The sequence below is a fragment of the Chloroflexota bacterium genome (assembly GCA_020850535.1).
Lineage (GTDB): Bacteria > Chloroflexota > UBA6077 > UBA6077 > JACCZL01 > JADZEM01.
In genome coordinates this window covers 1-50,920 of record JADZEM010000168.1, presented here as the reverse complement: position 1 = coordinate 50,920, position 50,920 = coordinate 1, and the positions used below count along the sequence as shown (strand labels likewise).

The 50,920-nt window shown below is 68.9% G+C and carries 42 protein-coding genes, 1 tRNA gene and 1 pseudogene; 22 read left to right on the top strand and 22 right to left on the bottom strand.

Annotated elements, in window-relative coordinates:
* Nucleotides 1–266 precede the first annotated feature (266 nt).
* Nucleotides 267–1,205, top strand: a complete 939-nt coding sequence (locus tag IT306_24440) for a 2-dehydropantoate 2-reductase (GenBank protein MCC7371590.1) — start codon at nucleotides 267–269, stop codon at nucleotides 1,203–1,205.
* 90 nt (nucleotides 1,206–1,295) lie between these two features.
* Here the strand turns inward: IT306_24440 and IT306_24435 are convergent, their stop codons facing one another.
* From IT306_24435 to IT306_24425, 3 genes are all read right to left on the bottom strand, one after another.
* Nucleotides 1,296–2,375 (bottom strand): isocitrate/isopropylmalate dehydrogenase family protein, encoded by a 1,080-nt coding sequence (locus tag IT306_24435; protein MCC7371589.1) that lies wholly within the window; start codon nucleotides 2,373–2,375, stop codon nucleotides 1,296–1,298.
* Nucleotides 2,376–2,406: 31 nt separating this feature from the next.
* The gene (locus IT306_24430; protein ID MCC7371588.1) at nucleotides 2,407–4,089 is read right to left on the bottom strand and encodes a hypothetical protein; all 1,683 of its coding nucleotides are present in this window, start codon (nucleotides 4,087–4,089) and stop codon (nucleotides 2,407–2,409) included.
* 126 nt (nucleotides 4,090–4,215) lie between these two features.
* The gene (locus IT306_24425; protein MCC7371587.1) at nucleotides 4,216–5,145 is read right to left on the bottom strand and encodes a lactate dehydrogenase; all 930 of its coding nucleotides are present in this window, start codon (nucleotides 5,143–5,145) and stop codon (nucleotides 4,216–4,218) included.
* Between the two features lie 165 nt (nucleotides 5,146–5,310).
* On the opposite strand from IT306_24425, the gene IT306_24420 reads away from it, so the two are divergent.
* The 3 genes from IT306_24420 (at nucleotide 5,311) to IT306_24410 (ending at nucleotide 6,875) form a co-directional block, all read left to right on the top strand.
* Nucleotides 5,311–5,387, top strand: a tRNA-Arg gene (locus IT306_24420).
* 121 nt (nucleotides 5,388–5,508) lie between these two features.
* Nucleotides 5,509–6,162, top strand: a complete 654-nt coding sequence (locus IT306_24415) for a hypothetical protein (protein ID MCC7371586.1) — start codon at nucleotides 5,509–5,511, stop codon at nucleotides 6,160–6,162.
* Entirely contained in the window at nucleotides 6,162–6,875 is a 714-nt protein-coding gene (locus IT306_24410) for a class F sortase (protein ID MCC7371585.1), read from the top strand. Before IT306_24415 ends, IT306_24410 begins: the two co-directional genes overlap by 1 nt.
* A gap of 38 nt (nucleotides 6,876–6,913) precedes the next feature.
* Here IT306_24410 and IT306_24405 read toward each other — a convergent pair whose 3' ends face one another.
* The 8 genes from IT306_24405 to IT306_24370 form a co-directional block, all read right to left on the bottom strand.
* The gene (locus IT306_24405) at nucleotides 6,914–7,345 is read right to left on the bottom strand and encodes a divergent PAP2 family protein (protein ID MCC7371584.1); all 432 of its coding nucleotides are present in this window, start codon (nucleotides 7,343–7,345) and stop codon (nucleotides 6,914–6,916) included.
* A gap of 18 nt (nucleotides 7,346–7,363) precedes the next feature.
* The gene (gene xseB / locus IT306_24400) at nucleotides 7,364–7,624 is read right to left on the bottom strand and encodes an exodeoxyribonuclease VII small subunit (protein MCC7371583.1); all 261 of its coding nucleotides are present in this window, start codon (nucleotides 7,622–7,624) and stop codon (nucleotides 7,364–7,366) included.
* 5 nt (nucleotides 7,625–7,629) lie between these two features.
* Complete coding sequence (gene xseA / locus IT306_24395) at nucleotides 7,630–8,928, bottom strand: exodeoxyribonuclease VII large subunit (protein MCC7371582.1); 1,299 nt, start codon at nucleotides 8,926–8,928, stop codon at nucleotides 7,630–7,632.
* A 136-nt stretch (nucleotides 8,929–9,064) separates the two neighbouring features.
* Nucleotides 9,065–9,493: an acetyl-CoA carboxylase, biotin carboxyl carrier protein gene (locus IT306_24390; protein MCC7371581.1), complete on the bottom strand. Its 429-nt coding sequence runs from the start codon at nucleotides 9,491–9,493 to the stop codon at nucleotides 9,065–9,067.
* Between the two features lie 97 nt (nucleotides 9,494–9,590).
* Nucleotides 9,591–10,148, bottom strand: coding sequence for an elongation factor P (gene efp / locus IT306_24385; GenBank protein ID MCC7371580.1), 558 nt, complete (start codon nucleotides 10,146–10,148; stop codon nucleotides 9,591–9,593).
* Complete coding sequence (locus IT306_24380; GenBank protein MCC7371579.1) at nucleotides 10,145–11,305, bottom strand: aminopeptidase P family protein; 1,161 nt, start codon at nucleotides 11,303–11,305, stop codon at nucleotides 10,145–10,147. The genes efp and IT306_24380 overlap by 4 nt, the downstream gene beginning before the upstream one ends.
* A gap of 27 nt (nucleotides 11,306–11,332) precedes the next feature.
* Complete coding sequence (gene topA, locus IT306_24375; protein MCC7371578.1) at nucleotides 11,333–14,023, bottom strand: type I DNA topoisomerase; 2,691 nt, start codon at nucleotides 14,021–14,023, stop codon at nucleotides 11,333–11,335.
* 326 nt (nucleotides 14,024–14,349) lie between these two features.
* Nucleotides 14,350–15,420, bottom strand: a complete 1,071-nt coding sequence (locus IT306_24370) for a Gfo/Idh/MocA family oxidoreductase (protein ID MCC7371577.1) — start codon at nucleotides 15,418–15,420, stop codon at nucleotides 14,350–14,352.
* 274 nt (nucleotides 15,421–15,694) lie between these two features.
* Here IT306_24370 and IT306_24365 point away from each other — a divergent pair, with 274 nt between their 5' ends.
* The 3 genes from IT306_24365 (at nucleotide 15,695) to IT306_24355 (ending at nucleotide 19,031) form a co-directional block, all read left to right on the top strand.
* Nucleotides 15,695–16,333: a transglutaminase domain-containing protein gene (locus IT306_24365; protein ID MCC7371576.1), complete on the top strand. Its 639-nt coding sequence runs from the start codon at nucleotides 15,695–15,697 to the stop codon at nucleotides 16,331–16,333.
* Nucleotides 16,334–16,491: 158 nt separating this feature from the next.
* Nucleotides 16,492–17,781, top strand: a complete 1,290-nt coding sequence (locus IT306_24360) for an aminotransferase class III-fold pyridoxal phosphate-dependent enzyme (protein ID MCC7371575.1) — start codon at nucleotides 16,492–16,494, stop codon at nucleotides 17,779–17,781.
* A gap of 626 nt (nucleotides 17,782–18,407) precedes the next feature.
* A complete protein-coding gene (locus tag IT306_24355) occupies nucleotides 18,408–19,031 on the top strand; it encodes an antibiotic biosynthesis monooxygenase (protein ID MCC7371574.1) in 624 nt (207 codons plus the stop codon).
* Between the two features lie 58 nt (nucleotides 19,032–19,089).
* Here IT306_24355 and IT306_24350 read toward each other — a convergent pair whose 3' ends face one another.
* Nucleotides 19,090–19,365 (bottom strand): hypothetical protein, encoded by a 276-nt coding sequence (locus IT306_24350; protein ID MCC7371573.1) that lies wholly within the window; start codon nucleotides 19,363–19,365, stop codon nucleotides 19,090–19,092.
* Between the two features lie 225 nt (nucleotides 19,366–19,590).
* Here IT306_24350 and IT306_24345 point away from each other — a divergent pair, with 225 nt between their 5' ends.
* Complete coding sequence (locus IT306_24345) at nucleotides 19,591–19,848, top strand: hypothetical protein (protein MCC7371572.1); 258 nt, start codon at nucleotides 19,591–19,593, stop codon at nucleotides 19,846–19,848.
* A gap of 71 nt (nucleotides 19,849–19,919) precedes the next feature.
* Here the strand turns inward: IT306_24345 and IT306_24340 are convergent, their stop codons facing one another.
* Both IT306_24340 and IT306_24335 read right to left on the bottom strand, forming a co-directional pair.
* On the bottom strand, nucleotides 19,920–20,780 hold the full coding sequence (locus tag IT306_24340) for a substrate-binding domain-containing protein (protein ID MCC7371571.1): 861 nt from the start codon (nucleotides 20,778–20,780) through the stop codon (nucleotides 19,920–19,922).
* Nucleotides 20,781–21,079: 299 nt separating this feature from the next.
* A complete protein-coding gene (locus IT306_24335; protein MCC7371570.1) occupies nucleotides 21,080–22,618 on the bottom strand; it encodes a DUF4349 domain-containing protein in 1,539 nt (512 codons plus the stop codon).
* A 286-nt stretch (nucleotides 22,619–22,904) separates the two neighbouring features.
* On the opposite strand from IT306_24335, the gene IT306_24330 reads away from it, so the two are divergent.
* Together IT306_24330 and IT306_24325 are read left to right on the top strand one after the other, a co-directional pair.
* Nucleotides 22,905–23,834 (top strand): LLM class flavin-dependent oxidoreductase, encoded by a 930-nt coding sequence (locus tag IT306_24330; GenBank protein ID MCC7371569.1) that lies wholly within the window; start codon nucleotides 22,905–22,907, stop codon nucleotides 23,832–23,834.
* 19 nt (nucleotides 23,835–23,853) lie between these two features.
* On the top strand, nucleotides 23,854–24,783 hold the full coding sequence (locus IT306_24325; protein ID MCC7371568.1) for an LLM class flavin-dependent oxidoreductase: 930 nt from the start codon (nucleotides 23,854–23,856) through the stop codon (nucleotides 24,781–24,783).
* Nucleotides 24,784–24,799: 16 nt separating this feature from the next.
* Here IT306_24325 and IT306_24320 read toward each other — a convergent pair whose 3' ends face one another.
* On the bottom strand, nucleotides 24,800–25,345 hold the full coding sequence (locus IT306_24320; protein ID MCC7371567.1) for a CvpA family protein: 546 nt from the start codon (nucleotides 25,343–25,345) through the stop codon (nucleotides 24,800–24,802).
* 111 nt (nucleotides 25,346–25,456) lie between these two features.
* Between IT306_24320 and IT306_24315 the strand changes: the two genes are divergently transcribed.
* Nucleotides 25,457–26,116 carry a TlpA family protein disulfide reductase gene (locus IT306_24315; GenBank protein MCC7371566.1) on the top strand — a complete coding sequence of 220 codons (660 nt, stop codon included), beginning with the start codon at nucleotides 25,457–25,459 and terminating at the stop codon, nucleotides 26,114–26,116.
* Between the two features lie 333 nt (nucleotides 26,117–26,449).
* Here the strand turns inward: IT306_24315 and IT306_24310 are convergent, their stop codons facing one another.
* Complete coding sequence (locus IT306_24310) at nucleotides 26,450–27,754, bottom strand: amidohydrolase family protein (protein MCC7371565.1); 1,305 nt, start codon at nucleotides 27,752–27,754, stop codon at nucleotides 26,450–26,452.
* Nucleotides 27,755–28,097: 343 nt separating this feature from the next.
* On the opposite strand from IT306_24310, the gene IT306_24305 reads away from it, so the two are divergent.
* Together IT306_24305 and IT306_24300 are read left to right on the top strand one after the other, a co-directional pair.
* The gene (locus IT306_24305; GenBank protein MCC7371564.1) at nucleotides 28,098–29,180 is read left to right on the top strand and encodes an ABC transporter ATP-binding protein; all 1,083 of its coding nucleotides are present in this window, start codon (nucleotides 28,098–28,100) and stop codon (nucleotides 29,178–29,180) included.
* The gene (locus IT306_24300) at nucleotides 29,161–30,678 is read left to right on the top strand and encodes an ABC transporter permease (protein MCC7371563.1); all 1,518 of its coding nucleotides are present in this window, start codon (nucleotides 29,161–29,163) and stop codon (nucleotides 30,676–30,678) included. Before IT306_24305 ends, IT306_24300 begins: the two co-directional genes overlap by 20 nt.
* Before the next feature lie 240 nt (nucleotides 30,679–30,918).
* Here the strand turns inward: IT306_24300 and IT306_24295 are convergent, their stop codons facing one another.
* Nucleotides 30,919–31,092 (bottom strand): hypothetical protein, encoded by a 174-nt coding sequence (locus IT306_24295; protein ID MCC7371562.1) that lies wholly within the window; start codon nucleotides 31,090–31,092, stop codon nucleotides 30,919–30,921.
* A 37-nt stretch (nucleotides 31,093–31,129) separates the two neighbouring features.
* Nucleotides 31,130–31,342: a hypothetical protein gene (locus IT306_24290; protein MCC7371561.1), complete on the bottom strand. Its 213-nt coding sequence runs from the start codon at nucleotides 31,340–31,342 to the stop codon at nucleotides 31,130–31,132.
* 119 nt (nucleotides 31,343–31,461) lie between these two features.
* Here IT306_24290 and guaB point away from each other — a divergent pair, with 119 nt between their 5' ends.
* The 3 genes from guaB (at nucleotide 31,462) to rpsU (ending at nucleotide 34,202) form a co-directional block, all read left to right on the top strand.
* Nucleotides 31,462–32,904: an IMP dehydrogenase gene (guaB, locus tag IT306_24285; GenBank protein ID MCC7371560.1), complete on the top strand. Its 1,443-nt coding sequence runs from the start codon at nucleotides 31,462–31,464 to the stop codon at nucleotides 32,902–32,904.
* Nucleotides 32,905–33,367: 463 nt separating this feature from the next.
* Nucleotides 33,368–33,781: a zinc-ribbon domain containing protein gene (locus tag IT306_24280; protein MCC7371559.1), complete on the top strand. Its 414-nt coding sequence runs from the start codon at nucleotides 33,368–33,370 to the stop codon at nucleotides 33,779–33,781.
* A gap of 226 nt (nucleotides 33,782–34,007) precedes the next feature.
* A complete protein-coding gene (gene rpsU / locus IT306_24275) occupies nucleotides 34,008–34,202 on the top strand; it encodes a 30S ribosomal protein S21 (GenBank protein ID MCC7371558.1) in 195 nt (64 codons plus the stop codon).
* 174 nt (nucleotides 34,203–34,376) lie between these two features.
* Here rpsU and IT306_24270 read toward each other — a convergent pair whose 3' ends face one another.
* Nucleotides 34,377–35,783, bottom strand: a complete 1,407-nt coding sequence (locus IT306_24270; protein ID MCC7371557.1) for an amidase — start codon at nucleotides 35,781–35,783, stop codon at nucleotides 34,377–34,379.
* Nucleotides 35,784–36,265: 482 nt separating this feature from the next.
* Here IT306_24270 and IT306_24265 point away from each other — a divergent pair, with 482 nt between their 5' ends.
* The gene (locus IT306_24265) at nucleotides 36,266–38,140 is read left to right on the top strand and encodes a hypothetical protein (protein ID MCC7371556.1); all 1,875 of its coding nucleotides are present in this window, start codon (nucleotides 36,266–36,268) and stop codon (nucleotides 38,138–38,140) included.
* Nucleotides 38,141–38,281: 141 nt separating this feature from the next.
* Complete coding sequence (locus IT306_24260; protein MCC7371555.1) at nucleotides 38,282–39,115, top strand: siderophore biosynthesis protein SbnG; 834 nt, start codon at nucleotides 38,282–38,284, stop codon at nucleotides 39,113–39,115.
* A 412-nt stretch (nucleotides 39,116–39,527) separates the two neighbouring features.
* Here IT306_24260 and IT306_24255 read toward each other — a convergent pair whose 3' ends face one another.
* The gene (locus tag IT306_24255; GenBank protein ID MCC7371554.1) at nucleotides 39,528–39,977 is read right to left on the bottom strand and encodes a response regulator transcription factor; all 450 of its coding nucleotides are present in this window, start codon (nucleotides 39,975–39,977) and stop codon (nucleotides 39,528–39,530) included.
* A 349-nt stretch (nucleotides 39,978–40,326) separates the two neighbouring features.
* A complete protein-coding gene (locus IT306_24250) occupies nucleotides 40,327–41,616 on the bottom strand; it encodes a PQQ-dependent sugar dehydrogenase (protein ID MCC7371553.1) in 1,290 nt (429 codons plus the stop codon).
* A gap of 197 nt (nucleotides 41,617–41,813) precedes the next feature.
* Between IT306_24250 and IT306_24245 the strand changes: the two genes are divergently transcribed.
* The gene (locus tag IT306_24245; protein MCC7371552.1) at nucleotides 41,814–42,785 is read left to right on the top strand and encodes a fumarylacetoacetate hydrolase family protein; all 972 of its coding nucleotides are present in this window, start codon (nucleotides 41,814–41,816) and stop codon (nucleotides 42,783–42,785) included.
* A 1,641-nt stretch (nucleotides 42,786–44,426) separates the two neighbouring features.
* Here the strand turns inward: IT306_24245 and IT306_24240 are convergent.
* Nucleotides 44,427–45,968 (bottom strand): glycosyltransferase family 39 protein, encoded by a 1,542-nt coding sequence (locus IT306_24240; protein MCC7371551.1) that lies wholly within the window; start codon nucleotides 45,966–45,968, stop codon nucleotides 44,427–44,429.
* Between the two features lie 216 nt (nucleotides 45,969–46,184).
* Between IT306_24240 and IT306_24235 the strand changes: the two genes are divergently transcribed.
* The 3 genes and pseudogenes from IT306_24235 (at nucleotide 46,185) to IT306_24225 (ending at nucleotide 50,920) form a co-directional block, all read left to right on the top strand.
* Nucleotides 46,185–48,170 (top strand): ABC transporter ATP-binding protein, encoded by a 1,986-nt coding sequence (locus IT306_24235; protein MCC7371550.1) that lies wholly within the window; start codon nucleotides 46,185–46,187, stop codon nucleotides 48,168–48,170.
* Nucleotides 48,171–48,226: 56 nt separating this feature from the next.
* The gene (locus IT306_24230; protein MCC7371549.1) at nucleotides 48,227–50,020 is read left to right on the top strand and encodes an ABC transporter ATP-binding protein; all 1,794 of its coding nucleotides are present in this window, start codon (nucleotides 48,227–48,229) and stop codon (nucleotides 50,018–50,020) included.
* A 690-nt stretch (nucleotides 50,021–50,710) separates the two neighbouring features.
* Nucleotides 50,711–50,920 (top strand): annotated as a pseudogene (locus IT306_24225) (D-alanyl-D-alanine carboxypeptidase).

Here is a 50,920-nt window from a genome sequence, read left to right as displayed (position 1 = left end):
CGTCGCTGCGCGACGGCCGTCGGGAACGGCAGGCACTGGTGCGACTGGCGCGTCGCGCAGCGACTGCAGGATGGTAGGCGGGGCTTTCAAGCCCCGACGAGGTCGCAGGACGTGCTCGTCATGCAATCGCCCTGGTGCACACACGGGCGTCGTTTGACCGGTCCGGCCCGGCGTCCTATCCTCTGATGCTTGAAACACATGAGGTAGGTGGCCCCGGCTCTGGTCCTGGCGGCCAGCTCGGCAGCGGCGCGACCGACGAGGTATCGATGCGAATCCTGATCATGGGGTCTGGTGGGATCGGCGGCTATTACGGCGCGCGGCTCCTGAAGGCCGGCAATGAGGTCGTCTTCGTGGCGCGCGGCGCACACCTGGAGGCGATGCAGGCGCGCGGCCTGGAGACCCGTGAGGTCGGCGGCGGCGACGTGATGGTGCAGCCGGTCCAGGCGGTCCGCTATCCGGCCGACGCCGGTGGGACGTTTGACTTCATCCTGTTCGCCGTCAAGACCTACGACAACGACGAGGCGGCGGCGGCTGTCGCGCCGGTGGTGGGGACGGAGACCAGCGTTCTGCCGGTCCAGAACGGCATCGACTCGGTCGAGATGGTCGGCCGTCACGTGCCGCGCGAGGCGATCCTGGCTGGCTCGACGGACATGAGCGCGAAGATCCTGGAGCCGGGTATCATCCAGCGGCTCAGCCAGGGGTCGCGGATCACCGTCGGCGAGGCGGCGGCCCCGCGCACGCCGCGTGTCGAGCGGATCGTGGCGGCCTTCCACGAGGCCGGCATCCCGGACGCGGTCATCACCGACGACTCGCAACGGGCGCTCTGGGAGAAGTTCATGTTCCTGGCCCCCGTGGCCAGCGTGAACAGCTGCACGGGCCTGCCGACCGGGCGGATCAAGGCGGCTGAAGGCGGCATCGAGCTGCTGGCCGCCCTGCGCGACGAGATCCGGGCGGTCGGGCTGGCGACGGGCGTCAACCTGCCCGACGAGGCCGTCGAGCGGGTGGCCGGCATACACGGGCGGCTGACCGACGCGCACACCGTCTCGATGCAGCGGGACTTCGAAGCTGGCCGCCGCGTCGAGCTGGAGACGCTGACGGGGACCGTCGTGCGGCGGGGTCGGGCGGTGGGCGTCTCGACGCCGCTGTTCAGCGCGCTCTACGCGATCCTGCGCGCGAAGGCCGAGAGCATGGGCATCGTCAAGTAGGGAGACAGGCTCGTCGGGGGTTTCAACCCCCGACCGCTCGTTTCGCGGGGATACAGGAACACCGACCACCATGCGGCGCCCTGTGTCACGTCACGTCATGGCGTCGATGACGGCGTCAGCGAACTGCGACGTGCCCACCGCCGACGGATCGTTGGGGCGCGGCTTGAGGTCGTAGGTGACCCGTTTGCCGTCGGCGATGACCCGCGCGATGGCCCGTTCGAGGCGGGCGGCGGCCTCGAACTCGCGCAGATAGCGCAGCATCATCACCCCGGACAACATGGCGGCGCTGGGGTTGACCTTGTTCTGGCCGGCGTACTTCGGGGAGCTGCCGTGGATCGGTTCGAAGACGGCCCCGAGCTTGCCGATGTTGGCCCCAGGCACGACGCCCAGCCCGCCGACCAGTCCCGCGCACAGGTCCGAGAGGATGTCGCCGTAGAGGTTCGGCATCACCAGGACGTCGTACTGGTCGGGCTTCTGGACCAGCTGCATGCACATGTTGTCAACGATGATGTCGTTCACGTCGAGGTCAGGGTAGGACCGCGCAAGCTCCTGGCCGATTCGCAGGAACAGGCCGTCGGTCACCTTCATGATGTTCGCCTTGTGGACGAGCGTCACGCGGCGGCGGCGGTTGGCGCGGGCGTACTCCAGCGCAAACTGGATGATGCGGCGGCTGCCCTCCACTGAGATCGCCTTGAGGCAGACGCTGGATTGCGGCGCCAGCGGCGGCGCGCCGGCCTCCAGCAGGGCGTCCAGCAGGCGTGGCATGCGCGGGTCGTCATACCCGAGCTCCGCGCCGACGTAGACATCCTCGGTGTTCTCGCGGATCACCACGAGGTCAACGCTGTCGTGACGGGTGCGAACGCCTCGGTAGGTCTTGCAGGGCCGCAGATTGGCGTAGAGGTCGAGCGCCTTGCGGAGCGCCACGTTGACGCTGGGAAACCCCTTGCCAATCGGGGTGGTGATCGGTCCTTTGAGCGCGACGTGATTCCGCTTGATCGAGTCCAGCACCCGATTCGGCAGCGAGGTGCCCTCGTTGGCGAGGACGCAGGCGCCGGCCGTCTGCACCTCCCAGTCGATGCTGACGCCGGTGGCGTCGATGGCGCGCCGGGCGGCGGCCATGATCTCGGGGCCGGTGCCGTCGCCGGGGATCAGGGTGACGCGATGGCTCACCTTCGCTCCCGGCGACGACGTACCCATGTGGTCAGGCGGACGGGATGAACGACCGGTAATCCGAGATGCTGAGGTTCAGCTCCTCGGGCCGCTCCTCGACAGCCGTGGCGATCAGGTCCATCGTCAGACGGACCGCCGTCATCTTGTCGTCGATGGCCGGATCCTTCTGGAGAATCGTGTTCAGCGAGTAGCAGGCAGCGGCCTGGTACATGGCGCGGAACAGCTCGAACTCTTCGAGGAGGGTCGGCGGGACTTCGGGCCGCTCGATCAGGGTCGGGTAGAGCGGCTGGCCGGCCGCCTTCGTCTCCCCCTCGACCTGCGCGATGAACGCCCGCTCCGACGTGTCGTCGGTGGCCCGGTAGTTGTTGTAGGCGATCTCCCGGGTGCCGGCCGGCGTCAGCCCGATCAGCAGCCGCTCCATGAAGGTTGCCAGCGGCAGCCGTTCCAGCACCACATCCTCGCTGAAGTCACGCTTCAGCAGGAAGACGCTGGTCACGAAGAGTGGCTCCAGTGGATTCGTGAAGACGCGCTCCTTGCCGAAGACCGGGGTCACGTCCAGCATGGCGCGGGCGTTGTCGAAGGCGAACAGCCGACCCATGATGGTGCGCGTCCGCTCGGGGCCGAGTGACTGGAAGTGCCGGCGCGTCGGCTCGTGATCGGCGTTCATCACCAGTTGCGTGACGTTGTCGAGCAGCTTCTGGTGCTCCGCCAGGAAGGCTGGCGAGATATCCGGGACGTTCTCCTTCTTCGATTCGAGGATGCTCAGCGCGGACTCGGGGAAGTTCTCGACCAGGTTGGTGCGGAGGTAGAACACCTTCTCAGAGATGTAGGTGTACGCCTCAATCCCCTTGTCAAGCGCGAGATCCGTCGTCCGAAGCTGAAGCTCCTCGTTGTCGGTGGTGAGCGCCACCATCGGCACATCGGCGGTCGGGTGCTCTTCCAGCCAGCGGAAGCAGCGATAGCCCAGGACCGGACCCTCGGGCGCGTCGATGCGGCGCGGGCCGACGCGCTTTCCGTCCTTCGTCTGGAACACGTACCGGACGTAGACCCAGTCATCCGAGTGGAAGCGAGTGTTCGCGAACTTCATCAGCCCGTACGAGCTGGTCGACTTGCCGGTGCCGGTGGCGGCGATATAGAGGACGCCCTTCTTGCCGGACAGCTCGACGGCCGCGCCATGCAAGGAGTGAATGCCGTACTCGTCGGCCAGCACCCGGCCCACTGAGCCGAGCACCCAGCTCTTCAACTGCCCGTAATACGAGGTGTTGAAGAAGATCACCGCGTTGTGGCGGCGGCTGTAGTAGGCTGCTTCCGGCTGATCGGCGATGCCGCCAAAGGCGTACACCATCACCTGTGGCTCGGCCGGCGCGTCCCGCCCGGTGGCGGCCTTCCACTCGTCGGGTGAGAACCAGTTGTCCACCCAGAAGTCGATCAGGTGCGGCGAGTTCGTGTGGGCGCGGACGCGGATGCCGTGAACGACGACATCATGGATCCGGGTCGCGGCCTGACCGTCGGCAGAGGCCATGTAGCCCCTGACGGACGCCAGCAGCTCCTCGTAGCGGCCGGGCTTGGCGTCAATCGCCTTGTCGTGGACGTTGGTGCGGGCCTTCGTCCGGGTCAGGACGTTGGCCGCGCCGATGGGCGTTCCAGGCCACTCAACATCATCGGGGACCGTTGGCTCGGGGAAGTGAAATGACTGCTGCTCGACCGTAGCCATGCAAACACTCCGTTCTGGCTCGCCAGCCCCGGGCGTCCCACTGTCGGCAACCAGCGTCCGACAGCCGAGGGCTGGCGTTTCACGACCGATGGAATGAGCGTGAAGTGGATGAAGTGCGAGGTCGGGCTACTTCAGCCCGACCTCGTCCAGGGCGCCTCGCAGGATGCGGGCTGATTCGAGGAGCGCCTTCTGCTCGCTCTCGTCGAGCGGAAGATGGATTGGCGTCTCGGGACCGTCCTTGCCGATGACCCAGGGGATCGACAGCGCCACGTCCTTGATGCCGAGGTAGCTGCCGTCCATGCGGACGGAGACCGGCAGGATGCGCTTCTCGTCCAGGCGGATCGAGCGAATCAACTGCACGATCATCGGGGCCACGGCGTAGAACGTGCCGCGCTTCCGCTTGATGACCTCAGCGCCGCCGAAGCGGGTGCCCTCGATGACCTCGGCCAGCGCCTGCTCGCTGAAGCCCGGGTACTGCCGCAGCGGCATACCGGCGACGGTGCCGATGCTGGTGACCGGAGCCTGGCTGTCGCCGTGCTCGCCCAGCATGTAGACGTAGACCTGGTCCGGCGTGACGCCGCCCAGGCGCTCGGCCAGCAGGGAGCGGAAGCGGGTGGTGTCGAGCAGGGTGCCCGTGCCGATGACCTTGCCGGCCGGCAGGCCGGTGGTGGTGATCGCCTGATAGGTCAGCACGTCGACCGGGTTGGCCACCATAATGATGTAGGGGTTCTTACTGTGCCTGGTGACCTGCTCGAGCACGCCCTTCATCAGATCGACATTCTTTTTCAATAGGTCGAGCCGGGTTTCGCCCGGTTGCCGTGGAATGCCCGCCGTAATCACAATAAAGTCTGAATCGGCGCTGGCCTCGATGCCGCCGGACGTAATGTCGCAACGGTGGGAGAGGGCAAGGCCATGGCGGAGGTCAAGGGCCTCGCCGGCGGCGGCCTCACCGGCGATATCGCACACCGCAAGTTCTTGAAAGCCGCCTTCGAGAACGAGCTGGAACAGGGTGGTTGAGCCAACCCGGCCCGCTCCACCGACCACGCTCAGCTTCATCCGAAATCTCCTCGACGAGTGTCAATGGCGACGCCATCAGGCTGCACCGCTGGCCGCCAAGATCGGGCGGGACTCGACGGAAGAGGGCCGACGAAGAGGCCGAAAACAGGCAGTCAGAGCGTCTTGTCAGGGGTATGGGGCTATGGTACACTACGCTCTGCGTTCGCGCGAGTAGCTCAGTGGATTAGAGCGCAGCCCTGCGGAGGCTGAGGCCCCGGGTTCGAGTCCCGGCTCGCGTACCAACCGCGGAGACATGTGAAGAGGCCGTCAGTTAGTCCCAATGCCGCCTCGCGGGCGGACTACAGGCGGTCTTTCTCTTTGCCCAAAAACACGCCCAGCGGGGCTTGAAGTAGGGATGGCCAGATGGAACGTAAGCGGCTTGTTGCGGACCGTTTTCGGCGCATCTGGCATATCGTCGAGGATATCGCCGAGACTCCTGGCAAGAGCCGCCGCGAGCTCGCGGACAAGTTCCATCTCAGTGAGCGGCAGGTTCAGGCAGACCTCAACATCATCCGCACCGACATGCGGCTGCCGCTCGTCAGGCGGCAGGGCTACCGGTTCGTGGCCGAGGGCGGCAAGAACGGCGGCGGCGGTGAGGGCTGCTTCGACTTGCGCGAAGCGCAGCTCCTGGTGATGATCCTGCGGCAGGCCACCAAGGACCGCTCGATCCCCTCGGACCGGCTCGGCTCGCTGATGCGGAAACTGCCGGCCATGTTCCCGGCTCACCTTCAGCCGCTGGTGCAGCGGACCCTGGAGGCGGTCACTGCGCCGCGCTCCGGCCAGCAGCAGCAGGTCTTCGCTGCCCTGGCAGACGGCCTGTTGCGCGGCACCTACGTCAAGCTGCACTACCCGCCGGGCGACATGTCCTCGCCGATCACCGAGCCGGTGGTCCGGCCTGAGCTGCTGCTCCCGTATCTGAGTTCCTGGTACCTGATCGGGGACTGCAAGCAGCGCAGCCGCACCATGATGTTCAATCTCGACGCCGTGACCGCGGTGACGCTCGCAGCCGACGCCTGATGTCGTCGCGCGTTCCTCGCCGCCGGGCGCTCGCCCGGGGGTTTGTCGTGGCCGGCGGTCTCGCCATCTGGCTGGCCGCGTTGCCGCAAATGGTCGGGGCGCAGGCCCCTGGCCCCGACGCCGAGACGCCGCTGCCCGACCCCCCGGTGCCCGGACTCCCGCTGGTGACCGGGAACGATCCGCTGACGGAGCCGTCTGAGCTGGTCGTGATGGACCCGGACGAGGACGACGGCACGATGGCGGCGCCCGAGCCGCCGACGCCGGTGGTGCTCGGGGTGACGCCCGTCAAGCTGACGATTCCGGCGCTCGGGGTTGAGGCCGTCGTCGAAGCGGTCGGCCAGGAAGCGGACGGCGCGATGGCCACCCCTACCGACCCGGACGATGTCGCCTGGTACGCGGGCAGTCCAGGGATGGGCGTGCCAGGCAACGTGGTCTTCGCCGCGCACGTCAACTGGGACAATCGGCTGCGCCCGTTCGGGTTGCTGCATCAGCTTGAGCCGGGCGACGTTGTCCAGGTGATCGACGCCGAGGGACGTGGCTTCGAGTACGTCGTGAAGTCGTCGCACTGGGTGCGGGCTGAGGGGGCGCCGGTCGAGGAGATCTTCGCACCGACCCCGATGCCGACGGTCACGCTGATCACCTGTGGCGGCGAGTTCGTGGCCTCGCGCAGGGAGTACCTGGACCGGCTGATCGTCAAGGCGGTCGGCGCGTAGGCCGTAAGGCGGTCATGGGGTAGGCGCGGGCTACCGTTTCACCACGTCAGCGCGACCAGCATCCCCAGCAGCGACCCGATGAACACCTCGAACGGGGTGTGCCCGAGCAGCTCCAGCAGCCGTCGCTCGTTGAAGCGCTTGAGTTCCAGCACCTCTTCCAGCATCCGGTTCAGGATGCGCGCCTGGACGCTGACGGCCCGCCGGATGCCTGCCGCGTCGTAGAGCACGACGCCGGCGAAGATGAAGGCGATGGCGAACAGGGGCGAGCCGACGCCGTGATCCATGCCGATCCGGGTGGCGAGCGCCACCACTACCGCCGAGTGCGAGCTGGGCATGCCGCCCGCGCTCGTCAGGTAGCTGAGCTGAACGGTGCGCTCGCGGAGCAGCACGATCAGCAGCTTTGAGATCTGCGCCAGGAACCACGCCAGCGAGGCGGTGATGAGGGCATCGTTGGTCATCAACTGCGACATCGTGCGACGCCTCAGGCGCTAAAAGGCCGGCTCGTCAAGCTCGATGCTGCTGGATTCGAGCACGCGAGTGATACGCAGCTCGGCAGCGTCGAGGATCTCGGCGCAGCGGTTCGCCAGCGACATGCCGCTCTCGAATGTGGTGATGGCGGCCTCAAGCGTCAGGCCGCCACGCTCCAGCAGCCCGATGGCCTCCTGCAGGCTGCTGAACGCCTGCTCGAAGTCGAGGGCGCTGTTCGATTCCACTGGAGTGTCTGCCGGTGTCGATTTCTTTGCTGCCATCGTCGCTATGATCCCGCCTTGTTCGAGCCGGAGATGTGCGCCGCCTGTCGAGGCGGCAGATGCTGTTCCGCTGCGTCGGACCGGGGTGGGGGGCCGCCGCGTGACCCGTTCGCCGTGGCGTCGAGCGTGCCATCCGCGAGTTGAATAGCCAGGGCGTCGCCAGGGGAGACGGCCGCGGCAGTCCGGACCACCGAGCCGTCTGCCGTGGTCACGATGCTGTACCCCCGGTCGAGCGTGGCGCGTGGGCTGAGCGCGGCCAGTTGGAGGCGTCGACCGGCCACCTGCTCGGCCAGCGTTCGCAGGTGGCCCTCAAGGAGCAGGCGCGCCCGATCCGCCTGATCGAGCGTCGCCTGCCGATCCCGCGCGATCCTGGTCAGCGGCGAGTGCGCCAGCAGGCGATCGCGCGAGCGCCGAACGTTGACCTCGGCCGTCTCCAGCGCCTGCTCGGCGCACGCCCGCCCGCGCAGCGCCAGCTCGGCCAGGTCGAGGCGCAGCGCCACGAGGTCCGGCGAAGCCATCTCGGCGGCGGCGGACGGCGTCGGGGCGCGGTGATCGGCCACGAAGTCACAGATGGTGAAGTCCGTCTCGTGGCCCACCGCCGAGATCACCGGCCACGGCGCGGCGAAGACGGCCCGCGCGATGCGCTCGTCGTTGAAGATGGCCAGCTCCTCGGGTGCGCCGCCCCCCCGCGCCACGATGACCACGTCCACGCCGTTGCCACGCTCGTCGCGCCAGGCGGCCAGCCGCTTGAGCGCCGCCACGACCTCCAGCGGCGCGCGGTCACCCTGGACGCTGCTGTGGGCGAACACGAGCTGGGCGATCGGGTAGCGGCGGCTGAGGACGGTCACCACGTCGTGGTAGACGGCACCCGTCTCCGAGGTAATCAAGCCGATCCGGCGCGGGAACGGCGGCAGCGGGCGCTTGCGCTCCTCGGCGAACAGCCCTTCCTCTTCGAGCTTGAGCCGCAGCGCCTCGAACCGAAGCTGGGCCTCGCCGACGCCGGCCGGGTAGAGCAGATCGACCACCAGCTGCAGGCTGCCCCCGGGCGGGTAAAAATCGACCCGCCCATGCGCCACCACCGCATCGCCCGCGCGGGGCTGCGCCGCGATCCTGGCGGCGTAGCTGCGCCACATCACCGAGCGGATCTGGCCTTCGTCGTCCCGCAGGGTGAAGTAGAGGTGGCCGGAGGATGCCCGCGTCAGGCTGGTGATCTCCCCGGTGACCCAGACGTCCGCCAGGATCTCGTCAGCGCCGAGGATCTGCTGGAGATAGCCGCCGACCTCGCCGACGCCGAAGACGCGCATCATCGCTCCATGCACAGGGTGGGACGGTGATGATACGGCGTGGCGGCCTGCTCACGCGCGGCAGTCTGGCGCGGCTGCCGGTCGGATGGGGTGAACAGGCCGGAGTGCTGGGCGGACAGGTCGGGCTGCCGGCCGATCAGGGCTGGCGCACCAGCAGCAGGGGCTGGCCGTACTCGACGGGCTGCCCTTCGCGAACCATGACCTCCTGGACGACGCCCGACCGCTCGGATTGGACGCGGTTGAGCATGCCCATCGCTTCGACGGCCCCGACGACCTGGCCGGCTGACACGGCGTCGCCGGCGTCGAGGATGACCTCGCCCTTGCCACCGGCGCTGCGTCGAAACACGCCGACGACGGGCGCGGTGATGACGAACGAGTCGGCGCGCGGGCGAGCCTCGGGCGCGGGACGGGCGGGCGCAGGCTGGACGACGGGCGCGGCCTCCGTGGTCAGCTCACGACGCACCAGGAAGCGGACGCCGTCATGCTCGACTTCGAGCTGTTCGACATCCGAGCCGTCCACCAGCCGCAGCAGCTCGCCGAGCTGGTCTGCCAGTTTGTCACTCATCGGCGAACCTCTCCTGAGCTACTGTACGGCGGCGGTGACGGATCGGCTGTTCAGCGGGGGACACCATAGGGCCGGGGGGTGCAATCCCCGTTGCAGGCTACACCCGCTCCAGGTACGCCCCGGTGCGGGTGTCCACTCGGATCGTCTCGCCCTGGTTGACGAAGAGCGGCACCTGGACTACCAGACCGGTCTCGGTCTTGGCCGGCTTGGTGCCGCCGCTGGCCGTGTCGCCACGGAAGCCCGGGTCCGTCTCCACGATCACCAGCTCGACGTTGATCGGCGGCTCGACGTCGACCGGCTCGCTCTCGTAGAACGAGACGGTGATGATCATGTTGTCCTTGAGGTAGCTGACCGTGTCGCCAAGCTGGGCGGCCGTCAGCCCGATCTGATCGTACGACTCCTGATCCATGAAGATGTAGTTCGCATCTTCCTGGTACAGGTACTGCATCTGGCGCTGCTCCAGGCGCACGCGCGGAAACTTGGTGCCGGCCTGGACCGTCGTGTCTGAGATGGAGCCGGTGCGGACGTTTCGCAGCCGCATTCGGACCTGGGCGCTGCCCCGCCCGATCTTCTGGTGCTGATAGTCCAGGATCGAGAAGAGCTGGTTGTCCATCTCGATGATGACGCCCTTCTTCAGATCGCCAGTAGAAATCATCGAATCACCTCCTCTAGCTCAAGGGCCTTCGGGGAGCGGCAGAGCACGCGCACGCCCGTGCCTTCCATGACCACGAGATCCTCGATGCGGACGCCGCCCCAGCCCGGCAGGTAGATGCCCGGCTCGACGCTGAAGACCATGCCGTCCTTCAGCGCCGTCTCGCTGCCCCGCACCGACAGGCTGGGCGGCTCGTGGACTTCCAGCCCGATGCCGTGCCCCAGGCCGTGGGTGAACCTGTCGCCGTACCCCATCTCGGCCAGGTAGTCGCGAGCCAGAGCGTCGGCGTCCTTGCCAGTCATGCCGTTCGTGATGCCCCGCTCGGCGGTCTCCTGAGCCGTCAGCACGAGCTGGTGGATCTCGCGGAGCTTCTCGCTCGGCGTGCCGATGCAGACCGTGCGCGTCATGTCCGAGCAGTAGCCGTTCACGTTCGCGCCGATGTCGATGGTGATCGGCTCGCCCTCCTGCAGCTGGCGATCCGATGGCACGGCGTGCGGCATCGAGGCGTTCGGGCCGCTGGCGACGATGGACGGGAATGACGTGGTGTGGCCCCGGCCCTGGAGGTACTGCTCGACCGCGAGCGCGATCTCCTTCTCGGTGCGGCCCACCCGCAGCTCATGCCTGGCGATGTGCATGAAACAGTCGTCCAGCACGTCCACGGCGGCCTGGAGGTCGGCCATCTCGGCCTCGTCCTTGGTGATCCGCAGCTTGTCCACGATGTCCTTGTTCGGGACCATCGTGACGCCCGGGCCGGGGATCTGGCCGTCCGCGCCTTCGACGCCCTTCTCGCCCAGAGCCTCTGAGAAGGACAGCCAGATGGCATGCGGCAGGTGGATCGACTCGAAGCCGAGCTTCGTGATGCCCAGTTCTTTGACGGACTCGATCAGCCGCTGCCCCTGCCGCGCACTTGGCGAGTAGGCGATGACCTTGTAGTCCTTCGCCTCGTTGGCGGCCTGCTCGTCGGTGCGGGGATCGGTGAGCAGGACGGCGCCGGACCTCCCGATCATCAGGTAGCCGGCCGAGTCGCGCGGCGGCAGATCGTGGCCGGTGTAGCCGCTCAGGTAGAAGCGGGACTCTGGCTGCGAAATGAGCATGCCGTCGATCTCGGCCTCTGCGAAGAGGGCACGAAGTCGCTCGATGCGCGATGCGTACGCACTCATCCGGTCGCTACCTCTCTGGTGGCGTGCCTAGCTGGCTCGCTTGGCGCGGGTGGACGTCGAGGATGCCCGAGTCCGGGCGGTGGATTTTGCAGCAGCGCCGCTCTTGGTGGTCGACTTGGCGGTGGTCGACTTGCTGGCCGACGCCTTGGCAGTCGCCGTCTTGGCCTTGCCGGCGGCGGTCTTGGACGCCGCCGTCCGCGACGCTCGCGGCTTCGCGGCGGTCGCTGGCGCCACAGCATCCACGTCGCCGTCAGCCGCGCCTGACGCGGTCCGCCTGGCTGTGGACGTCGCCGCCGCCGCCCGCTTCGGGGCCGGCTTCTCGCCCGAGGCCGCGGCCCGGCTGGCGGCGGTCGCCCGCCCCCGCGAGGTGCTTGCGGCTGCCGTCCGACCGCCGGTCCGGCCCCGCCCGGCGATGGGCTTGCCGTCAGCGTCGGTCTTGCGCTGTCGCACCGGCAGGTCGCCGTCGCAGCCCATGCAGTGGATCTTGTCGGCGCCCAGCGGGATCCGCAGCTTGCCGCAGGTCTCGCACGGGTCCGGCAGCGGGCGCGACCAGCAGACCCAGTCGCAGGCCGGATAGCGGGCGCAGCCGTAGAACGGCCGGCCGGTGCGCCCCTTCTTCTCGACCAGCTCGCCCTCGTTGCACTTCGGGCAGGTCAGCCCGAGCTTGACGAGGATCGGTCGGCTGGTCTTGCAGTCGGGGTAGTCCGAGCACGACAGGAACTTGCCGAAGCGCCCGGTCTTGACGAGCATCGGCTTGCCACAGTTCTCGCAGACTTCGTCAGAGACCTCTGGCGGCGAGTCGTCGGCGTTCAACGGGCGGGCGTTCTTGCAGTCCGGGTAGCCGGTGCAGGAGAGGAACCGCCCGAACCGCCCGAGTTTGATGGACATCGGCTTGCCGCACTTGTCGCACAGCTTGTCGGTGACTTCGGCGGTCTGGTTGACGTGCTGGACCTCGCGCTGGGCACGGTCGAGCGTCTCCGCGAACGGATCGTAGAACTCGCGCATGACCGGCACCCAGGGGCGTTCGCCCTGGGCGATGTCGTCGAGCTTCTGCTCCATGCCGGCCGTGAACTGGACATCCACGATATCTCGGAAGTTCCCGACGAGCATGTCGTTCACGAGATAGCCGAGGTCGGTCGGCTTGAAGCGCCGCTCCTCCATCTCGACGTAGCCACGGTCCCGAATCACGGAGAGGATCGGAGCGTAGGTCGAGGGCCGCCCGATGCCGTGCTCCTCCAGCGCCTTGACCAGCGTCGCCTCGGTGAACCGTGGCGGCGGCTGGGTGAAGTGCTGTTCGGGCATGAGCTTGAGCAGGTCGAGCCGCTCGCCGGCCGCCAGCTCGGGCAGGCGCGGCTGGCCGTCCTCGTCCGCCGTGTCGCCGTCGTCCTTGCCCTCGCGGTAGACCGAGAGGAACCCCAGGAAGCGCGGCACCGAGCCGGTCGCCCGGAAGGTGTAGCGGCTGCCGCCGTCACGGTGAGCATCGATGTCGGCGGTGGTCTGGTCGAAGATGGCGGAGGCCATCTGACTCGCCACGAACCGCTGCCAGATCAGGGTGTAGAGCCGGAACAGGTTGCGGCCATCCCGCTCGTCCTTGCCGGCCCGGAGCAAGAATGGCTGCACGCGCTCCGGCGCGCGCTCGGAGGAGGTGGGGCGGATCGCCTCGTGGGCCTCCTGGGCCATGCGGCTCCTGGTGCGGTGGATGCGCGGCTGGGCAGGCACGTACTCGCTGCCGTAGCGGCTGGCGATGGTCTGGCGCACCTCGGCGATGGCCGTCTCGGCCACGGTGACCGAGTCGGTTCGCATGTAGGTGATCAGACCGACGCTCTCACCGCCTTCGACAGGCATACCTTCGTAGAGCTGCTGCGCGAGGGCCATCGTCTGGCGGGCGGTGAACCCGAGCTTACGGCTGGCGTCCTGTTGCAGCGTGCTGGTCGTGAACGGCGGCGCGGGGCTGCGCTGGCGCTCGGACTTCTTGACCTCGCGCACAGCCCAGCCGGCGCCATGCAGATCGCCGACAATCCGCTGCGCCTGCTCCTCGTTCTTCAGGTCGAAGCGGTCCACCTTCTTGCCGTCCTGCTCGGTGAGGGCGGCCCGGAAGACGGGCGTGCCGGGCATCCGCTTCCGCAGATCGGCCTCGATAGACCAGTACTCGACGGGCACGAAGGCGTCGCGCTCGCGCTCACGGTCGACCACGATGCGGACGGCAACGCTCTGGACCCGCCCGGCCGAGAGGCCGCGACGAACCTTCTTCCAGAGCAACTGGCTGACCTTGAACCCGACGAGGCGGTCGAGGACGCGGCGCGCCTGCTGGGCATCCACGCGCTGCTCGTCGATCTGGCGTGGATGCTGAACGGCGTGCACGATGGCGTCTTTGGTGATCTCGTGGAACTCGACGCGGTGGATGTTGCGACCCTTCAGCCCGAGGGCATGCACGAGGTGCCAGGCGATCGCCTCGCCCTCGCGGTCAGGGTCGGTGGCCAGGTACACGGCTTCAGCGCCCTTCGCCTCATCCTTCAGCCGCTTGACGACGTCCTTCTTCTCGGGTGAGACGACGTAGGTCGGCTGAAAATCGTGCTCCGTATCGACTCCGAGGACGTTGTCCGGCAGGTCGCGGACGTGGCCATAGGAGGCACGGACCACGTAGTCCCTGCCGAGGAACTTCTCTATGGTTTTGGCTTTGGCGGCCGACTCGACCACCACCAGGTTGCGCTTTGCCATGTTGTAAGGGCCTTGAACGAGGATGCCCGACCAGGAACGGTATCGAGCACGGTCAGACTAGTATACGCAAGGGGTATGAAGCCCCAAGAAGTGGAACCGTGCCGGAAACATCGCAATTCCCTGGCTCGGCCGGGGCTGCCACACCTATCGAGAATCGGAGTCTACCCGCGCGTGGTCGCCGCTCGCACGCCTTTTCTGGCCAGGATCGCCAATGAGATCGTGGCAGCCAGCGTGCCGGATCAGCCGGTGTGGGGTCACCGTACTAACGGGAGAATGGCCCGAACTGTGACGGTTGCGTGACAGTCGGGACCATTCTCCGGGCTGATCTACTGGTCGTCGCGCTCCAGCCGGTCGAACGGCAGATCGACGGCCCGACCCGTCTTTGCCGCGCCGAACACGGCCTCCGTCATCTCCATGTATTTGAGGCCGTCCCAGAAGGAAGGCTCGGTCGCGCGGCGGCCCGACCGCACCGCCTTGATGAAGTCCTCCTCGACCGTCCACTCGCGGGCATCAGCCGCCGAGACTTCGACGGGTTTCAGGTCGGGGTCGCCCGCCTTGCCAGCCAGGATCGTGTCGGAGGCCTGGAGGTAACGGATCGTGCCGTCCGTACCGTAGATCTCGAAGCGGTTCGCCTCCCTGGCGTGCCGCGCGACGCCGCTGAAGAGCATGGTTGCGAGCGCACCATTCTCCAGCTCAGCCACCACCGAGAGCGTGTCCGGACGCTCGACCGGCACAGCGCCGCTGCCGTCCGGCGCGGGGCGCGTCGGGTAGACGGTCTTCTCCAGCGCCGTGACCCGCTTCGCGTAGCCCAGCCAGCGGTGCATGACCTCGATCATCATGCCGACGTCCAGCGTGTTCAGGCCGGAGGTCGGGCCTTCCTGCCGCCAGTGACGTGGGGCGGTGGGGTTGGCGTAGCTGTCCGAGAACGATTGGACCACCACGTTCACCGGCTGGCCGACGTACCCTTCGGCGAGCATCCGCCGAACAACCCGGTCGCCGCGCATGTAGTGGGGCGGCGCGCTGATGTTGGTGGTCAGGTGGGGGTACTTCTTGGCCGCCTCCCACATCAACTTGGCATCGGCGTAGTCCATCGCCATGCGGGCCTGGGTGAAGACGTGCTTGCCGGCTTCGAGCGCGGCAATCGTGATCTCGCGGTGCATCGACGGGTGCGTGCCGATCCAGACGATGTCCACATTCGGGTCTTCGACGACCTCCATCCAGTTGCCGGCTGTGCGCTTGATGCCGTACTCGTCGGCAGCGGCCTGCGACGACGCCTGGCTGCGGTTGGCGACGACCTCAAACTCGACGCCCGGGCACTTCTTGAGACCGGGGACGTGGCGGGTACGGTTGATAGCGCCGGCGCCGACGAAGCCGATACGCAAGGTCTGCTCTGCCATGGTGGGGCTCCCATCTGTGAACTGGCACCGAGTATTCAACACTTCTGGGCGCGGCCGGTCAACTGCGGGTGACCGGCCCAGACACGGGTGCCCCGTGGAATCCTGCACTGCGGCCATCGGACACCCCCAGACACCCACAGGCAGGTGACCGCCACAACGACGCGCCTGCTACGCTTAATGCAGGGATGCCGACCCGCACCGCGGTGCCGGCGGCGACGTGTGGTCAGGATGCGCGGCTGCGAGCCGGCAGGTGCGGGGAGGCCGTGACCGACCGATGGATGAGATCAGCCTGAGCCGCCTTGCGCCGTCGCCGGTCGCCGATCCGTTTCTGCGACCGACCGAGCTGGCGGACTGGACCGCTCCCGGGATCGTCGCGCTGGCCGTCGAGCTTGGATCAGGCGAGGGCGATGTTGAGACGCCAGATGTGGCCCGCCGCTGCTTCGAGTGGGTGCGGGATCAGGTGCGGCACACCGTGGATCATGGCGACGACGTGGTGACGGCCCGCGCCTCCGAGGTGCTGGAGCATCGGACCGGCTTCTGCTTCGCCAAGAGCCATCTGCTGGTGGCGCTGCTGCGGGCGAACGGCATCCGCTCGGGGTTTGTCTACCAGCGGCTGGCGTTTGACGAGGAGCGGCGCGCCTTCGGCCTGCACGGGCTGGTGGCTATCGATCTGCCGGGACACGGCTGGTATCGCTGCGATCCGCGCGGCAACAAGCCGGGCGTGAGCGCCCAGTTCACGCCGCCGGCCGAGCGGCTGGCCTACCGCGCGAACCGACCGGGCGAGGTGCTGTTCCCGAAGGTCTACGCCGACCCTGTCGGCATCGTGGCGCGGGCGTTGAGCGTCCACGACGATCCGGCCGTGCTGGCTGTCAGCCTGCCGGACGCGGTGACCCTGGGCGAGCTGGAGCGGTAGGGCATCGCCGTCTGCCGTCTCTGGCAGTGTGATTCGGCTCGCCTGTGCCCGCGCGTCGGGTCGGAGCTTCGTGCCGGTCGCACGATGTCAACGGCCGGCAGTCTGCGTATCATCCAGGCGTCCGGCTAGAATTGCGCCAACCTCCTGGAGGAGTGCTCATGGCCATCGAAAACCGAGCGTTGACGATCGACCAGGAAATGTACGAGCGAATGGCTGGCTCAGCCGCGCTGTACGAGAAGGCGAAGGAGACGTTCCCGAGCGGCGTCACCCATGACGCGCGGTTTGCCAAGCCGTTTCCGATCTACGTGACCCGCGCGGCTGGCAGCCGCAAGTGGGACGTTGACGGCAACGAGTACGTCGACTACTACGGCGGCCATGGCGCACTGATCCTCGGGCACTGCCACCCGGCCGTCACCCAGGCCGTCGTGGAGCAGGCGCAGAAGGGCACCCACTACGGGGCCTGCCACGAGCTTGAGGTCGAGTGGGGCAAGCTGATCCAGCAGATCGTGCCCTCGGCTGAGGCCGTGAAGTTCACCTCCTCCGGCACCGAGTCCACCATGCTGGCGATCCGCCTGGCGCGGGCGTTCACGGGCCGCGACCGCCTCATTAAGGTGAACGGCCATTTCCATGGCTGGCATGACTACGCGGCGGTCGCGATGGCTCCGCCCTGGGATGTGCCGATCTCGTGTGGTATCCCGAAGGGCGTGCAGGACACCGTGACCGGCATCCCGGACAAGGACGCGGACGCCCTCGAAGCCGAGCTGGCGAAGGGCGACGTGGCCGCCGTCATCATCTGGTGCAACGCGCTGACCAAGGCGTGGGCGGAGACGGTCCGCGAGAAGGCGAAGGCGCACGGCGCGCTGGTCATCTACGACGAGGTGGTGACGGGCTTCCGGTACGCACCGGGCGGCGCGCAGGAGTACTTCGGCGTGACCCCGGACCTGACCACGATGGCGAAGATCGTGGCCGGCGGCTACCCGGGCGGCGCGATTGGCGGACGCGGCGACATCATCCACCAGTTCGACTTCTCGGATGATCCGAAGAAGCAGCGGTTCGGCCGGATCGCCCACCCCGGCACCTACAACGGCAACCCGGTCTCGGCGGCGGCTGGCGTGGCCTGCCTCAACATCGTCAAGGATCCGGCCATCCAGAAGAAGGCCGCGGATACGGCGACGAAGATCAAGGCCGGCTTCCAGGACTCGCTCCACCGGCACGGCGTCGAGGGCTCGGTCAGTGGCTGGGCGTCGTACATCTCGACCAGCCTCAAGGGGAAGGTCAGCGCCTGGGACCTGCAGCTCAAGTGGCGTGCGGCCATGCAGCTCGGCGGCGTGGATCCGTCGGGCACGGCGCTGATCGTGTCGGCGGTCCACAACGACGAGGACGTGGAGCGCACCGTCGCGGCGTACGACGGCGCGCTGACCAAGCTGAAGGCGGAGGGCGCGATCTAGCCGCCGCAGGCAGGATCGAGGCCCGGCGGGCGCCCTCTGGCCGGCGCCCGCCGGACTCCTGCGCCCGCAAGTGACACCAGAAGGCCCGGCTCATCGAGCCGGGCCCTCGTGCTTTCCTCAGGAGATGGGTTCTCGGCCGACTGCCGCCGCGCTCGCTACAGGCGCTGCCGGGTCTCCTCCGCGACGTGTCGGGGCACAAACGGCAGAATGGACGGCAGGGGCGCGTCGTCGGCCTCGTCGTCGGTCAGTGACAGGCCCAGGTCAACGTCGACCACTGGCTGGGCCTCGCCGGAGAGCCGTCCGCCGCAGTGGCAGCACCGCAGCAGCCCGGACCCGATGGCCAGGGGATGGGGACAGGCAGGGTCGTGGATGAACCGACCGCCCTCAATAGCACCGATCACAAGATTGCACGCGCGACAGGACACAGTCCACGACTGGGCAGGCAACGGCATGTAGCGGCTCTCCCACCACATGATGCACCGTCAGAGGGTCATTTGACCACGAATTTCGGCGCGAATTGGGGCGGAATGGGCACGCGAGCAGCGGTGTTGGGACTGCGCACGCCACGGCCGCTACACTCGTCTCGGCCGGTCTGATGACGTCGGTGCAGGCTGGAGGCGCCAGGGTTGCCGTTCTTTGTCGGGGTCTTTCAGGATATCCGTCCAGAACTGCTGGACGAGATGCTGGCGGGCGTCCGAGACGATCTGGCCCACTCCTACCGACGGAACCCCGGCCGACGGCAGTCCCGTGTCTTCCAGCAGATCGATCTGCCGACCTCGTTCATCGCCATCTCGGAGTGGGACGCCGAAGAGGACTTCCAACGGTTCCAGGCGTCGCAGCGCTTTCAGCGCATGACGGTGCAGGCCGACCCGCCGGCGCGCATCGAGCGGCTCCATCGCCTGCGTTCGTTCGCGCGGATGGCGTTTCAGGCGCACTGCGTGGCCTGCATCCGCCTGATCGCGCTGCCGGAGCATGGCGATGAGCTTGAAGCTGCGATCCTCGGGTCGATTCGCGTAGACGTAGAATCGTCGCCGGGGCTCATCAGCCACGACGTGTTCCGGGCGGGCGCGCAGGCCGGGCAGCTTGTCATCGTGCATGGCTGGGAGTCGCTGGCGGCGCTGGAGGCGTTCCGCACGGACACGCGCGAGCGCCACGGCGAGATCCTCAATCCGCTGCTGACGAGCGTCGAGCGATTCGTTGGCTCGGTGACGGCGGTCTTCTCACGGGAGATTCGCCCCGTCCACCCGTGAGGCGGCCGGCGAGGGTGAGTACTCCCCGCCAGCCTCCGTTGGGGACGGCCTTGGCCGGCTAGTCCTGGGCGAACGCCAGATCCCGCTCGTGAAGCTCGCGGCAGGTGTCGCACCAGTGCTCGGTGGGGCGCACGGTGTAGCCACTTGCGCCCCAGACGACCCGTCCTTCGTACGACCAGCGCGGCTCGTCCTGCGCGGAGAGCGAGCCATTGCAGGCACGGCAGCGGGGGGCACAGACCTCGTGGTACGCCTGGTCCCCAAGCCTGAGCGGCTGAGCGCCCGCGCCAATCGGGTTCCAACAGGTCGAGCACGCCAGCATCGTCGTTGACGCCATCGCAGGAGTCCTTCCTCGGCACATCGGTGTGGGCGGCAGCATCGCCAGTCCGACACCTACGGATCGATACGCTTATGGTAGGTGATGGCCGATTCGGAGGATACGGGCAGACTCGCTAAAGCCTGCTGGCGTCCGCTTGTGCAGGCTGCCCACAGGCGGGACTCGCGACGGCATCACGCTCCGGGCGCAGCCCCATCGGCCGGGTCGGCTACTATTCCCCGCACGATGGCGAAGTACGATCCGTTACGAGACTACCTGGATGGGCTGCCGCGCTCGCAGGTGAGAATCAGCCTGTCGTTCACGCGGGTGGAGCAGCTCATCGGGGAGCCGCTGCCGCCGTCCGCGCGCGAGTATGACGACTGGTGGCGTGGCAAGGCCCGCTGGCGTAAGGTGATCGAGGCGCGGCCCTGGGAGCGCATCGGCTGGGTCGTGGATGACCTGGATCTGCGCCTCGGGCTGGTAACGTTCAGAAGGCAGACGTAGGTCGAAGGGCGAAGGGCGTGGATCGTGGGGGAGCATCTTCTCTCCCGCGACCCACGATCCTCGACCCAACGTCACACGCCGAGCTGCTCGTCCGTCATCGTGGCGGCCGGGAAGAACAGGGCCTGCCCGTACTTGTCCAGGCCGAACTTCGAGATCAGCTCTTGCGTGGACGGCGCGACGACGAAATCCGCGAACGACTTCGCGCCCTCGACGTTGATGTGCGCGCCCTTCTCCGGGTTGACCACCATCACGTGGTAGACGTTCAGGAACGTCTGATACCCCTCAGCCACGATGGTCAGGTCGAGCGTGGCCTTGCGCGCGAGGTAGGTGGCGCGGTCGGTGATCGTGTACGCCTCTTTCTCGTTGGCGATCGTCAGCACCGCGCCCATGCCCTGACCGGCTTCCTGGTACCACGGCTGGCCCTTCGGGTCGAAGCCGGCATCCTTCCAGAGCTTCAGCTCCAGTTGATGCGTGCCGGAGTTGTCGCCGCGGCTGACGAAGACCGCGCCGTTCGCCGCGATCTTCTGCATCGCCTCGACGGCTGACGTCGCGCCGGTCAGGCTGATCGGGTCGCTCGGCGGGCCGACGATGATGAAGTCGTTGTACATCACCAGGCGGCGGTCGATGCCGTGGCCGGCAGCCATCCACTTCTTCTCGGAGTCTGGCGCGTGGACCAGCAGCACGTCGGCCTCGCCGCGCTCGCCAAGCGCCATCGCCTGTCCCGTGCCGACCGAGATCGTCTTGACGTTGTAGCCGGTCTGGCGCTGGAACTCGGGGATCAGGACGTCCAGCAGGCCAGAGTCTTGCGTGCTGGTGGTGGTCGCCAGGATCAGCTCGGGGTTGCCGGGCTGCGCGAGGACGGTCCCCAGCGAGGTGGCGCTGGCGAGCACCAGCGCGAGAGCCGCGATACCGAGACGTAACAGGCGAGACATCGTTCCGCTCCGCAGTGGGAAGTGGCACGCTGCCCGGTGTGGGGGAGGGCAGACGTGCCCTGTGCGTCGTGCTGAAGCGTCCGCGCACGAAGTTGTCTTACTTGTGTTGGGACATTCAGCATGAGGAGTGTATCAGGTCAGGCGCGCCCAGCCGGGCGGGTGGGCGCTGCCGGCCCGGCCCCGCCCGCGCGTGTACGCCAGAACCCCCCTCGTCCGGACGCCAGAGCCCCCTCGTCCAGCCAGTGTGGGCGAGGGGGCCTTGATGAGGTGCTCCGCGACGCGCTGAGGCGTCCCGGGAATCAGGCGGCGCTGGGCCGGGGCGCTGTCGGAGGGCGGCGACGCAGCCGGTTGACGAACAGCACGCCGATGCCGATGGCGATCAGTGCGCCGAGCACCACCAGGGCCAGCGGCCCGGGCTCAACCCGCCGGTCGGGCTGGACGCCGGCCAGCGCGGCAAGCTCGTCCGGCGAGAGGGTCGGCAGCGCCACGTTGGTCCGCTGCGCGCGATTCTCGAGGGTCTTCTTCTGGGTGGCCAGCGTCGAAATCTTCGCGGTCACCTCTTGAAGCTGCAGGTACAGCTCCTCGGAGGGCTTCTGGGTGACTTCGCGCCGGAGCTGTTCCCGAGCGGCCTCGGCGCGGCGCAGCTCGACGGCCAGCCGCAGGTACTCGCGCAGCAGCTCCGGCTCCGTCAGCGGCGCGAGGCTGGCGTCCTCCTGCGCCGGCTGCGGCAGGCTGATGCTGGCCACCTTCGCCTTGTTCTCAACGTCGGCGACGCGCGCCTTCAGCCGCTCGATCTCCAGGTTGATCTCGCCCAGCTTGTCGCGCAGGAGGGTCTCTTCGTCCGCCGTCTTGGCGTTCTGGATGGCGGTCGTCGTCTGGGTGTGCTGGGCCTCGGCGCGCCGCAGCGAGGTGCGGAGGGCCCCGTAGGTCCGGGCGAGCACGTCGGCGGCCGGCCGCACGGTGACGGTGACCGTCGCCAGCTCGGCGCTGCGCTGGAGGAACGTCTCGCGGCCCTTGAGTCGGTCGATCTGGATCTTGGTCTGCGACAGCTCCTTCTGAACCTTCAGCACTTCCTCGATGTTCTGGGCCTTGTTCATGAAGTCGAGCAGTTTGGCGTACGTCGCCTCCAGCGACGCCAGCTGCGTCTGGACGTCGCTGAACTCCTCGGTCACGTCCTGGGTGGTTGCCTTCTCGGCGGTCACCTCGACGGCCAGCTCGCGGATCTGGCGCATGGCGGCGTCGTAGCGGCCGGGCGGGAGCTTCAGGCGAATGGTGGTGACCTGAACGCCGTTCTCGTCCTTATTCTCGACGCCAGCGACATAGCCGCCGGCCTGGTTGACCACATCGCTCAGGGAGTTGATCAGCTGGGCTGGGTTGGCAACCAGCATCGAGACTTCGGTGGTGAAGATGACCATCCGGCCGGCCGCTGGCTGGACCACCGCGGACGGGTTGGCTGGTCCGGCCGGGGTCGGCTGCGACGGCACGATGGCCGTCGGGGCGGGCGGCACCGGGCGGCCCGGCTGCTGGACGTTCGGCGCGGCTGCCGGCGCCTGGGCGACGGACGACGTGCTGCCGCGGCTCTCGGAGTCGGCGGGCTTCGCAGCTTCGGCTGGCTTCGCAGCCTCGGCCGAACGGACGGCGGCTGCGCCTGAGCCAGTCGTCGCAGGTTGGGCCGCTGGCTTCGCAGCCGGGGCCGATGTGGCGGCAGGGGCGGCCGGTTTGGCGGCCTCGGCGGGCTTCGCAGGCGCGGAGGTCGATGGCGCGCTCGAACAGGCGGCGATGCCCAGCATGAGAACGGACACGGCGAGGATGGTGGCGAGGACGCGGCGGCTTCGCATCGGTGACTCTCCCCCCAGACGGGCCGGTCCGCTCGGGCGGCCAGCAGTCGGCTCTGCATCCACTGACGCACGATGTCAGCGTAAAGTTCCCGCCCGCCGGGGGCAGTCTTGACGGGCAGGTCCGGGCCGATGCCGTGATGATCTCGTCGTGCAGCCCCGACCGCGCTTCACGTCCTGGTGCGAACACCGGCGACCCCGCAATCGTCCTGGCGCGCACACCCGGCACGGCTTGCATTCGAGGCGACGCTCGCGCACCATGCCGGCACCCGCTGCCTGAGGAGTGACGATGACGGCAAGCCCCCGTCTGTTGTTCGGCTACAACCCGCCCTGCGCCCTGCGCGGCCTGGAGCAGTTCGACCCGCGCACCTTCACCGCCGATCTCCAGCACGCGCTCGACATCGCCGCGCCGACGCTCGACTCGATCTGGCTGGGCGACCACCTGATGAACGGCGACCGCTTCCGCCTCGAAGCCTGGACGATGCTGACCTGGATCGCCGCGCGCTACCCGCAGCCGATGCTCGGGACGTTCGTGCTGGCGGCGTCGTTTCGGCATCCGCCGCTGCTGGCGAAGATGGCGGCAACCCTCCAGTTCCTCAGCGGCGGGCGCTACATCTTCGGATATGGGGCCGGCTGGGACGAGCCTGAGTACACGGCCTACGGCTATCCGTTCCCGTCCGCCCGGGTCCGCATCGAGCAGTTGGACGACGCGATCCGCACCATCAAGGCGTTGTGGACGCAATCGCCGGCCAGCCACAGCGGCCCCCACTTCGGCGTGCAGGAGGCCTACTGCGAGCCGCGCCCGGATCCCGTGCCGCCGCTGATGCTGGGTGGCGACGGTGAGAAGTTCATGCTGCGGGTGGTGGCCGAGCACGCGGACTGGTGGCTCTCACTGTTCCGCCGTCCGGACATTCTCCAGCACAAGCTGAACGTCCTGGCCGAGCACTGCAAGGCGGTCGGGCGGAACCCGGCCGAGATCCGCAAGTGCGTGCCCGTCCGTGTCTTTCTGGACCGCGACCGCGCGGTGGCCCGCAACCGGGCGGGCCAGCACCTCGAGGGTGAGCATCCAGCATTCGCCGGTGACCCGGCCGAGCTGCGCGACTACGTGACCCAACTGCAGGGGCTCGGCTTCGAGAAGGTGCTCTTCCTGATGGCCGGTTTTCCGCAGACCGACGACCTGAAGCTGCTCGTGGACGAGGTCATCCCGCACTTCCGCTAGATCACCCTGGGGAGGCAACATGCCAGCCAGTCCGCGACTCATGCTCGGGTACAACCCGCCGACCGGCGACCGTTTGATTGAGGCTGTCAACCCGCGCACGTACACGAAAGACCTTCAGGGCGTGCTCGACGTGGCCGCCAGGACGTTCAGCTCGTTCTGGATCTCCGATCACCACATGACCGCGGATCGCTTCCGCCTGGAGTGCTGGAGTGTGCTGATGTGGGTCGCCGCGCGTTACCCCGGCCCGATGCTCGGCACCTGCGTCATGGCGAACTCGTACCGGCACCCACCGTTCCTGGCGAAGATGGTGGCGAGCCTCCAGTACCTCAGCAACGGTCGATTCATCTTCGGGTACGGCGCAGGCTGGCAAGAGGAGGAGTACCGCGCCTACGGCTACGACTTCCCCTCCGCGCGCAGGCGCATCGAGCAACTGGACGACGGCGTCCGGGTGATCAAGAAGCTCTGGACCGAGGCCCCGGCCACCTACAAGGGACCGTACTACGAGGTCACGAACGCCTACTGCGAGCCGCGTCCGGACCCCGTGCCGCCGCTGATGCTGGCCGGCGACGGCGAGCAGTACATGCTGCGGGTGGTAGCCGAGCATGCCGACTGGTGGCTGTCCTACGGGCGGCGGCCGGATGTCCAGGAGCGGAAGCTCGCGGTGCTGGCCGAGCACTGCAAGAGCTTCGGGCGGGACGTCTCGGAGATCAAGAAGGCGGCCCCGTTGACGATCTTCCTGGACCGTGACCGGGCGGCGGCGAAGGCGCGGGCCGGCGCGAAACTGGAGGGCGAGAACCCGGCCTTCGCGGGGGATCCCGCCGAGCTGCGCGATCACCTGGGTCAGTTGCAGGCGATGGGGTTCGACCTGGTGCAGGCGGCGTTCGCCGGCTGGCCAGAGACCGACGACCTGAAGCTGTTCGCCGACGAGGTCGCGCCGCACTTCGGGTAGGGGTGGCCGGGCCGGTTCAGAGGGCGCGGGGGACGCCAAGCTCCGGCGGCAGCGAGGCCGCGACCACCAGCCACCAGCGCAGCATGACCGGCGCCAGCAGCGAGCCGTCGAACCCGGGGGCGCTCAGGCCGAGCGCCCCGAGCCGCCCGACGAACAGCAGCGCCAGTCCCAGGCCTGCCGCGCCTTCCAGCACCCCGAACGCCAGCCCGAACGCCCGATCTGCCAGCCCGATGCCCGGCAACGGCAGGGCCGAGCGCAGCGATCCCGCGAGCAGCGCACCAACCGAGGCGCTCAACACCACGATGGCGAGCCACGCCGCGCCGTCGAGCAACGGCAACTGGCCGACCTCGGCGGCGATCAGGTCAGACACCGTCAGTGCGTGCCGACCGGCCAGCACCAGCCCGACGCCCAACCCGAGCAGGGTGCCGGTCTCGCGGAGGAAGCCGCGCCGCGTGGCGTTCAACACCACGACGGCCAGACAGACGCCAAGCGTCACGTCCAGCCAGTGCCAGCCGGCCGTGTCGATAGGGATGGTTGGCGGGAGAGTGGGGAGTCCAAACATGCGGCGCGCTCCACCTTCCCGAAACGGAGGAGCCGCCGCCCGGTCGCTCGGACCGCGCCGGCACGGCGGCGCTGAGCGATCCCCATGCGGCGCTGCGTCGTAGAATAAGACGTGAGCACCGTACCACCTGCCGCCCCACCGACTGACCTGACCGTCTCCACCCCTGACACTCCGACCGTCGCCGTTCCAGGTGCACCAGCGACCTCGCCGGTGGTTCGCCGCCTCCGCGCCGTCCGCGCGCTGCTCTGGGCGGCCGTGGCCGTCATGACCCTCGTCTGGCTGTTCTACGCCGGCGGCCTTGAGAGCATCACGGCGCTGGTGCGCCCGGCCCCGAAGTCGGTCACCACAGCCGACATCGGGCAGCCGGCCCCGGCGTTGCAGCTGCCGCTGGTCGGCGGCGGCGAGACGAACCTGGAGGCGTTCAAGGGGCGTCCGGTGGTGGTGAACTTCTGGGCGACGTGGTGCGAGCCGTGCCGGGCGGAGATGCCGGCGTTGGAGCGCGCGCAGCAGAAGTACCGCGACCAGGGGCTGGCCGTCATCGGCGTGGACATGCAGGAGCGGGACGACGAGATCCAGGCGTTTCTGACGCAGGTGGGCGTGACGTTCCCGTCGCTGGTCGACCGGACCGGTGAGGTCACCCGTCAGTGGCGCGCCACCGGCCTGCCGACGACGTTCCTGATCGACCGTCAGGGCATCATTCAGGACGTGCGTGTTGGGCCGTTCACCGACGAGATGCTGGACGACCGGCTGAAGAAGATCCTGGCCGGCTAGTGGCCTGTCAGTCGTGAACGACCGGGACGGGTCACTCGATGCTTCCCCCGTCATCCCGAGCGAAGCGACCCGTTCGGCAGGCTCAGGGCGAGCCTGACGACCCTCCCGTTATCCCGAGATCCCGAGCGGCGTTCGCATGCTCCCTTCACCGTCATCCCGAGCGGAGTGAGCGTGCGAACGCAGTCGAGGGATCTTCCTCACGCCACAGAAGGAGAAGATCCCTCCGCTTCGCTCGTTCCTCGTTGCGGTCGGGATGACGGAGGGGTGTGCTCGTGCCTCGCGGAGCTTGCCCTGAGCGTGCCGAATGGGGTCGGGATGACGGGGACGCAGGCGTCAGGCGACGCGCGTCCCCTGGTCCACCACGATCCATCCGTCCTTGACGACGGCCCGGATCGGGTCTTCGGCCACTTCGAACGGCAGCCGCGAGTAGCTGGCCGTGTTCAGGATCAGCAGGTCGGCGCGCTTGCCGGGCTCCAGCGGACCGATGTCGTCGCCGAGACCGCTGGCGAACGCCGCGTTGACGGTCGAAGCGACCAGCGCCTCGGCCGGGGTCATCCCGAGCCGTCCGCACGCGAAGCGGATCGCATCCAGCATCGTGGTCGGGCCGGCGGCCAGCGGGCCGCAGCCGCTCCCGAGCGCCACCGGCACACCCAGGGCGATGAGCCGCTGGGTGCAGCGCTTGCCCCAGCTCTCCAGCCCTTCCGCGCCCATCGGCAGCACCACGGTCAGCGCCGAATCGGACAGGCGGTCGATGTCGTTGTCTGACGGCGCATCCAACAACACGATGGACCCGACGCCCATCTCGTCCGCGAAGTCGAGTACGCCCGGGTGGGACGTGGCGCTCACTTCGAGTCGCCGCTGCAATCCCTGGGTCTGGGCCGCCCGCAGCACTCGCCAACTCTGCTCGAGCGTCAGCACGGAGTGGTCGGCGGCCAGCGTGAACAGGGTCGCCAGATCGTCCTCGCCGGTCTCGGGGATGAGATCCTGAGTCAGCATCTCGACGTACTGATCGGGCGGGACCGGACGCGCGCCCGGCATCGTCGTGCCGGCTCGCAGCGCGCCGATGACCGTCAGCGGCCCGACCTCGGCAACCCCCTGGACGGCACGGAGCAAGGCCAGCTCGTCGTCGATGTCCAGGCCGTAGCCGCTGGTCATCACCATGCCGGTCGTGCCTGCGAGCAGCTCGGCATCCAGCCGCCGCCAGATCGCGGCGATCAGATCGCGCTCGGACAGGGCCAGGGCAGCCGTCAGCGGATCGGACGACGCGCGGACCTTCTTACGCCGTCCGCCGCCAGACGCCTGCAGCGACGCATCGGCCGGGCCAACCGCCTCGGCGCAGGCATCGATCAGGCCGGGCACCACGGCGCAGCCGGTGGCGTCGTAGATGCGCGCCTTCGGCGCCAGATCGACCACGTCACGCACGCGCGATGATGGCCCGACGGCAAGGATGCGGCCATCGCCGCCCACGGCAATGGCGGCATCGTGGATCAGGCCCGGGTCGCCCTGCCACAAGCCTCCCCGCGCCCCATCGCCGAACGACCACCCCAGCGTCACGAGCTCGGCAGCGTGCTCGATGAGCAGGGTGGCGCGGTCGGCAGGAAGCACTGCCGGACGCTCGCGACTGACTTCCATAAGCATGTTTCTGCTCGTGACCCGTCCTGGAAGATTGGGCCAGTCCCTACGCGAATCATCAGCGCACTGGCTCCTGCAGATGACAACGGGATGTATAAGCGGTAGGGGTCGGTTTTCCTGAACCTATCCGGACCATCCGTTCCGGGCCTTTCTGACCGGACGCTTCTGGACTGTCGTGCGAATCGCTGTCGCCGGCCTGCACGAGTTGCCTGACAGCTGTTCGCCTGGTGGCACGTCGCTTGCGTTTCAGCCGGGCGCTTCGCCCATCGTGCTCTGACGCGATGTGGGCCGCTGGGTGGACTGCCGGACTGGCAGACCTGTGTGCCAGCGGTGTGAGGAAGGGATTGCAGTGACGATCGGGGCGCGAGAGCAAACGGCGACGGGCCGAGTCCAACCGTCCATCAGGGATGCGGCCCAGCGGCCGGCCGACGCGCTGCGTCAGAGCCGGATCAGTGATGGCGATCCGGGAGAACGGACAGTTGTCGCGGAAGACCTCGGCAAGTCATTTGGGGATCGCGAGGTCGTCAAGGGCCTGTCGTTCGAGGTCAAGGGCGGGACCATCTTCGGGGTGATCGGCCCCAGTGGCTGTGGCAAGACGACGACGATGCGCCTGTTGCTGGGCGTGTTGCGCCCGACGAGCGGCGACCTGCGGGTGCTGGGCCGCGCGCCGCACAAGTTCCGCCGTCGGGAACGCGAGCGGCTGGGGTACATGCCGCAACAGTTCGTGCTGTTCCCCGAGCTGTCGGTGTCAGAGAACCTGGGGTTCGCCGCCTCGATTTATGGGATGGCCTTCTTCGGGCGGGGCAAGCGCATCCGCCGGGCGCTGGAGCTGGTCGAGCTGTGGGATGCGCGGAACCGCCCGGCCGGCCAGTTGAGCGGCGGCATGCAGCGCCGCCTCGAGCTTGCGGCCACGCTGGTGCACAACCCGGAGATCATCTTCCTGGACGAGCCGACGGCCGGCATCGATCCGGTCCTGCGGGCGAAGTTCTGGGACCACTTCCGCGCCCTCCGCGACGAGGGCCGCACGTTGATCGTGACCACCCAGTACGTCACCGAGTCCGAGTACTGCGACGAGATCCTGGTACTGCGAGACGGCCAGAAGATCGCCACCGGCACGCCCGAGGCGGTGCGCCGCATGGCGATGGGCGGCGAGGTGGTCACGGTGGCCGGGCCGGACCTGAACAGCCGGGCCGTCGTGGCGATCCGCGAGGCGCCCGGTGTCAAGAAGGTCTCGTGGAACGGGCGCGAGCGGCTCGATGTGATCGTGGAGGAGGCGGGGCCGGCCGTCCCGGCGCTGATCGACGCCCTCCGCGCCGCGAATATCGAGTTCGAAGAGGTCGGCGAGCAGCACCCGAGCTTTGACGATGTGTTCGTGCAGCTGATGAGCGACGATCAGGGGTCGGGGGAGAGCCGTGCTCAGAGCGATCGGTGAACCGTTCGTCGCCGTGGCGAAAGGGATCGTCCGGACATCGTCATTCTTCTTCAAAGAGATCTGGGCGGCCGTTCGCCAGCCGAAGCTGGTGCTCAGCGTGCTGCTCGGGCCATTCCTGATCCTGGCGGCGTTCGGCGTCGGCTATCGGGGGCAGACGCCGCAGCTCGACACGGTGCTGGTGCTGCCGCCGGACCAGCGGCTGCCCGACGACCCGGCCGCCTATCGCGACATGTTCAGTTCGGTCTTCGTGCTGAAGGGCGTGACCCGCGATCGCGCCCAGGCCGAAAACGAGCTGGACCGTCGCCAGGTCGACGTCGTCGTGATCGTGCCGGATCAGGCCGAGCAGACGGTGCTCAGCGGCTCGCACGCCCAGTTCGACGTGCTGTTTCGGGAGATCGATCCGCTCCAGGCGGCCTGGGTGCGCTACTTCGCCACCGTCGCCGTGCAGGAGCTGAACCGCCGGGTGCTGGCGGACCTGCTGGGCAACACCCGCGAGCCGCTCGACCGCGCCGCCCAGAGCGCGACGGCCGTCCGGACCCAGGCGGATGGGCTGGCCTCCGACATCCAGCGCAACGACGGCCTCTCCGCCGCCGGCCGGGTTATCGCGATGCGGCAGGCGTTGCAGGCGGCTCGGACCGCGCCCGGCTACTCGGTGCTGTCGGCGATGGGCGGCAAGCAGGCCGATCCGCTGGCCCCTGCCGAGGCCGACCTCGCCGCCATCGAGGGCGACCTGGCGCGCGGGCAGGTGAACACCCCCGATCAGGTGGTGCGGGCGCAGCGGCTCCAGACCACCTCGCGCGAGATGGAGCAGCAGACCCAGGCGGCGACGCGGGTGCCGCCGGACGTGCTGGCCGCGCCGTTCTCGGTCCAGGCGTCCAACACGGTGCCGGCCGAGCCGACCGCCATCGCCTTCTTCGCGCCGGCGGTGGTGGCGCTGCTGCTCCAACACATCGCCGTCAGCCTCGCGTCGCTGTCGATGGTGCGGGATCGGCTGCTCGGAGCCACCGAGGTCTACCGGGTGGCCCCGGTCACGCCGTTCGAGATCATCCTCGGGAAGACGCTCAGCTACGGACTGTTGCTCGGCGTGGTGGGCGTGGCCCTCTTCTTCCTGGTCAACCGGCTGCTGGGCGTGCCGATGCTCGGGCAGCCCGTCTGGGCGGCGGCGTCGCTGGCGCTGCTCCTGTTCTCATCGCTCGGGCTCGGCTTCTTCATCGCCGGCCTCGCGGAGACCGAGACGCAGGCCGTGCAACTGGCGATGCTCGTGCTGCTCGCCTCGATCTTCTTCGGCGGCTTCTTCCTGGCGCTCGACACGCTCTGGGAGCCGATCCGGGCGATCAGCTACGTGTTGCCTGTGACGTTCGGGTCCATCGACCTGCGCGATGTGATGCTGCGCGGCGCGGCGCCCGACCCGCTGATGCTCGGAGCGCTCGGGCTGATTGGCGCCGTCTGCTACGCCGTGGCGTCGTTCGAGCTCTCTCGCCGCATGGCGACGCAGTAGGCCGCCATGCCACCCCAGGCAGGTGGCCATCGCGTCGAGCTGGACCTGTTCGAGTTCGTGCCGGGCGAGGGCGTGCGGGTGGCCGGCCGGGCGGCGGGCACCCCTCTGAGCGGCGGCCCGTAGTCCGCACTGCTGGCTGTGACGACAGGTCACCCCACCGCGGCGCCGAGTCCTGTCGCCGTCGCCTGACCGTGCTGCCCGCGCCGGTGAGATGGTGCAGGCCACTTCAGGAAGAGGCGCTCACTCGTCGGCGTACTCTGCAAGGGCGGCCTGATGAATCCAGTCCACGCGCTGTCGAAGTGGTCCGAAGTAGACAGCAGCATGGGCCTCGGGATTGGCATCCGGATCGGACCTCGTCACCAGCACGTCGAACTTCCTGCCCCGACGGAGCCATGCATTGACGTAGAAGCCCATAGAAGCCAGGCGCCTCCATGCGTGATCACCTCGAATGCTATTGCCAGAACCACGGATCAGTGGTGAAGTCGCGGAAGGTGGCCCAGCGCGTCGCCAGCACCCAGGTGACATAGCTGGCGAGGGCTGTGCCGCTGGCCGCGACGAGCAGCGTGTGGCGAGCGGTGAGGTCCGGCTGCGCGAATCCGACGACGCCCATGGTCATGCCGAAGAGGGCCAGGAAGAGGATGCCGATCATCGATGAACGCAACATACTGATCTATTCTAGCGCATATGCGCGACACATGGTGCTTTCTGCCGGCTGGCGAAACGCCGGTCGTGTCCGGCGTTTCGCCGGACGCATCCGGCCGGCTGGTATACTCCCGCCTCGGAATGATTGAGATCCCTCTGGCCCTCACCTACGACGACGTCCTGCTCGTCCCGCGCCGTTCTTCTGTTGCCTCGCGGCGGGATGTCGATACCACGTCCCGACTGACTCGAAAGATCAGCCTGGGTGTCCCGATTGTCAGCGCGAACATGGACACCGTGACCGACGCTCGGCTCGCCGTGGCGCTGGCTCATGAGGGTGGGATCGGCATCATCCACCGCTTCATGACCATCGAAGAGGAGGCGGCCGAGGTCGCCCGGGTCAAGCGACCCGAAGAGGTCGTCGTCCGCGACGTTCACACGACCAGCCCGACCCGCAGCATCCGCGATGCCTCGCTGCAGATGGCGCGCAGCGAGGTGTCGAGCCTGCTGGTCGTGGACCGTGACGGGAGCGTCGTTGGCATCGTCACCACCCGCGATCTGCTGTTCGAGGAGAACCTCGACCGGCCGGTGACCGACGTGATGACTGGCCTCGACCATCTCATCACCGCGCCGGTCGGCACGAGCTTCGACGACGCCCGCCGCATTCTGCACGAGCATCGGCTCGAAAAGCTGCCGCTGGTGGACGAGCACGGCCGGCTGCGCGGCCTCGTGACCTCGCGGGAGCTGCTCCGACAGACCAGCCATCCGCGCGCCGCCCGCGACTCGAAGGGACGGCTGCTGGTCGGTGCGGCCATCGGGGCTGTTGGCGACTACATCGAGCGGGCCGAAGCGCTGGTCGATGCCGGCGCCGACGTGCTGGTGGTGGACATCGCGCACGGGCACGCCGAGCATGCCATCAAGGCGACCAGCGAGGTCAAGAAGCGCTTCCCGCACGTCGAGCTGGTCTCGGGCAACGTGGCGACCGCCGAGGGCACGCGTGACCTGATCGACGCTGGCGCGGACGCCGTCAAGGTCGGCGTTGGCCCAGGCGCGGCCTGCACGACGCGCGTCGTGGCGGGCGTCGGCGTGCCTCAGTTGACGGCCGTTATGGAGGCCGTCGCCGAGGCTGACAAGAGCGGCGTCCCGATCATCGCCGACGGCGGCATCCGGATGGCCGGCGACATCGTCAAGGCGATTGCGGCAGGGGCCGGCTCGCTGATGATCGGCAGCCTGCTGGCCGGCACCGAGGAGAGCCCCGGCACGACGGTTGTGCGGAGCGGCGCGCGTTACAAGGTGTATCGAGGGTCCGCGTCGGCAGCCGTGGCCATCGACCGGCTCAAGCGCGAGCGCCCGGCCGAGGATCTCGACGAGCTGGCGGCCGGCGTGGTGCCGGAGGGCGTCGAGTTCGTGGTGCCGCACAAGGGGACAGTCGCGCAGGTGGTGCATCAGCTGGTGGGCGGCCTGCGCTCGGGGATGAGCTACCTGAACGCGCGGAACTTCGCGGACCTGCGGGCGAACGCGCGCTTCGTGCGGATCACCGAGGCCGGCTGGCGCGAGAGCCTGCCGCGCACGATGGACGACCGCTAAAACTCAGTCTGAGGCAAGACCTCACCCCCCCGACGCCGGGCAGGCCCGCACCCCTCGACTCGCCGCGAAGGCCCTCGCGCCCCGACCCAGTCGGGCCACCGGGCCGGTGCGCGTGAGCGGGGGAGGAGCGGCAGTCCCGTGCGCTGCGTGCCAGACGACGGGAGCGACAGTATGCGCGATCTGCCAGGACATCTCTGTCACATCCTGCGATGAAGAGCGCGGGCGATGCGGGCGGTCAGCGGAGTGTGCGCGCTCATAGACCGAATGAGCGCCCGAAATCGGCGCTACTCGGAGAGAATTCGGTCGCGTCAGGTACTTCCATTTTGTGTGAGGGTGTACTACACTGGCGTTCGCTGGTACGTTTCGCAGGCCGCTAAGGGGCGGCCTCGGGGATCCACCGACGCCCCCAGTCCCCTACCCGACTCGCGCTGACGAAACCGCCAAGCTATCTTGAGGTGTCAGCGTGGCCTACGCGGACAAGGTTTTGAGCTGCCGCGATTGCGGGCAGTCCTTCGTCTTCACGGTCGGAGAACAAGAGTTCTTCGCCAGCCGTGGATTCACGAACGAGCCGAGCCGCTGCCGTGACTGCCGGATGGCACGTCGCGGGTCGACTGGCGGCGGCGGTGGCGGGTACAGCAGCGGTGGTGGTGGATACAGCAGCGGCGGCGGTGGATATGGCGGTGGTGGCGGCGGCTACGGTGGTGGCCGGCGCGATCGCGAGATGTTCTCGGTGACCTGCTCGGCGTGCGGCAACGAAGCGCTGGTGCCGTTCCAGCCGCGCGGCGACAAGCCGGTGTACTGCTCGGATTGCTTCGCCAAGAACCGACCGGCCGGCGGTGGCGGCGGGTACGGCGGCGGCCGGGGCGGCTATCGCTAGCCTCCAGCTGCCGATAGCGATTCGGGACGGGCGGGCCGTTGGCTCGCCCGTTCTCGTTCTCGCTTGCGAGGCGGCTCGGCTCGGTGGCCGTCGCGCCATCTTGCGTCAACTAACCACCAGCGCGCGCGATCCGGTATAGTTCGCAGGCTGGCCGGCGTGAGTCGGCCCGGTTCGTGACGAGTACAGCACGCCGTGCCGTGCGCTGACCAGAAACAGGGAGCAGTCTATGTACGTGGTCGCCCGCGAGGGTGAGACGTTCGAGGAGCTGTTCCGGCGCTTCAAGCGAGGCATCGAAGCGGCCGGCATCCTCCGCGATTACCGTCGCAAGCAGCGCTTCAAGCCAGCGCACGAAGAGCGGCGCGACAAGATCCGCGCGGCTCAGCGAAAGCGGCGGCGCGCGCGGGCGAAGTCCGGCGGCTAGACCGACACTCGCACCATGACAGGGGAGCGGCCTTCGGGCCGCTCTCGTGCGTTCGTCGCAGGTGACGGCCGCCCCGAAGAGACCTCCGCGCCGCCTCGATTGCGCCAGTCTTGAGCTGGCAGCCGTCGTCGCGCGGGACATCGCCTCGCGCAACGACGGGCGTGAGCGGATCGCTCAAAGGGGCGGGAGCCGGTCGGCCCACGGCCGGGCTATCTCGAACGCCGCCGCCGTCCGCAGCACCATCGCATCCTGCTGCCAGCCGCCGACGATCTGCAGCCCGACCGGCAAGCCGTCGTCGGTCCAGCCGGCCGGCACCGAGATCGCCGGGAAGTTGCTGAAGTTGAAGGCGTAGGTGGGCAGCAGCATCTCGATGGAATGGGCTACGCTGCGCCCGCCGACCTGGATCGGGAAGCGCACGTCGAGCGGCAGCGGCGGCGTGGCCGAGGTCGGCAGCAGCAGCACGTCGTACTGCTCGAAGAAAGAAACCAGCCGCTGGTGGTACGCCGTCCGCTCGACCTCGGCGCGGGCCACGTCGACGGCGGTCGTGTTGGCGGCGATCTCCAGGCGCGACACCAGGACTGGGTCCATCTGCTCGCGCCAGGCCTCCAGGTACTGGCCGAGCGAGGCCTGGCGCAGCCCCGAGTTCAGCACCAGGAACGCCTGCTGAATGTTGCCGATCCGCGGGGTGGCCTCCTCGACGATGCAGCCGAGATCCTCGAACGCGCGCGCCGCCGCGCCGCAGATGGCGGCGACGGTCGGATCCACCGGCGCAGCCCCGCCGAGATCTGGCGTCCAGGCGACCCGCAGATCCCGCAAGTCGATCTCCTCAGCCGCGATCTCGTCCCACTGCTCGCCGGTCTCGGGCAGGCTGAGCGGATCGCGCGGGTCTGGGCCGGCGATGGCCGCGAACATCAGGGCGGCATCCGCGACGGTGCGGGCGATCGGCCCGTCGACGGAGAGGCCGCTCCAGCCGGACGGACTTGGGACACGCGGCACGCGCCCCTGTGAGGGCTTGAAGCCGACGACGCCGCTCCAGGCGGCCGGCTGGCGGATCGAGGCCGCGAGGTCGCTGCCCTGCGCCAGCGGTCCCAGGCCGCCCGCGACCGCCGCCGCCGCCCCGCCCGACGACCCGCCCGGCGAGTGCGCCAGCGACCACGGGTTGTGGGTCGTCCCGAAGACGCGATTGTCGGTGAACGGCTTGCAGCCAAACTCAGGCGTGTTGGTCTTCCCGAGCAGGATGCCCCCCGCCATGCGCATCCGCTGGACCAGCAGGCCATCGGCGTCTGGAACGTTGTGCTCGAAGATCTTCGAGCCCATCGTGGTGCGGATGCCGCGCGTCGGCGTCAGGTCTTTGAGCGAGTACGGGACGCCGTGGAGCAGGCCCAGCTCGTCGCCGGAGCGGGCGGCGGCCTCGGCGGCTCTGGCCGCTGCGCGCGCCTCCTCCGCAACCACGGTGACGTAGGCGTTGATGGTCGGGTTGACCTGCTCGATGCGCGCGAGCAGATGCTCGACCAGCTCGACGGGCGAGAGCTTGACCCGGCGGATCAGCTGGGCCAGCTCGGTTGCCGATGTCCATTCCAGCCCGGTCGCCATCGGTGGTGCTCCTTGCGCGGTCAAGAGTCGTGTGTGTCGCCGGGTAGTATTCCACGCACGGTCGGGCGTCGCGCGTAGGACAGGTGCATGTTCGTTGGTGTTCCCAAAACACCAGAAAACGGGAGGTCGGGGACTGCTGTCCCCGCCTACAGTCACGCCGTCGCTGCGCGACGGGTATCAGGAACAGCCATCGACTGGTGAACCTGGAGCGTCGCGCAGCGACTGCAGGAGTGTAGGCGGGGCTTTCAACTCCCGACGACGCTGCATGACGCGCTCGACATGTGATTGCCAAGGCGTCGCGCGGCTTCGAGTCGCACACTCGGATGCTGGCCGGTAGAATCGTGGCGGCGCGCCGCGGCCCCGACGCCGAGGCTTGCCGGTGTGGCATCCTGCCCATTGACGGCATCCGAGATGAGATCGGATCAGATCAGATCTGATCGGATCAGCGAAACAGAGGGGGCGTCAGGCGCATGGTCCCAGATCCGACCGCGTACCCAGGCTACGAGTCGTCGCGCCCGTATGTGCGTTGGTGGTGGCTGGACGGCCCGTTCATGCGGGCGCACATCGCCGCGCAGCTCGACTGGTTGAACGCGAACGGCTTCGGCGGCGTCGAGCTGGCCTGGATCGACCCGACCTGGCGGTCGCGGCGGTCGGATGCGCCGCGCCCGGAGTGGCTGGGCGACGAGCTGGGCGGGCTGATCGGGTACGCCAAACGGTACGCCGAGAACATCGGGCTGGGCTGTGACTTCACCTTCGGGAGCGGCTCGCCGTTCGGCGGCTCGCAGGTGGGGCTGGCCGAGGCCCAGCAAGTGCTGGACGGGCCATCGCCGCGGCGCCTCAACGGCTCGTGGGAGGCGGGGCCGCGCCTGATCGTGGATCACCTCTCCGAAACGGCCCTGCGACGGTACGCCGAGCCGCTGTCTGGATTCTTCCTGCCGGCCCTGAGCGGGCAGCCTTCGGCCCTCTTCTGCGACGCACAGGAGCTTGAGGCCGCCGACCTCTGGACAGCCGACCTCTGGGACCAGTTCGAGGCCCGCTACGGCTACCGCCTGGAGGGCCGTCTCGATCTGGCACGGACGCATCCGCACATGCGCTACGAGTACCGCCGCATGGTCGGAAGCGCGCTGCTGAGCGGCTTCTTCGAGGCGTTCGCGCAGGTCTGCCGAGAGCAGGGCGCGATCTCACGGGCGCAGTGCCACGGGCTGCCGGTCGATCCGCTGGTGGCCTACGCCTCGGTGGACGTGCCCGAGGCCGAGGCGCCGCTGTACCCGCCGGCCTACTCGCGGATTCCGGCCTCGGCGGCCGCGCTGGTCGGGAAGGATCTGGTGACCTGCGAGCTGTTCAGCTCGCTGTACGGCGTCATCGGGCCGGGCAATGTCGGGGCGGCGCGCTACTGGCGCAAGGAGCAGGCGGCCGATCTCAAGCTGGTGGCCGATGCCGCCCTGGCGAATGGCGCGAACGGCATCGTCTGGCACGGGCTGCCGTTCAACGGCCCGATGGGGACCAACGAGTTCTTCGCGTCGGTCCACCTGGGGTCGGATGTGCCGCTGGCGGCCGAGCTGGCGGACTTCAACGCCTACCTGGAGACCGTCTGCGGCATGCTGCGGCGTGGCCGACCGTTCGCGCAGGTAGCCGTGTACCTGCCGTTCGAGGATGCGCTGATTGCAGATCGCGCCCCGGAGGAGCAGCGCCAGCCAGGCGAGACGTTCGCGTGGGAGCTGCGCCACGCCGCGCCGCCCCCTGAGGTTGAGGGCTACCACCCGCTGTGGATCAGCGAGCCGTTCCTGCGCCACGCCGAGTACGCCGATGGCGAAATCCGGGTGGGCGGGGTCGGTGTCGGGGCGCTCTACGTGGATGTGGCGTGGATGGACGCCGCTGCCCTCGAACAGATCGTGCGGCTGGCGCGGGCCGGCGCGCCCGTCGTGCTCAAGCGCGCGCCGAACCTGCCGGGCATGCGGCGACATCCGCGGTACGCCGGGTGGCTGGAGGAGCTTGCGTCGCTGCCCAACGTGGTCCGGAGCGCCGAGCAACTGGCGGTCCGGCCGCTGGTGGCCGGCGACGACCTCCCGCCCTACTGGGCGCGGCAGGGCGCCGGCGAGCTGCTGATCTTCTTCGCGCATCCGCTGGCGCAGGGGGTCAGGTATCCGCTGCTCTACGGGCAGTCGTACGCGGAGGCGGCCGTCGAGCGGACGGTGACGCTGAGCTACGGCGGCGTGAGCCAGCAGGTCACCCTCACGTTCGAGCCGAACCAGTCGTTGATGGTGCGGCTGACGCGGTCCGGCGAGTTCGGCCTGCTCGACCTGGACTACCGCCCGCCGACGCCCGTCCGCGATCCGCTGCCATGAGGGAGACAGCCGGCCGCCAGCACCCGGGCACCGACGGCGGCAGGTGTGCTGCACGGCAGGTGTGCTGCACGGCAGGTGTGCTGCACGGCAGGTGTGCTGCACGGCGTGGCGCAGCATGCTGCCCGCCCAGGAGGCATGGCGATGACTGATGTGCCCGCGCCGCTGGCCGTTCCCGGCGATCTCGCGCGCCGTCTGCGTGCGGGCGAGGTGGTGCTGGGACCGCTGATCTTCGATCTGCTCTCGCCGGGCCTTGCGGTGGTGTTGGCAGAGGCGGGGTGGGACTTCGTGCTGATCGACCTGGAGCATGCGCCGCTGGATGCCTCGTCGGTCGCGCAGTTCACGCTGTCCGCTCGGCAGGCCGGCCTCGCGACCATCGTCAAGCTGCCGGACCTCGAACGCTCAGGTGTACAGCGCTACCTCGACTACGGCGCCGCGGGCATCCAGGCCCCGCACGTCGAGACGACGGACGAGGTCCGCAAACTGGTCAGCTGGTCGCGCTACCCGCCGGTTGGAGAACGTGGGCAGGTCTTCGGGTTGGGAAACACTGGCTTTCGGCTGGTGGACCGCGATCGGTACGTTGCCGAAGCGAACGCGAGCGTGCTGACGCTGGCGATGATCGAGACGCGGGCCGGCGTCGAGGCGGTTGAAGCGATTCTCGACGGCGGCCCGGACGTGGTTTTCGTCGGGACAGGCGATCTGTCGTCGTCGTACGGGGTGCCGGGGCAGATGACGCACCCGACTGTGCTGGAGGCGGCAGAGCGCGTGCTGGCGGCCTGCCGGGCGCGCGGCGTTGCTGTGGCGATCAACGCCGAGGAGCCGGAGACGGCGCAGCGGTGGATCGAGCGTGGGGCGCAGATGATCGCGTACTCAAGCGAGCTTGGGATGATCCGTCGGCAGTCGCAGGCGCTGCTGGAGCCGCTGGTGCGAACGTTGAGGGCCAGCGGTCGGCGCTCGGCGACGAGCCTGTCATCCTGAACGAGCGAGCTTGCGAGCGACCTCCACATGCCATCCTGAACGAGCGAGCTTGCGAGCGACCTCCGCATGTCATCCTGAACGAGCGAGCCTGCGAACGACCTCCACATGTCATCCTGAACGAGCGAGCCTGCGAGCAACCTCCGCATGTCATCCTGAACGAGCGAGCTTGCGAACGACCTCCGCATGTCATCCTGAACGAGCGAGCTTGCGAGCGACGTGAAGGATCTCACCCGCTGACCGTCAACTCTGGTGTCACCCGCTGACCATCAACGCTCGTGTCGGCGGGTGAGGTCCTTCGCTGCGCTCAGGATGACATGGGGAGTTGCGTGATTGCCACGGCACATCGACCCGCATCAGCCGGCATGCTTCCACGACCCACGACCCACGACCCACGACCCACGACCCGGGCCGGTCACTGGCCCAGCGTCGTCCGCACCAGTCGCGCGAGCACGTCCACGTCGAACGGCTTGTGCAGGTAGGATGCCGCGCCGATCCGCGCTGCCCGCTCGCCGACGCGGGCGTCGGCGCTCACCACCAGTATCGGCGGCGGATCGACATAATGATGGTGGAGCCGCCGCGCGACCTCTTCGCCGTTGAGCAGCGGCAGGCCCATGTCCAGGATGATGAGCGATGGCCGCGCCGCCGTTGCCTGCCGCAACGCGTCCAGGCCGTCTACCGCCGTCTGAACCGTCCAGCCCTCGTCCTCGAGCAGCCAGCGGACCAGATCGCGGATCTCCGGATCGTCGTCAACGACCAGGATGACGGTAGCCGTCGGTGCTTCCGAGACCGACGTTGCCGCCGGGTATGATGAGGCCGGCTGCTTCTCACAGACCGCCGAACCCCCCTGGTGTCTCCCCTCCATCGTCTAGCAGCTTCCGCGCAGAGGCGTCAGGTTGGTGCGGAGATGATGCAGGAAACGGCTAAGAAGGCCGCGCCGCGCGGCAGGCGATCTGGTGGTCAACTCGGTGTCCTTCGCGCCTGGAGCGACGTGCGCCCGTCAACAGCGCCACAGGGAGCGGTCCGGGCGGCTGGCGGCATACCGCTGCCACGTGCGCTCTCCGGGCTGTGGCTGTGCTTGCTGACGCTGCGCGCATATGCGCCATAGCGTCTCATATCTGGGTGATGTGGCCCTACCGAGTGTATCGGCGTGCCCGGGCATGATTCAGCGCTGCACAATTCGTGCCAGGCATCGGTGCTGCTCCGGGCGCACGCTACTGCGCGACGATTCGGTAGATCTGGTGGCTGCCGTCGCCGCCGCTGAACGTCGTCAGGTAGACCTCGCCCGCCTCGTCCTCGCCAAACGAGCTGATCTGAATCGCCTGCTGCAACTGCTCGGTCATGCGCCATCCGTCGCCCTGGCGATCCAGCGACCAGACGCGCCCGGTGCAGAAGTCCCCGAAGAAGTAGAGGCCCTGGAGACTCGGGGAGGCGGACCCACGGTAGACGTAGCCGCCCGTGACCGAGCAGCCGCCGCCACGGCCATACTCGGCAACCGGCCGGACATAGGGCGTCTGGTCGCAGCTTGCCGACTCGGGGAAGCAGTGCATCCCCTCCATGAGCGGCCAGCCGAAGTTCAGGCCGCCGGCCGTGCCGGCGGTCACCAGGTCGATCTCTTCATAGGCGTTCTGGCCCACGTCCGCGATCCAGAGGTCGCCGGTGGCCCGGTCGAACGTGTAGCGCCAGGGGTTCCGCAGCCCCATCGCCCAGATCTCCGGGCGGTACTCTGGCTGGCCGACGAACGGGTTGTCGGCGGGGATGCCATACGGCTCACCGCTGTCCACGTCGAGCCGCAGCATCTTGCCGAGGAGAGTCTGCCTGTTCTGGCCGTTGCCGTAGCGGTCGCCGGAGCCGCCGCCGTCGCCGGTCCCGACCCAGAGCATGCCGTCTGGTCCGAACGTCAGCATGCCACCGTTGTGATTCTGGGCCGGGTCATCTATTGAGAGCAGCGTGACGCCGGTGGACGGATCGCCCCGATCCGGGTCACTGGAGACCTGATACCGCTCGACGGTGTTGCGGCCGCTACTGTCGGTGTAGGCGACGAAGAAGCGGCCGTTCTCGGCGTAGCGCGGGTGGAACGCCAGCCCGAGCAGCCCCTGCTCGCTGCCGGAGGCTCGCACCCGGGCCTGGATGTCGAGGAACGGCGTCGGGACCAGTTGGCCACCCTTGACGATGCGGATGGCGCCGCCCTTCTCGACGACGAACTGTCTGCCCCTGCCGTCGCCGGCATGAGTCAGGAAGAGCGGCTGCCGAAACCCGAACGGGAGGGCTTCCAGGCGAATGCGCGGCGCGGCGTCCGATTGCTGGACTGCCGGCGGTTTCGCGGCGCTGACAGGCTGGGAGGCCGCCGCTGGATTGCTGGAGGCGGCCGGCCTGGCGGCGGCCTGCCCGGTCGGGCCGGTCGCGGGAGCCGGCTGGCTGGGCGAGGCGGCGCTGGCGGACTGACACGCCAGGAGCAGGGCTGAGAGCGCGCCGGCCAGGAGCAGCCGTCCGCGAGGCGCCATCTGAACGTCCTCCGAGAGTGCGCGCGTGTGCTCCGACCCGGCAGAGCATCACCGGCGAATGTGCGGGAGGATTGCACGTCCGGTGCCGGCGTCCGCAACGATTTTCATGACGCCGCATGCGCCTGGGCTGTCCGGGTCCGATGCACCGAAGGAATCAGCCCCCGCCTATGGCATCATTTTGGCCTGCGGAGGCAGCCATGCGTAGGTTCTCACTGGCGACGATTGCCCGCCGAATCGGCGACCGCGAGCGCGAGGTTGGCGCGCTGGTGCTGGATGGACGGCTCTACCCGCTCGATCAGCTTGCGCCCGACCGTCCGGCGCTGCACGCCGGCCTGTTCGGTCTGCTCCAACACTGGGACAACTTCAGAGCGGCGATCTACGGACTGGCTGCCGGCATTGACCCATGGACCCCGGCCCTGGATCCTGCCGACCCGTCTGTGCGGGTGCTGGCCCCGCTGCGGTTCCCACGGGCGATCTTCTGCACCGTCTTCAACTACTACGATTTCGCCGCCGAGGCCGGCGTGACGCCGCCGGACAAGAGCGCCACCCGCCCGTACGTCTGCATCAAGCTGCCGCACAGCGTCGTCGGCCCAAATGAGACCATCGTGCTGCCGCACACCAGCAAGCAGGTGGACTGGGAGTGCGAGCTTGGCGCGGTCATCGCCCGGCCATGCCGCAACGTCTTCGTGAAGGACGCACTCGACTACGTTGCCGGCTACACCATCGTCAACGACATCTCGGCCCGCGACATCATCCAGCGGCCAGACTGGCCGAACTTCGCGTCGGACTGGCTGGAGAGCAAGAACTTCGACACCGGCACGCCGATGGGGCCGTACATGCTTCCGCGAGAACTGGTGCCGGACCCGCAGAACGTGCGCCTGAAGCTGACCCGCAACGGCACGGTCCAGCAGGACGGCAACACCTCGACGATGATCTTCACGCTGGCCGAGCAGATCGCCCACATCAGCCAGACGGTGACGCTGCTCCCTGGCGACGTGATCGCGACGGGGACGCCGGCCGGAGTCGGCTGGAAGCGCGGGCTGGGGCTGCAGCCCGGCGACACGCTCGACCTGGAGCTGCCGGACCTGCCTGAAGCGGGAGTCCTGCACAACAGCGTGACCGGGCCGCTGACGCTGGCCCCGCCAAACCAGGGGACCGCGTTCGCGTGACCTCATCGTTGCGCCACGTCGGGTTGATTGGATCCAGGGATGACCCTTTCGGCGGCGTGCGGGCCTCTGGACTTGTAGCCGAGACTACGACGTCACGCGTCATCCCGAGCGGAGTGAGTGTGCGAACGGAGTCCAGGGATCTTCCTCGCGTAGCCACGAAGGGGAAGATCCCTCCACTTCGCTCGTTCCTCGCTACGGTCGGGATGACGAGTCTGTGGTGCTCGTTCCTCGCCGCGGTCGGGATGACGAGTCTGTGGCGCTCGTTCCTCGCCGCGGTCGGGATGACGATGGGGGCACAGGCGCGCTCCAGTCGGGATGACGGCTGGGGACAGCTTGTTGCTCGCCGCGGTCAGGATGACGGTTGCGGATTGGGGCGCGAGGACTCCTGGCGTTGAGGTGGCTGCTGGCGGCGCTGGTGCTGCTCGCATCGGGCGCGGTCTTCTACGACCGCGCCGCCCGCGTTGGCTACAACGTTGATGAGGGGCAGGCGATCTGGCCATCAGTCTACTTTCGGTACGTCTTCCTCGAGGGGAAGCTCGGCAGCCCGACCTGGGACGCCAACTACTGGACGCTGACACAGCCGCCCATCTATCGGTACATCATCGGGGCGAGCATCTGGGCGCACGGCCTCAGCAGCCCGCCGCTCGACCTTGACCACCGCGCCGACGAGGTGCGCGGGCCAGACCGTGCGAAGTACTTCGATCCTGCGACGTACCGCAACGAGCGCCGACTGGCCGAGGGTCGGCAGGTGCCGCGTCCTTCCCCTGAGCTGCTGTGGGCCGGACGCGTCCCGATGGTGGTGCTCGGGGCCGGGGCGGCGATGCTGCTGTTCCTGGTGGTGGCCGATCTCGCTGGCGGCTGGGGCGGCCTGGTCGGTGGGGTGGTAGCGGCCACGTCGTTCACGCTGTCGCCGTTCGTGCAGACGCTGATCCCGCGCGCCCACACCGAAGCGCCGTTCCTGTTCTTCCTGCTTCTGGCGGTCTGGCTGGCGATCCACGCCGCGCGCGCCTCGGCATCAGAGGGTGAGGCGGGCGGTGGCTCGCGCCGGTCGATGCTGCTGGGGGCGCTGGCTGGCCTCTCACTCGGGCTGAGCGCCAGCTCGAAGCTGACCGGTGTGCTGGCGCTGGCGGCGTGCGGGGCATTCGCCCTCGGGGCGTTCGGGCTGGCGCCGCTGGCCCGTCGGGGCCGGTTCCGGGCGTGGGTCGGGCCAGCGTCGGTGCTCGGCCGGGCCTGGCGCTGGAGCCTCGTCGGGACGGTCGTCGGGCTTGCGGTCTTCCTGGCCGTCAACCCGTTCCTCTGGCCGAATCCCGTGGAGCGGACGTGGATGATGCTCCAGTTCCGCCAGCAGGAGATGTTCGGGCAGCGCACCCTGAACGCGGAGCTGGCGGTCCCCGAGAACATCCCCTACCGACTCTGGCTGACCGTCCGCTCGTCCGTCTACGACGAGCCGTGGGCTGGCCGTCGCTACGGCATCCCGCTGGAAGCGGTGCTGGCGGCGGCCGGATCGGCCGTCCTGGTGTTGCGAATCGTGCAACGTCGGGCGGCAGGGGGGCTGGTCTCCGCTGAGGCCATCCTCGGCGTGTCGGCGCTGGCGGTGCTCGTCGGGACGGGCATCAACCTTGGGATCAACTGGGACCGCTACTACCTGCCGACGACCGGGTTCGCACTGGTGCTGGCCGGACTGGGCGCTGGCGCGCTCGTGGACTGGCTGCTGCGGCTGGCGAGCAGCCGACGCGCGCCGACCACGCCCACCGCCACGCCCCCGCCGATGCCGACCGCCAGCAGCGGATCGGCCGGGTAGCGGTAGCGCGGCAACGCCCCTGACAGAAACGCCGTCGTCAACAGCAGCCACAGCCCGAGCAGCACGGGGACCCAGGCGACCCGCCAGCCGCGTACCAGCGTGGCCCCGACAAGGCCGAGCGCCAGCAGGCCGAGCAGCAACGGGGCGTAGCGGAACGGTTGGAATACGTTGGCGACTCGCTGGGCGGCGCGGAACTCGTTGGCCTGGGCCGTGGTGGCCGGCTGCGCGAGGTGGCGGATGCGCTCGTTCCAGAAGTCGTACTTGTCCTGGGCGTTCGGAAAGCGGGTGACGCCGCCGGACTTGCCCTGGCCGCCAAGGAACTGTTCCGTCCCGACCAGCAGCTCGCCGAAGAGAGCGAGCGACGTCTGCACGTAGCGGTCGGGCTGCCGCGCGAACAGCTCGATGGCGACATCGCGCAGGACTCGGTCGGCCTGGGCCTCGGTGTAGCCGAAGCGCTGCTGCAGCACGACGGCGATGTCGCTCGGCAGCTCGTTCTCGAAGACGCGGTTGTAGGCGACCCGGCGCGCCTGGGTCAGCGTCGGATCGGCCACGTCGCTCGGGCGGCCGATCTCCCGGCTGATCAGCATCGGCTGCTCGCGGCTGCCGCGCCAGAACAGCGCCTCGCCCAGGCCAGACGCCCCGAAGCTGCCCGTCTGAACCCAGGTGGCGGTCATCCACGGCAGGGAGATCGCCAGGAACCCCGCGGCCAGCGCCGCCGAGAGCCGGACAGCCGGCAGCAGCCGCCGATGGTGGAGCAGCGCCACCATCGGCACGAGAGGCAGGAGCAACTGGGCCGCCGCCCGGTTCATGCTGGCCAGCGCGAACAGCGCGCCGCTGAGGGCGTACAGCTGCCAGGATGCGCGCTGCATCCCGAGCACCAGGGCCAGCGCGGCAGCGGTCAGGAGCAGCGTGAACAGCGTCTCGGCCATCACGTAGCGTTCGTAGGTGATGAGCGCGCCGTTGAGGGCCACGAGCAGCCCGGCCGCCAGCCCGGCGACGCGGCCAGCCAGCGCCCCCGCCGACGAGAAGGCTGCGCGGCCCAGCCAGTAGGTGAGGACGACGGTCCCCAGCCCGAGCAGGTGCTGGAAGAAGGCCAGTCCGTGCGGGTCTTCGCCCAGCAGCAGCATGCTGACGGCGACGAACAGTGGGTAGAGCGGCGGGCGCTTCAGGATCGGCGCGAAGCCGTAGCCGTGCGCCAGCTCGTAGCCTGGGACGAGGTAGGTCTGGCTGTCCCCGCCGACAAACAGCGGTGGCGCGCGGAATGCGAACGCCATCCGCATGCTGCCGCCGATGATCAGCAGCAGCAGAACCAGGACAAGGTCAGGATGACGCCGCACCCAGGCGAGCAGGCCGGCGGACGGCATCGCCTGCGCGGCGGGCAACGGACGGCGGTCTTGTGCAAGGACGGCATTCACGGCTGCCCCGAAGGATACGGCGTGCGAGGGGAGATGGGACAGGTCCCCTCTCCCCTGACGGGATACAATCCGAGGGGTGGCCGGGCCATCGGTGGGAGCCAGAGGACGGCGCCCAGCCCCGCTGAGTGAGCGGCAAGGAGAGGGCTGCTGCGTCTGTTCGTCAACGCTCCGTACCTGTGGCATCTGCGGCCATATCTCCGCCAGACGGCTGGCGCGCTCGTACTCGGCTCGATCATGGGCATCGTCATGAATACCGGCATCGTGTTGCCGGCGCTGATGCTTGGGCGGGCCATCGACGCCGTGCTGGCCATCGAGCGCGGCGAGGGCGACGCGGCGACTGCCGGCTGGGCGGCCCTGGGAATTCTGGGCGCCGCCATCCTGGTCGAAGCGTCGCGGGTGCTCAAGCGGTGGTGGCTGATCACCGCCAATCAGCGTATCCGTGCCAATATCCGCGCCGACGCCCTGCGGGGTGTCCTGTCCTGGCCGGCCGAGCGTCTTCACCAGACGCCCGTGGGCGACCTGATGGCCCGCATCGACGGCGACGTGGAGACGCTCGGCACGGGCATCCGCGAAGCGACCACCGAGATCTGGGACACGGTCCTGTTCTCGCTGTCGCTGATTGTCGCGATGCTGGCGTTCGACTGGCGGTTGACGCTCCTGGCGATGCTGCCGGTGCCGGCCGCCATGATCGTCGCCTTCGCGACCGGCCGCTGGGTCCGCGAGCGGATCTCGGCGGCGCGGGCGGCGGCGGCGCGGGCCACCGCCGCCTTGCAGGAGCTGCTGGCCGGCGTGCGCGTCCTGCGCCTCTTCGGCCACGAGGCGACGGCGGTCCGGCGCTATGCCGAGCTGTCGGCGGTCCAGGCCGAGACGATGCTGGCGACTCAACGGCTACGCTCGACGCTCGCCCCGACGTACACCGTCATGATGGTGGCCGGTGTCGTCGTGATTCTCTGGCAGGGCGGCGAGCAGGTCGTGGCCGGGCTGATGACGGCCGGGCAGCTTGTGGCGTTTCTGGAGTTGTACCTCCGCTTTGTGCAGCGCGGCTTTCGGGTGCCGCAGCTCGTGAACTCGTTGCAGGCTGGGGGCGTGGCGTATCGGCGAGTCAGGCCGCTGCTGGCGACGCCGCTGAGCGTGGAAGGGGAGCCGCCGCGCGCGTCGTTTACGCCGGGCTACGTAGCCGGGCTGGAACGACGGGCAGACCTCACCCCCCCGGCCCCCCAGGGGAACCTCCCCCCTCTCCGCGCTGGAGATGATGTCGGCGCAGCCGATAGTCGCGCCGCGCGGCGGGGTTGGGGGGGTGACGTCCCCCTGGAAGGCCGGGGGGGTGAGGTCTCCGGCGGGCAGGGGCCGGTCAGCCTCGACCTTGAGCGGGTCACGTTCAGCTATCCCGGCGCGCCGCGACCCTCCCTGACCGATCTCTCGCTGGTGGTCCCGGCCGGGGCGCTGGTCGGGGTGACGGGCGCGGTTGGTTCTGGCAAGAGCGCGCTGGCGAAGGCCCTCGTCGGGCTGTACCAGCTGGCCGATGGGCACATTCTGGTCAACGGCCGTCCGCTCGACAGTCTGTCGCCCGAGCAGCGAGCCACGCTCATCGGCTATTTGCCGCAGGATCCCTGGCTGTTCTCCGGCAGCGTCCGCGAGAACATCGTCTTCGGTGCGCCGAGCCTCGACGGTCCCCAGGGCGAGCGGATGCTGGCCGACGCCATTCGCGTAGCGGCGCTCGAACAGGACATCGCCGGCTTTGCGCGCGGTCTCGACACGCCCATCGGCGAGGGCGGCGTGCGGGTCTCCGGTGGGCAGCGGCAACGCATCTCGCTGGCCCGCGCGTTGCTGGCGGGGGCGCCCGGCCGGCCGGGGCTGCTGGTACTGGACGACCCGTTCTCGGCGGTGGACGTGGACACCGAGGTCAGGCTGGTCGACGGATTGCTGGGGGCTGTCGGGCCATCCGCGCCGCCCGAACGGCGCGCTACGGTCGTGCTCTGCTCGCACCGGCTGGCGGCCTTCACCCGCGTCGATCTCGTGATCCTGCTGGAGGATGGGCGCGTCGCAGAACTGGGCACCCACGCCGAGCTGCTGGCGGCAGGCGGACAGTACGCCCACATCTACCTGGCGCAGCAGCGGATCGGGCAGGCCGGCGCCTTGCCGCCAGCGACGACCGAGGCCGCCCGATGAGCGCTGCTGCGACCGCGCCGCGGGCCGGTGCCGGCACGGCCGGCGGTCGGAGCCCGATGCGGCAGGTGGCGGGACTGCTGGCCCCGCGCCACGCATTGCTGGCGTTCATCGTGATCCTGGTGATTGTGAGCGCCAGCCTGGAGCTGGCCCCGCCGCTGATCCTCCGGAACATCGTGGACGATCACCTGATGGTCGGGCGGGCCGATGGCCTGATCGTGCTGGCCTTGCTGTTCCTGGGCGCATCGGCGGCCGTCGAGGCGACGCGTGCCTATGCTGGTTACCTGACCGGCGTGGCCGCGCAGGGTACCCTCCACGATCTGCGCGTGCGCCTCTTCGCGCACTTCCAGGCGTTGCCGATCCGCTGGTTCGACCGCACGCCGCTCGGCGAGGCTATCGCGCACTGCACATCGGACATCGAGGCGATCCAGACGCTCTTCACCTCGGGCGTGGCGAGCCTCGTGATCGACCTCGCGCGGGTGGTCACGATCTCGATTGCGCTGGTGACGCTCAGTCCGCCCCTGGCCGGCATCGCCGCGCTGACGATCCCGCCGCTCCTGTTCTTGACGCGTCGGCTTCAGCGGGAGGTCCGCGAGGCCGAGCGCCGGAACCGCGCCGCGACGGGTCAGCAGGGCGCGCAGCTCCAGGAGACGTTCGTCGGCGCGGAGACGATCCAGACGTTCGCGCGGCAGGACGTGTTCGTGCATCGCTTGCGGCTGACGCTGAAAGAGACGCTGATGGCGTCCAACCGGGCGACGCTCTGCTCGGCGCTCTACACCCCGAACGTGACGATCCTGGCAGCGATTGCCGGGGCCGGTCTGCTGTGGATCGGGGCGCGCGGCGGCCTTGCCGAGTGGGACATCTCGCTCGGGACGCTGACGGCGTTCGTGCTGCTGCTCCAGCGGGCGTTCGCGCCGATCGCCTCGTTGGGCGAGCAGTGGCAGACGGTGCAGGGGGCGCTGGCAGGCGTCGAGCGAGTCTTCACGGTGCTGGCGGAGCCGGAAGACCTGGCCGTCACAGCGGCGCTCACCGGGCAGCCTGGGGAGGCCCTCACCGGCCTCCCCCAGCGTGCGGGCCCTTCCGCGGACACGCCCGCCGGCGCGCTCGATCACGTCACCTTTGGCTACTCGGAGGGGCTGCCCATCGTCCACAGCCTGAGCATGGCGATCCAGCCCGGCGAGCATGTCGCGCTGGTGGGCAGGACGGGGGCCGGTAAGACCAGCGCGCTCTCGCTGCTCGGCGGCCTCTACGAGCCGTGGTCTGGCAGCGTGACGGTGCTCGGGCGGAATCCGCGCGAGCTGCACCCCAACGAGCGGCGTCGCCTCTTCGGAGTCGTGCCGCAGACGGCGCTCCTCTTCAACGGGACCGTGATCGAGAACGTCGCCCTGTTCGATCCCAGTGTGACGCCCGAGATGATCGGCAAGGCGATCCAGCTTGCCGGCGCCGAGGCGTTCGTGGCCGGCCTGCCGCACGGCGAGCAGACCCTGCTGGCGGGCGTCGGCGGCGGGCGGGGCATGCGCCTCTCGGCCGGCCAGACGGCGCTGCTGGCGCTGGCGCGTGCGATCGTCTGGGATCCGCCGCTGATCCTGCTGGACGAGGCGACGGCCGCCATCGACGCCGCGACTGAGGCGCAATTGTCGTCGGCGTTGCGGGCGGGCGTGGTCGGGAACCGGCGGGGACTGCTCACGGTGGCCCATCGCCTCGCGACGGCCCGCGAGGCCGACCGGGTGATCGTGCTGGAGGGCGGGCGGATCGTCGAAGAGGGGCCGCCAGCGGAGCTGATTCGGCGGGGCGGCCGGTTCGCAACGCTGGTCGAGCTGGAAGCGGCCGGCTGGGACTGGCGGGAAGCGTAGGGGCGTGGGGCGTGGGGCGGGGGGCGTGGGGCGTGGGGCGTGGGGCGATTACCTCGTGGTGAAAACATGCGCCTTGTAATTGTCATCCTGAGCGCCGCGAAGGATCTCACCCGCTGACCGTCATCGTCCGCGCCACCCGCCCAGCATCATCTTGCGCCCCACCCGCTGACCGTCATCGTTCGCGTCAGCGGGTGAGGTCCTTCGCTGCGCTCAGGACCTGGTGATTGGACAATGCCAGCGTCGGAGGCGTGCATTGGGGCGCGCATTCTCGCGTCTGAGCGCGGTGGGGAAACGCGGGCGTGGGGGCGGACGCTGTCCCGGGCGGCGTCCTGGAGCATTTCCACGCGTTCGGACGGGGCGTGTCGGCGTGCCCATCTGGAGGAAGAGGGCAGGGTAGGCCCGTCGGACTCTGGTTGGGGTGAGGCGGTCGGGGGCCAGGGGCCGTTCCCAGGGGAACCGCTGGTCTGAGACCAGCGGCCGGGCGAGCCGGAGTTCCCAGAAGGCCAGAGCGAGGAGCCAGGACCCGCGGTCGGCAGCGTGGGGATGGGTCGGGCGGACGGTGGTCCAGCCGAGGTCGCGCTTGAGGAAGCGGAAGCCATACTTGATCAGCCATCTCTACGTCCCACATCAGTAACCATCTCAGACCGACAATAGTGCGACGGAGCGGGTGGGGGCGCGCAGCGACAGCCAGCCGATCATTCGCTCCACGACCCACCTGCGAGCGGAGTCGTCTCCACCGTTGGCGATCTGCACACCTGGTTGAAGGTGTTGGCCGGTGGCTCCCTGCTGAGCGCCGACCTCCAACGCGAACGGCTGGTCTTCACTCCGTTCAAACGCGATCCGGGCGCGCCACCCTTCGGCTACGGGCTTGGCATCGGCAATCTCGACGGCCAGATCGGG

Coding starts and splice junctions, on each gene's coding strand:
- IT306_24440 (MCC7371590.1), top strand. CDS start 267: ATGCGAATCCTGATCATGGGGTCTGGTGGGATCGGCGGCTATTACGGC.
- IT306_24430 (MCC7371588.1), bottom strand. CDS start 4,089: ATGGCTACGGTCGAGCAGCAGTCATTTCACTTCCCCGAGCCAACGGTC.
- IT306_24425 (MCC7371587.1), bottom strand. CDS start 5,145: ATGAAGCTGAGCGTGGTCGGTGGAGCGGGCCGGGTTGGCTCAACCACC.
- IT306_24415 (MCC7371586.1), top strand. CDS start 5,509: ATGGAACGTAAGCGGCTTGTTGCGGACCGTTTTCGGCGCATCTGGCAT.
- IT306_24410 (MCC7371585.1), top strand. CDS start 6,162: ATGTCGTCGCGCGTTCCTCGCCGCCGGGCGCTCGCCCGGGGGTTTGTC.
- IT306_24405 (MCC7371584.1), bottom strand. CDS start 7,345: ATGTCGCAGTTGATGACCAACGATGCCCTCATCACCGCCTCGCTGGCG.
- xseB (MCC7371583.1), bottom strand. CDS start 7,624: ATGGCAGCAAAGAAATCGACACCGGCAGACACTCCAGTGGAATCGAAC.
- xseA (MCC7371582.1), bottom strand. CDS start 8,928: ATGCGCGTCTTCGGCGTCGGCGAGGTCGGCGGCTATCTCCAGCAGATC.
- IT306_24390 (MCC7371581.1), bottom strand. CDS start 9,493: ATGAGTGACAAACTGGCAGACCAGCTCGGCGAGCTGCTGCGGCTGGTG.
- efp (MCC7371580.1), bottom strand. CDS start 10,148: ATGATTTCTACTGGCGATCTGAAGAAGGGCGTCATCATCGAGATGGAC.
- IT306_24380 (MCC7371579.1), bottom strand. CDS start 11,305: ATGAGTGCGTACGCATCGCGCATCGAGCGACTTCGTGCCCTCTTCGCA.
- topA (MCC7371578.1), bottom strand. CDS start 14,023: ATGGCAAAGCGCAACCTGGTGGTGGTCGAGTCGGCCGCCAAAGCCAAA.
- IT306_24370 (MCC7371577.1), bottom strand. CDS start 15,420: ATGGCAGAGCAGACCTTGCGTATCGGCTTCGTCGGCGCCGGCGCTATC.
- IT306_24365 (MCC7371576.1), top strand. CDS start 15,695: ATGGATGAGATCAGCCTGAGCCGCCTTGCGCCGTCGCCGGTCGCCGAT.
- IT306_24360 (MCC7371575.1), top strand. CDS start 16,492: ATGGCCATCGAAAACCGAGCGTTGACGATCGACCAGGAAATGTACGAG.
- IT306_24350 (MCC7371573.1), bottom strand. CDS start 19,365: ATGGCGTCAACGACGATGCTGGCGTGCTCGACCTGTTGGAACCCGATT.
- IT306_24345 (MCC7371572.1), top strand. CDS start 19,591: ATGGCGAAGTACGATCCGTTACGAGACTACCTGGATGGGCTGCCGCGC.
- IT306_24340 (MCC7371571.1), bottom strand. CDS start 20,780: ATGTCTCGCCTGTTACGTCTCGGTATCGCGGCTCTCGCGCTGGTGCTC.
- IT306_24335 (MCC7371570.1), bottom strand. CDS start 22,618: ATGCGAAGCCGCCGCGTCCTCGCCACCATCCTCGCCGTGTCCGTTCTC.
- IT306_24330 (MCC7371569.1), top strand. CDS start 22,905: ATGACGGCAAGCCCCCGTCTGTTGTTCGGCTACAACCCGCCCTGCGCC.
- IT306_24325 (MCC7371568.1), top strand. CDS start 23,854: ATGCCAGCCAGTCCGCGACTCATGCTCGGGTACAACCCGCCGACCGGC.
- IT306_24320 (MCC7371567.1), bottom strand. CDS start 25,345: ATGTTTGGACTCCCCACTCTCCCGCCAACCATCCCTATCGACACGGCC.
- IT306_24310 (MCC7371565.1), bottom strand. CDS start 27,754: ATGCTTATGGAAGTCAGTCGCGAGCGTCCGGCAGTGCTTCCTGCCGAC.
- IT306_24295 (MCC7371562.1), bottom strand. CDS start 31,092: ATGGGCTTCTACGTCAATGCATGGCTCCGTCGGGGCAGGAAGTTCGAC.
- IT306_24290 (MCC7371561.1), bottom strand. CDS start 31,342: ATGTTGCGTTCATCGATGATCGGCATCCTCTTCCTGGCCCTCTTCGGC.
- guaB (MCC7371560.1), top strand. CDS start 31,462: ATGATTGAGATCCCTCTGGCCCTCACCTACGACGACGTCCTGCTCGTC.
- rpsU (MCC7371558.1), top strand. CDS start 34,008: ATGTACGTGGTCGCCCGCGAGGGTGAGACGTTCGAGGAGCTGTTCCGG.
- IT306_24265 (MCC7371556.1), top strand. CDS start 36,266: ATGGTCCCAGATCCGACCGCGTACCCAGGCTACGAGTCGTCGCGCCCG.
- IT306_24260 (MCC7371555.1), top strand. CDS start 38,282: ATGACTGATGTGCCCGCGCCGCTGGCCGTTCCCGGCGATCTCGCGCGC.
- IT306_24255 (MCC7371554.1), bottom strand. CDS start 39,977: ATGGAGGGGAGACACCAGGGGGGTTCGGCGGTCTGTGAGAAGCAGCCG.
- IT306_24250 (MCC7371553.1), bottom strand. CDS start 41,616: ATGGCGCCTCGCGGACGGCTGCTCCTGGCCGGCGCGCTCTCAGCCCTG.
- IT306_24245 (MCC7371552.1), top strand. CDS start 41,814: ATGCGTAGGTTCTCACTGGCGACGATTGCCCGCCGAATCGGCGACCGC.
- IT306_24230 (MCC7371549.1), top strand. CDS start 48,227: ATGCGGCAGGTGGCGGGACTGCTGGCCCCGCGCCACGCATTGCTGGCG.